The following is a 57,671-nucleotide window of genomic DNA, read 5'->3' as shown; positions in this document are numbered from 1 at the left end:
AGCCTCGACGAGGTCGACGCCACGGTCAGCCGCCAGGTCTGGACGAGCGCGACCATCGGCGGCTTCGTGCTCCTCGTCCTGGCCGTCGTGGCGTACCTTCTCGTCCGCTCCAGCCTCCGCCCCCTCGTCGAGGTCGAGGAGACCGCCGAGGCGATCGCGGCCGGCGACCTGAGCCGCCGCGTCCCCGAGGCCGACCCCCGCACCGAGGTGGGCGGCCTGTCCCAGGCCCTCAACACCATGCTCGGCCAGATCGAGACGGCCTTCGACGAGCGCCGAGCCTCGGAGGAGGCGGCCCGCGCCTCGGAGGAGCGCATGCGCCGCTTCGTCGCCGACGCCTCCCACGAGCTGCGCACCCCGCTCACCACGATCCGCGGCTTCGCCGAGCTCCACCGCCAGTCCGGCCGGGGCGACGAGAACATCGGCCGCATCGAGCACCACGCCACCCGCATGGGCCTCCTCGTGGATGACCTGCTGCTCCTGGCCCGCATGGACCAGCAACGCCCGCTGGAGAAGGTCCCCGTGGACCTCCTGTCGCTGGCCACCGACGCCTTGATCGACGCCCGCGTGACCGCAACCGACCACCGCCTCCGCCTGCGCACCCCGAGCAGCGAGGACGACGAGGCCGACGTGGAGCCCGCCGTCGTACTGGGCGACGAGGCCCGCCTGCGCCAGGTCCTCCAGAACCTGCTGTCCAACGCCCTGAGCCACACCCCACCCGGCACCGAGGTAACGGTCTTCGTGGGCACCGAGTCCGACAACGCCATCCTGGAGGTCTCCGACAACGGCCCCGGCATGACGGAAGAGGACGCGAAGCGAGTCTTCGAACGCTTCTACCGCACCGACCCCAGCCGCACCCGCGCCTTGGGCGGCTCGGGCCTGGGCCTGTCGATCGTCGCCGCGCTGGTAGCCGCCCACGGCGGCAGGGTGACCCTGCGCACGGCCCCCAACGAGGGCGCCACCTTCCGCGTGTCCATCCCCCTGCTCCGCCCCGAGCACTCCTAGCTCTCGCGCCGGTCGCTTTGGACGAAAGCCGACCGCCCGCCGTCCGTCCTGAGTGGACGGTCGGCGGGCGGTCGACCCTGTGGGGAGTCAGGCCCTGGAGATGGAGTCGCCGTTGACCTTGATGTTGACTGCGGACAAGGGCTTCTTGGCCGGGCCGTTGGCGACCGAGCCGTCGGCGACCTTGAACCGGCTGCCGTGGCAGGGGCAGTTGATGGTGCCGTCGGAGACCTCGCCGACGACGCAGCCGGCGTGGGTGCACACGGCGGTGAAGCAGCGGAACGTGCCGGCGGTGGGCTGGGTGACGACGATCTTCTGATCGGCGAAGATCTTGCCGCCGCCGACTGGGATGTCGCCGGTCTTGGCGAAGCCGCCGTCGGCGTTGGCGGGCTTGCCCGCGTTGCCGCTGGCCGCGCCGTCGCCGTCGGTGCCGCCGGCGCCGCCCTTGGCGTTGTCGCCGGCCGGAGGGGCAGCGGTGTCGACGCCGTACGCCGCGCAGCCGGTCAGGGCCGCGGTCAGACCCATCGCGCCGGCGCCGGCCAGCAGGGTCCGTCGAGACGGGGTGCACATGGTTCTTCTCGTTCCTCTCAGAGTTTGAAGCCGAAGGTGGTGAAGAACCACAGGGCGGAGGTGACGAACAGGCCGGACAGCGCGGTGAAGACGAGGCCGCCGAAGAGCGGGAGCGCCCAACCCGGGACGCCCTTCTTCGACAGGATCAGCATCTTTGCGGCGAAGGTGCCGTAGAAGAAGCAGCCGAGGAGGGAGTGGATGAGGACGCGGGTGCTGTAGTCGTCGAAGCCGAGCGCGTAGAGGCAGTGCAGCGCGACGGGGATGGAGGCCAGAAAAGCCAGGCGGCCGGACCAGCGGTGGGCGGGGCCGATCCATTTGGCGTTCTTGAAGAGTTGGATCTTGCCGTACATGACGAGGGCGGTGAACAGCTGGACGACGGCCAGGACGAAGGCGAGGGTGGCCAGCCAGACCTTGACCGTTGCGGGGCTGGAGAAGCCGGCGACGTTCACGGCCACGCCCGTCGGCTCGTGGAGCTTGCCGTAGACGCCCAGGCCGGCGGCGACCAGGCAGGCTACGAGGAACGGGACGATGAGGGTGGCCAAGGTCTTCGGGCTGGGTGGGGTCACCGTGGGCGTCGTGGGTGCTTCCGGGCCGGCCGCGACGACCGGTGAGGCCACGCCGACCGCGCCAGGGGCGGCCGTGCTGGGCGCGGCCGCGCCGTAAACGGCCGTGCCGGGCGCGGCGGCGCCGTAAACGGCCGTGCCGGGCGCGGCGGCGCCGTAAACGGCCGTGCCGGGCGCGGCGGCGCCGTAAACGGCCGTGCCGGGCGCGGCGGCGCCGTAAACGGCCGTGCCGGGCGCGGCGGCGCCGTAAACGGCCGTGCCGGGCGCGGCCGCGCCCAAGACGGGGGGTGGAGCGTTCGGGTCCGTCAGAGGGTCGACCGTGTAGGCGACCGGGGTGGGGAGCGCCGCCGACAACGACGCAGCGTCGAAGCGGTCCGTGAGAGACGGGAGCTGGTCGGTTTGCGGGGGGAGGGTGAACGACGGCGCGCCTGAAGGGGGAAGCGGGCCGGGCTCCGGGATCGGGGGGAACTGGACGCCGCCGGGCGAAGGCGTGCCTTCCTCCGAGGCCGCCGGGGACGGCGCCGGGATCTGGCTCGCCTTCGGGGCGGGCTGGTCGATCGGGGCGGTCATGTCGGGGCTCCTGATCTCAGTATCCGGTGGCGGGGGTGGTGGGCTCGATCGCGACCGTGGTGCCGTCGACCGTGGCCGTCTTCGCGTTCAGGTCGAAGGGCGGGGCCGCCTGCTGGGTGCCGTCCGTCAGGGTCTGCACGCCGATCTGCCGGCCGTCGGGCAGGACGATCCAGCTGGCGTCGAGCTTCTTGCGGAGGGCGGCCTGGGAGCGGTACAGGCCGGACGGCGGGGCGACCGCCTTGATGGTGAAGGTCCAGGACTTCTTGCCGGCCGTGACCGTGCCCTTGACCTGGCCATTGGAGTAGGTGCCGGTGAGGCTGCCCTTGGCGCTGTTGAGGTGGGCCTCGCCGTTGGCCATCGAGCCGTCCAGCCAGGCCTCGGCGGTGTTGCCGTCGCAGACGTACGCGATCGCCTTGCCGTTGTTGACGACGATGCCGAGGGACGCGGCGCCGCCGTCGACCGCGCCGGCGTAGGTGATGGTGCCCTGCTGAGCGGCGGGCGAGGATGCCACAGGAGCCGGGCTGCTGAAGGCTGGGCTACTCAGAGCCGGGCCAGGCGAAGAGGACGCAGCGGTCGGCGTGCGCGCCACGTCGTTGCTGAGGTTGACGTTCATCGCGTACAGCACGCCGGCGACGGCCAGGCCGGCGCCGAGCGTGATGATCGGTGCCTTGAACTTCATCGGTGACTCCCACAGGTTGGTCGCACCGCTCGGGTGCTTCGGGACTATGAGACCGAGGTTGGCGTAGCGTGTCTGCGCACAAAGACGCAGAAGACCGATGCGCAAAACCGACAGAACGGCAAGCGCAGCAGAGCCGTGTAACCCCGAAGAAGCCCCGAAAAGACAAGGGAAGCGGTCCAATGGCACGCGTCGTTGTATGGGCAGCGCATCTCGCGTTGCCGTTGCTCGGGCTGTGGCTGTTGCTCAGCCGGCCGGGGGCCGATGCCATCTGGCAGCACAACGAGGCGCACTTCTGGCTGGTGCTCGTGGTGGCGGCGGTCAACGTCGCCGTCGGGGGTGCGATGAGCGTCGCCGCGCGGCGGCGGGGGGACGGGCGGCTGTTCCTCGTGTCACTGGTGTTCCTCGCCGCGGCCGGGTTTCTGCTGGCGCACGCGCTCGCCACGCCGGGGGTGCTGATCGGGCACCCCAACGCCGGGTTCGACCAGGCGATGGCCGTGGGGCTGATCATCGGCGCGGTGCTCGCGGTGGCCTCGTCGCTGCCCCTGCCGGGGCGGATCACGCGGTGGCAGCTGGGTCTGCGCATCGGGCTCGGGCTCGTGCTGTTCGCGTGGATCGTGTTGTCGCTGCTGGACGTGCCGCCGCTTTCGAGCCAGACCCAGATCCGCGACGTCGAGGGGCCGATGGTCTGGGCCGCCTGGGTCGCGGTGGCGCTCTATGTCGCGGCCGCGATCCGATTCTTCATCCTGTACCGCCGGGCGCCGGGCGCCGTCCTGATCTCCGTCGTGACGGCGTTCGCGCTGCTGGCGGAGGCGATGGTCGCGGTGACGCTGGCCGACAAGTGGCGCCTGTCGTGGTGGGAGTGGCACCTGATTTTGACGGCGGCGTTTCTGTTCGTGGGGTACTCGGCCTACGTGCAGTACCGCCGCGAAGGCAGTGCCGCCGGGCTCTTCGACGGCATTGCGGCGAAGGAGACCACGCGGCGGATCCGGCGGCAGTACGAGGACGCGCTCGAGGAGCTGGTCACGGCGCTGCAGGCGTCGGAGGCCGGCGCGGCGCCCGAGCGGCTGGCCGCGCGCATGGCCGAGCGGTTCGGGCTGACCGAGAAGCAGGCCGAGGTGCTCGACCGCGCGGCCGCGGCGCTGGTGGCCGAGCGCGAGCTGTCGGAGCGGCTCGGCGCGCTCGTGGCCGTGGGCGAGCGGGCGAAGGTCGGGGCCGGCGAGGACGAGTTCCTGCGGGGCGCCCGGGCGGCCGTGGAAGGCTCATTCGGTACCGTCGAAATCGAGTTGATCCACGACGGACGGCTGGAGTCGAAGCCCGGTGCGCTCCCCCTGACCGTCAAGGGGCAGCTCGCCGGCGAGGTCACGATCCCGGAGGCCGCGCGGCCGGAGCTGCGCCAGACGCTGGCCAACCAGCTGTCGATCGGACTCGAGAACGCCCGGCTGTACGGCGAGCTGTCCACGCTGTTCCGGCAGTACATGTCGCCGGACGTCGCGGCGGCGCTGCTGGCCGATCCGGACCAGGCCGCGCTCGGCGGGCGGCTCGTCGACGTGACCGCGCTGTTCGCCGACCTGCGCGGGTTCACGACGTTCTCCGAGGCCGTCGAGCCGGGCGACATCGTCGAGATGCTCAACCGGTACCACGGCGTGGCCGTGCCCTGCATCCTCGACAACGGCGGCACGATCGTGCAGTTCGTCGGCGACGCGCTGCTGGCGCTGTTCAACGCGCCGGCGCGGCAGGAGGACCACGAGGCGCGGGCGGTGCGGGCCGCGCTGCAGATGCAGGAGGCGGTGCGCGGCATCGCCGAGGGGCATCCGGACTGGCCGCGGTTCCGCGTCGGGGCCAACACCGGGCCGGCGCTCGTGGGCAACATCGGCAGCGAGCTGCTGCGCGGGTTCAACGCGATGGGCGACGCGGTCAACGTGGCCGCCCGGCTGCAGACGATCGCCGAGCCGGGGCAGGTGGTGATCGGCGGGGCCACCTACGACGCCGTCGCCGACCGGGTGAGCGCGACCCCGCTCGGGGACCTGGAAGTGAAAGGTCGCCGACAGACAGTCCGCGCGTACGCGGTAGAGAATCTGGTGTGACCGAGTTCTTCGAGCTGTTGCACGCCGACGAGCAGGCGGCCCTCGAGGCCGCCGGGCATCGCCGGCAGTGGAAGCGTGGCGCGGTCATCTTCCGCGAGGCGAGCGTCTCCGAGACCGTGATCGTGCTGCGGTCCGGGCGGGTCAAGGTCTCCTCCGACACGGCGTCGGGCACCGAGGTGGTGCTCGCCGTGCGCGGGCCGGGCGCGCTGCTCGGCGAGCTGTCCGCGATCGACGGCGGGCCCCGGGCCGCGACCGTCACCGCGCTCGAGCCGGTGACCGCGCTGTCCGTGTCGTCGGCCGACTTCGAGCGGTACCTGCTGGGGCACGCCCGCGTGTCCTTCCTGCTCATGCGGGAGCTGACCCGCCGGCTGCGCGACGCCGACCGCAAGCGCATCGAGTTCGGTGCCTACGACACGACCGGCCGGGTCGCGGCGCGGCTGGTCGAGCTGGCCGAGCGGTTCGGCGAGCGGACCGAGGAGGGCCTGCGCATCAGCCTGCCGCTGTCGCAGGACGAGCTCGCCGGCTGGACCGGGTCGTCGCGCGAGGCGGTGACAAAGGCCCTGCGCACGCTGCGTGAGGAGGGCTGGATCCAGACCGGGCGGCTGCACGTCGTCATTCACGATCTTGATGCGCTCCGGGACCGCGCGCAATAACCCTTCCCTTGACCCTTGCACATATGCGCATACCCCGTAGTTGATCTTCACTGGGCATCGAAAGCCCCTAGTCTCTCGCGACAGGTGCACCGAGGCATCGACATAGGTGCCTCGGTGTTGACACGCCCCACCAGGGAGGAACCTGTGCGTAAGTTGACCGTGGGACTGCTGAGTCTCACGCTTGCGTCGGGGATGGGGGTGCTTGTCGGCGGGGGAGCGGCCCACGCCGTACCGGCCCAGCAATCACCATCCGTCGACGCCGCGTCCCCCTCGGACGAGTTGCCCAACCCGTTGGAGGACAAGCGGCGCGATTCTCGTGAGGTCGCGCTCTCCCAGGTCCTGACGGGCCAGGCCGCACCGGAGAAGCGCGGGGCGAGCACGGTCGTCAAGATCGGCAATGGCAACAAGACCAAGGGTCACGTCGACAAGTACGTCGAGCTCAGCCGCGAGAAGACCGACAAGATCTTCGTCGTGCTCGCCGAGTTCGGCGACCAGCGCCACCCGAGCTACCCGGACCAGGACACGGCCCCGGCCATCCCCGGCCCGGCCCGGTTCGACGGCCCGCTGCACAACCAGATCCCGGCGCCGGATCGCACCAAGGACAACTCGACGATCTGGAAGCAGGACTTCAGCAAGCAGTACTTCGAGAACATGTACTTCGCGACCGGCAACGGCGCGGAGTCGCTCAAGACGTACTACGAGAAGCAGTCGTCCGGCCGCTACAGCGTCGACGGCATGGTCACCGACTGGGTGAAGGTCCCGTACAACGAGGCCCGCTACGGACGCAGCAACGGCTACCCGTGCGCCAGCAACGTCTGCAGCAACACCTGGAACCTCATCCAGGACGCGATCAACGCGTGGGTCGAGGGGCAGCACGCCCAGGGCAAGACCGACGCCGAGATCAAGGCGACGCTCGCCTCGTACGACCAGTGGGACCGGTACGACTACGACGGCGACGGCAACTTCAACGAGCCGGACGGGTACATCGACCACTTCCAGATCGTCCACGCCGGCGGCGACCAGGCCGACGGTGACCTGATCCAGGGCGAGGACGCGATCTGGAGCCACCGCTGGGCGGCGTTCCAGAACTTCACCAGCGGGCCGGACTTCAACAAGCTCGGCGGTACCCAGATCGGGACCACGGGCCTGTGGGTGCGCGACTACACGATCCAGCCGGAGAACGGCGGCCTGAGCGTGTTCGCGCACGAGTACGGCCACGACCTCGGCCTGCCCGACCACTACGACACCTCGGGCGCCGGCGGCAACGCCGAGAACCCGGTGAACTGGTGGACGATCATGGCCCAGAGCCGGGTCAGCCTGCCGAGCGACAACGGCATCGCGGCCCGCGCCGCCGACCTCGGCGCGTGGGACAAGCTGCAGCTGGGCTGGCTGGACTACAAGACGGTCCAGTCCGGGCAGACCAAGATCGTCGACCTCGGCCCGCACGAGTACAACAGCAAGAAGGACCAGGCGGTCGTCGTCGTCCTGCCGAAGAAGAAGGTCGCCACGCCGCTGCCGGCCCCGCCGGAGGGCAGCAAGTCGTGGTGGAGCGGCTCCGGCAACAACCTCGACAACTCGCTGACCCGCACGGTCTCGATCCCGTCCGGCACGACGACCCTGTCGTTCAAGGCCAACTGGGACATCGAGGACTGCGGCCCCGACGCCTGTGACTACGCCTACGTCGAGGTCGACGACGGCTCGGGCGGCGGCTTCAAGGCGATCCCCGGCTCCATCACCAAGGCGGCCGAGGGCAACGGCATCGACGGCACGAGCGGCGGCTGGGTTCCGGCCACCTTCGACCTGTCGGCGTTCGCCGGCAAGACGGTGAGCCTGCGTTTCCGGTACTTCACCGACCCGGCCGCCGGCGGCCAGGGCTTCTTCGCCGACGACATCGCCATCACCAACGGCGGCACCACGGTGTTCGCCGACGGCGCGGAGTCGGGCGCCAACGGCTGGACCGCGGTCGGCTTCACCGTCGTCGGCAACCAGTTGGTGACCGAGTACGACAACTACTACATCGCCTCGCACCGCACGTACGAGTCGTACGACCGCTACATGCAGACGGGCCCCTATAACTTCGGGTTCGCCGACAAGCCGCAGTGGGTCGAGCACTTCCCGTACCAGACCGGCCTGCTGGTCACGTACTGGGACACCTCGTACCGCGACAACAACACCAGCCAGCACCACGGCGGCGGCCTGATCCTGCCGATCGACTCGCACCCCGACCTCGTCCTCAAGGGCGACGGAACGCCGTGGCGGCCGCGCATCCAGGGCTTCGACGCGCCGTTCTCGATGAAGCGGACGGACTCGTTCACCCTGCACTACGGCGCGACCAACACGGCGAGCCAGGTCGGCGGGCAGTGGGGCAACCCGATGTTCGACGACAGCCAGAGCTACTACCGTGAGCACCCGGCGACCAGCACGTACTACGGCGTCAAGGTCCCGAACAACGGCGTCAAGATCCTCGCCCTGTTCGAGAACGGCACGTCCATGACCGTGGTGGTCAAGGCGTAGCGGGAACCGATCGAGGCCGGAGGAGGTCCAAGTGGGTATGAAAGCGCCCCTGGGCCTCCTCCTGGCCGTTCTGCTGCTCGGCGGCTGCGCGGAGAAGAGCCGGACCGCCGTGCCGCCGGCACCAAGCACGGCGACCTCCGAACCAAGCACGGCGACCTCCGAACAAGGCATCAGCGTGCCCTCCAAGGTGCCGAAGACGACGAAGGCCGAGCCTCCGGTCGATGACTTCCAGCAGGTGACGGCACAGGGCCGGGTCAAGGTCACCGGCGCGTGCACCGAGCTCGTCACCGACCAGCTCACCTGGACCCTGATCGGCCCGCCGGCCGCGTCGCTGCGCGACGGCCAGCAGGCCAAGGTCGTCGGCGTGCCGGACCCCAACCGCGAGACCGGCTGCGCGGGCAGTCCGCTGCTGGTTTCCCAGGCACTGCCGGTCTAGCGGCCGGTCTAGATCAAGTGCGCCCCGCCCGGGTGAAGCGGCACCGGGTCGGCGGGGGAACCGTAGAAGAATGACCACGCCCTTCCAGGTCACGGTCCCCCGGCTCGCGGTGCCGGTGGGCCCCGAGGACCACACGATCGGCCCGGCGGATGCCCCCGTGTCCCTGGTCCAGTACGGAGACTTCCAGTGCCCGTACTGCGCCATGGCCCACACGATTCTCCAGGACCTCCTCCGGCTGCGCCGCGAGACCATCCGGTTCACCTACCGGCACTTCCCCCTGACCAACGTCCACCCGTATGCGGACCTCGCCGCCGAGGTCGTGGAGGCGGCCGCCCGGCGCGACGCGTTCTGGCCGATGCACGACTGGCTCTTCGAGAACCAGCGCAGCATCAATCCGCGCCAGCTGATGGTGGGCGTCGAGCGGCTCGGGCTGCCTTCGGCCGAGATCGGCGACGAGGTGGGGCCGCACCTGTACCTCGACCGCGTCCGCCGCGACCTGGTCGGCGGCGTGCGCAGCGGCGTCGGGGGCACCCCGACCTTCTTCGTCAACGGCATCCGGCACGACGGCGGCTACGCGCTCGACGAGCTCCTCGAGGCCGTCGACGAGGCGGCCGAGGCCGTCGGTGCCGATCAGCGCCACGACGGCTACTGACCGTGGTCGCCGGTGGCCACCGCGGCGGGCTCGCGGGACTACCGCACGTTATCTACCCATGATGCTTCCAGTTGTGCTCGGCGGGCGATGAGATCATCGTCCGCCGATTCCTTTTCTGCCGTACGCACGATCGCCCCGAAATTGGTCGGCGTCAAATGCCGTCCGGCGCGGAAAAGATCACCTCGGCGCTGTTACTGACCGTGTCCTGGCGCCGAAAAGTCAGACCTCACGCTCGGTGATGCGGTCAACGTCTATGCAATATCGGCAACACGAGATTAATGCAAATTTGCATTTCGGTGGTTGCGGATGGCCACAACTCAGTGCATGCTTTCGCGTTGGGCCGCATGGTCTTTCGGGTCCAAACTGTTGTGGAACGCCGGATTTGGGGGGAACCCGGGGGCGTCCGGTCCCTGAGGGGCCGGTCGATGACAGAAAGAGCGGTGACGTGCGCGGTCGATCGAGGGCCGGTCGATTAGGGGTGCGGGCCGATGCTGCTGGCCGATGACTTCTTTCTGATCGGGCACGACGACCGGGACGGGCGGTCCCGGCTGTCGCAACGCGCGATGGAGTTCGGGCTGGCCGGCGCGATGCTCGGCGAGCTGATCCTGGAGCAGCGGATCCTGGTGGAGGGGCCGCGCCTGCGGGTGATCAACCACGACCCGCCGTCCGATCCGCTCGCGCACACCAACCTGGCCACCATCGTCGCCGAGCTGCAGCACCGCGAGGTGCGCACGTGGCTGCTGTTCCTCGGCCGCACGGCGGTCGAGGCGGTCGGCCGGCGCCTGGCGCGCGTCGGGCTGGTCGAGGAGACGCAGGTCCGGCGGCTGCTGCGCAGTGAGACCCGCTGGCTGGCCACGGACGTGAACCTGCCGGCCGGGCGTGTCGTGCGGCTGCGGCGCCTGATCACCGGCTTCGAACCCATGCGGGTCGCCGACACCACGCTCGCCGGGCTGGCCGAGGCGACCGGGCTCACCGGGCACGTGCTGTGGGAGCGCGACCCGGCCGGCACCAGAAGACTTCAACAGGCGATCAGCACCCTGCCGCCGCCGCTGCGCGACCTGATTCTGCAGGTCGAGTCGGCGGTCGGTGACTCGGTGATGTCGCAACGCGGGTGACGTCGCGGCAACGGACCTTCCCTCTCCACCCTTCCCCCTCAATTCCCCTGGAGGACCGATGTCCGCAACGTCGCAGCCGCGACCGAGCGTGGTATCTCAGGCACTGGCCCGCGACCGGCTGGGTGTGCCTTCTGTCATCATGTTCGCCCTCACCGCCGCCGCCCCGCTCATGGTGGTCGGCGCCCTGGTCTCGACCGGCTGGGGCGTCGTCGGCACGACCGGCTTCCCGCTGGCCTTCCTGATCATCGCGGTCGTCCTGTCCGTGTTCAGCTTCGGCTACGTGGCGATGTCCCGGCACATCACCAACGCGGGCGCCTTCTACTCGTACATCGCGCAGGGCCTCGGCAGGCCGCTCGGCGTCGGCGGGGCGATGGTCGCCCTGGTGGCGTACAACCTGTTGCAGGTCGGCCTGTACGGCGCGTTCGGCGCCTTCCTGTCGCAGTTCCTGGCCGACAAGGCCGACCTCAAGGTCGACTGGTGGGTGCTCGCCCTGGTGCTGTGGCTGTTCGTCGCGATCCTCGGCCTGCTGCGCGTCGACGTCAACAGCAAGGTCCTCATGGTGCTGCTGGGCGCCGAGCTCATCGTGGTGACCGTCTTCGACGTGATCTTCTTCAGCCACCCGGCCGGCGGTTCGGTCAGCTTCGAGCCGTGGACCTGGAACGCGCTGAAGGACTCGGCCGGCCCGGCGTTCGCCGTCGCACTCACCGCGTTCGTCGGCTTCGAGGCCGCCCCGGTCTTCGCCGAGGAGGCGCGCAGCAAGAACCGCACGGTCGCCACCGCAACCTTCCTCGGCCTCGCGGTCATGCTGCTGTCCTACGCGCTGACCAGCTGGGCCGCCTCGGTCAGCATGGGCGTGGACAAGACGGTGGACCTGGCCCGGAGCAGCCTGGACACCGGCGGCCCGTTCTTCCCGACCGTGGTCGAGAAGGGCGGCGCGTGGGCCGGCGACGTCGGCAACGTCCTGATCATCACCAGCATCGCGGCCGCGGCCCTGAGCTACCACAACACGACCGCCCGCTACGCGTTCGCGCTCGGCCGGGAGCGGGTGCTGCCGTCGTTCTTCGGCCGCACGCGGGCCCGCACCGGCGCACCGGCGTCCGGCTCGCTGTTCCAGACGATCATCGCGCTCGTGGTCATCGTGCTGTTCGCGGTCGAGGGCTGGGACCCGCTGGTGAACCTGTTCTTCTGGCTGGGCACCTCGGGCGGCGTCGGCGTGCTGCTGCTCATCACGGCGACGTCCCTGTCGGTGATCTTCTACTTCGCCCGGGACGCCCGCGGCGAGGGCGCGTGGGCCCGGCTCATCGCGCCGATCCTGGCCACGATCGCCCTCGGCTACGTGATGTGGCAGGTCTTCAACAACTTCAGCCTGCTGCTGGGCATCCAGCCGGGCCAGACGAGCGCCGCCGTGTGGGCGTTCCCGGCCGCGTACGGCGTCGCCGCCGCCATCGGCATCGTCTGGGCCCTGATCCTGCGGGGCCTCAACCGCCAGGACTACGACGCGATCGGCCTCGGCGCACAGGCCAACACCGCCCGCATCGAGTCGGCCGAGTCGGTCGAAGTGGGCTGACCGCCGGCACAGCGAGGGAGGCAGGCGATCGGCCTGCCTCCCTCAACTGTTTTTACGCACGCTCTACCGGGAGGGTGTTACCCGTAGGTGAGCGCCGGCGTGGGCTCCACTCGGTCGGCGGCCCGGCGAAGCGTGCGCGCAGTGAAGCCGCGCACCTTGTTCATCGTGGCCGATTCCGCGCGGCGGTCGTCTACGACCGGAGCGTCGGGCATGGCCGAGAGCACCTCTGTGCGGACGGCCTCGAGCGAGACGAGCAGTGCGATCGGGATCATGACTTCTCCTTGGCTGGATTGGGGCCGGTGGTCGCCCTGACCACCAGCGAGACGGGCAGCGTCAGGCGACGCCGCGCCGGGTCCTCGGGCGGGTCGAGCAGAAGCTCGCCCGCGAGCCGCCCGCGCTCGACGCTGGGCTGGCGGATGGTCGTGAGCCCGGCCGGCTCGGCCTCCGGGATGTCGTCGAACCCGGTGACCGACACGTCCCGGCCCGGGCGCAGGCCCCGCACCCGCAGCGCGTCGAGCACGCCGAGCGCGAGGACGTCGGAGGTGGTGAGGATCGCGGTGGCCCGGCCGAGCCGGTCCAGCGCGTGCGCCGCGGCGGCCGCACCCTCCTCGCGGTCGTTGTGCGCCGCGTTGATGAGCAGCACCCGCTCCCACGGCAGGCCGGCTTCCGCGAAGGCGTCGCGGAATCCGCGCACCCGCTCGCCGGTCACGTAGTAGCGCAGCGCGTCCGGGTCGGCGTCGACCGGGCCGGTGACGCCGCCGTGGACGATCCAGTGCGCGACGATCGCGACGTCGCGGTGGCCGAGGTCGGCGATGTGCGCGCCGAGCCGGTGCGCCGCCGCGCGCTCGTCGATGCCGACGTAGCCGGCCTCCGGGCCGAACGCGTCCGGGTCCTCGCCGATCACGATCGGCACGCCGCGGCCGCGGATGAGCTCGAGCGCGCCGTGCCAGTCGGGCACGCAGTAGAGGCAGAACGCGTCGACCGCGGCGTTGCTGACCACCCGCCGGCCGGCCTCCTCGTCCTGCGGCAGGTTGAGCAGCAGCAGCGAGGTCTCCCGCGCCGATGCCGCCTCGGCCAGGCCGCGCAGGTAGGCCACCGCGTAGGGGTCGGTGAACGCCATCGACAGGTCGTCGGTCAGCAGCACGCCGATCGCGTTGACCTTGCCGCGGCGCAGCGACCGGGCCGTCGGGTTGGGACCCGCATAGCCCAGCCGCTCGGCCGCCGCGAGGATCCGGGCGCGCAGCTCGGGGGAGAGCTGATCCGGCCGGCTGTAGGCGTTGGAGACGGTGCTCCGGGACACGCCGAGCTCGTCGGCGATGGTCTGCAGCGTCGCCTTCATGTCGGATCCCCTCCCTTCTACTGTATCGATTCAGGACCTTCTGTATCGATACAGTACGTCGGGTGGGACTCACTTGCCAGTCGTTTGTCGGGTCCTGGCATGTGGGCCGCAACACGTGCGCTGAGCTGCTCTTTTAACCGTCACGCAATGGCGCGCCACCACGGTTCAAGTGCCGGCAACGCGTCGATGTTCACCCGGTCACCTGGGCGCGGCACGACGAGCTCGATGTCGAGCGCCCGCGCCTCCTCCACGAGCCGCTCGACCGGCTCGGACCACGCGTGCAGGGCCAGGTTGAACGTGCACCAGTGCAGCGGGATGAGCACCCGCGCCCGCACGTCGAGGTGCGCGCTCGCCCCGTCCTCGGGCTTCATGTGGATGTCGGGCCAGGCGTCGTTGTACGCCCCGACCTGGATCAGCGACGCGTCGAAGGGACCGAACCGCTCGCCGATCTGCTTGTACCCGTCGAAGTAGCCGGAGTCGCCGGTGTAGAACAGGCTGCGGCTCTCGCCCTTGACCACCCACGACGCCCACAGGGTGCCGTCGCGGCTGAACCTGCGGCCGGAGAAGTGCCGGGCGGCGGTGGCGGTCAGCGTGACGCCCTTGACCGTGATCTCCTCGTCCCAGTCCAGCTCGATCAGGCGGTCGGCCGGCACGCCCCAGCGCTCGAGGTGGGCGCCGACGCCCAGCGGTACCAGGAACGGGGCCTGCTGGGTCCGCTGCAGCGCCCGGATCGAGGCGAGGTCGAGGTGGTCGTAGTGGTCGTGGGAGATCACCACCGCGTCGATGCGCGGCAGCTCGCCGATCGGCAGCGGCATCGCGTGCATCCGCTTCGGCCCGAGGAACGAGGTCGGCGAGCAGCGGTCGCTCCACACCGGGTCGAACAGCACGCGCACCCCCTCGATCTCCACCAGCGCCGTGGAGTGCCCGAGCCATGTCACGTGCAGCTCGCCGGCGCCGAGCCGGCCGCCCAGGTCGGGTCGGGTCACCGGGATCGGGCCCAGCGGCTTGCGCCGCTGCTGGCCCGTCAGCAGCTCGACGAACGCGTCCCGCATCGCGTGCGGCGGCAGGATGTCGGCCGGCACCGTGTTGCGGAAGCGGCCCTGCGAGTACTGCGGCGATCGGCGCATCCGCTCGGCCCGCGCGCCCGCCGGCACGGCCCCGAGCTGCGCCGGAAGGTCACGCAACGCCCACGCGACGCCACCGGCGGCAGCCGCCACCGCGGCCCACGCGAGCACCCGAGTCGTCTTTCCCATAGCTCTGTCGCCTCCAGTTGTCGTGAGGTTCAGCACCCGTCCGTTTCGATTTTCTCTCGGTACTATGGCCAGCCGGCCACCGGCAAACCCGCTTCGAAGGCCTCCGATCTGCGCAAACGCCTTCGGCGGCCCCCGGTGCCACCCCGAACCGGCCGCCGGACGGGCCCGGCCGGGCTCTGTTGTCAGACAACCAGGTGTGGAAGGCTGCCCGCGAACTTCCTCTTCACGCGCTCGCTCATCGCGTTAGGTCACATTCCCCCGGAGGCCTGTCGTGGTCTGGTACACCGGCCAGTCACTCCTGTTGATCCTGCTCTCCTTCCTGCTCGGACTGTTGGTCGGGTACCTCTGGTGGGGCCTTCGACTGCGCCGCGTCCGCTCGTCCGAGTCCACCTCCCAGTCCACCATTGCCGAGTCCCCCGCGCCCGCCGACCCGCCCGTTGCCGCGCCCGTCGCGGAGCCTGAGCCGGTCGCGGCGCTTGAGGCCGAGCCTGTCGCGGAGCCGGAGCCGCTCGCGGAGCCTGAGGCCGAGCCCGAGCCGGTTGCGGACCCTGAGCCCGAGGCCGAGCCGGTTGCGGAGCTTGAGGCCGAGCCGGTCGTCGTCTCCGAGCCCGAGCCCGACGTGACCCCGGTTGCCGTCGTCGAGGCGGAGCCGGAGCCCGAGACTGCGCCCGAGTCCGAGGCCGAGCCGGTCGCCGTGGATGCCGCGCTTGTCGCGGAGGTCGAGTCGGCGTTCGAGGCGGCCGAGGAACCCGCGCCGGTCGACGACCTCGCGCGGATCGAAGGCATCGGGCCGAAGATCGCTGCGGCGTTGCAGGCGGCGGGCATCACCACGTACGCGCAGCTGGCCGACGCCGACCGCGGCACCATCGAGGCCGCCCTGGAGAACGCCAGCCTGCGGTTCGCGCCGAGCCTCGGGACCTGGTCGCGCCAGGCCCGGCTGCTCGCCGACGGTGACGAGGCCGGCTTCAAGGAGCTCACCGACCGCCTGATCGCCGGCCGCGAGGTCACCGCGAAGCCCGCCCCGGACCCCGCGCCCATCGAGGAGCCGGTCACGGAGCCGGAGCCGGTCGTGGAAGAGCCGGTAGCCGCGGAGCCCGAGCCCCAGCCGGAGCCTGAGCCGGTCGCGGAAGAGACGGCGGCCGTGGAGCCCGAGCCGGAGCCGGTTGCGGAAGAGCCCGAGCCGGTTGCGGAAGAGCCAGAGCCGGTCAAGGTGCCCGCGCAAGCGGTCGCCGACGACGGGCCGGTCGACGACCTCAAGCGCATCGAGGGCATCGGGCCGAAGATGTCGGGGGCGCTGGTGGCGGCGGGCATCCGCACGTACGCGCAGCTGGCCGACGCCGACGTCGACACGCTGCGGGCGGCCATCGAGGCGGCCGGGCTGCGGTTCGCGCCGAGCATCGTCACCTGGGCCCGGCAGGCGCGTCACCTGGCCGACGGGGACGAGGAGGGCTTCGCCGACCTGACCCGCCGGCTCGTGGCCGGCCGCGACATCGGGCGGGCCTGATGGCGGGCACCACCCGGACCACGACCAGCAGCACCGGCTGGGAGGTACGCAAGCGGCACCCCCTGATCCCGATCGGCGCGGCCGTCGTCGGGCTGGCCGCGCTGGTGATCGCCTTCGAGGTGCCGCACCGGCACTCCGTCGAGGACAGCCTCACCGACCGGACCAAGGTGGCCCTGGCGGGCGCCGGCATCGACGCCGACGTCCGATTCGTCGGGCGCGACGGTACCGTGCGGGTCGGCTCGGCCGAGGAGAAGGACAAGGCGCGCGAGGTCACCCTCGGCGTCGAGGGCGTGCGCGTCGTCGACGTCCAGGCGCCGCCGAAGGTCGAGAAGCCGCCGGCGCCGCCGGAGCCGCTGTCGGTGAAGCTGCTGATCGACGGCGGCAAGGCCACGCTGACCGGCACCGTGCCGGGCGACGGCGACCGCGGGAAGATCGCCGACGCGGCCAAGCAGACCCTCGGCGCGGAGAACGTCCAGGACGACCTGACCGTGGACGCCGCGCGGGCGGGCGACGACACCGACCTCGCCGGGCTCGCGGCGGTCCTCGGCGCGCTCGGCAAGGACACCAAGGCCGGCGTCGTGGACCTCACCAACCACGTGGTCACGCTGACCGGTACCGTGCCCTCGCAGGAGGTCAAGGACAAGGCCGAGCAGGCAGCGAAGGCGGCGGTCAAGAGCGGCACGGTCCGCAACGAGCTCGTCGTCGGCCAGGCCGCGCCGGCGCAGGTGCAGACGCAGCTGGTCGCGCTGCCGACGGTCGAGTTCGAGAACGACAGCGCCACGCTGACCGCGAAGGGCCGGGCCGTCGTGGAGAACGCCGCGTCGATCCTGCGGGCCAACCCGAACATCAAGGTCAGCATCGAGGGGCACACCGACCTCACCGGCACCGCCGCGCACAACCAGGGGCTCAGCGAGGCCCGGGCCAAGACGGTCCTCGACACGCTGGTCTCGCTGGGCATCGCGCCCGACCGGCTGAGCTCGCGGGGCTTCGGCGAGAGCCGGCCCAAGGTCCCGGGCACCGACGACGCGGCCAACGCCGTGAACCGCCGGGTCGAGTTCATCGTGCAGCAGTAAAAGATCGTGCAGCGGTAACAGCAGCGAACGCGAAGGGGCGCGGCCGTCGGCCGCGCCCCTTCCTGTTGCGTACGAACGTGCGGTTGGAACCTAGTGGCGCACCGGGTACAGCGGCTCGCGCGCGGTGCTGTCGGCCCACAGGGACTGCGTCGACTGCGCGGAGAACGCGGACGCCGCGGTCGGGTCGGGCCAGGGCAGCGTGTCGCAGGTCTTGTCGGGGCGGTCGCCCGACTTGCGCTGCGGCAGCTTGCCGGTTGCGAGGTAGTCCGCGATCGTGTCGTCGATGCACGCGTTGCCGTTGAGCGAGTTGGCGTGCGTGGTCTGGTCCTTCTCGGCGAGGAGGGCGCTGTTGGGGAACAGGCGCCGGGCCTGCAGGCTGCCCTCGAACGGCGTCGCCGCGTCAAGGGTGGTACCGACGAAGAGAACGCTCTTGACCTTCGAGCCGTCGACCTTGACCGGCTTCTGCGCCTTGCCCTGCCAGTAGAGGCACGGCGCGTTGAACCAGGCGTTGCTCCAGGTCATGTACGGCGCCCGCAGGAACGTCCGCCAGTTGTCGACCTTCCACTGTTGCCAGCTCTGCGGCCACTGCACGTCGGTGCACTGCACCGCGTTGTACACGGCGAAGCCGTTGTCGTCGCCGGGCGCGATGTAGTTCTCGTAGGCGGCCACGATCAGGTCGGTGTCGTGGTTGTTGGCCCAGCCCGCGAACGCGTCGGCCAGCTCCAGCCACGTCGACTGGTAGTAGCCGGCGTAGAGGAAGATGTCCGTCCACTCGCTCGCCCCGACGACACCGCCGGCCGGCGCGCTGCGCAGCTTGTTCTGCTCCGCGTAGTAGCGCAGCTCGACCTGCTTCGCGGTGGTGCCGAGGTGGTACACGCTGTCGTACTTGGCGAGCCAGCCGAACCAGATCTCTTCGTTGCGCTGGAAGGCCAGGTCCTGGTCCAGGTTGGCCTGGTACCAGACCTTGCGCACGTCGACGTTGCCGTCGAGCACCATGCGGCGGACCTTGTCCGGGTGCAGGGTGCCGTACACCTGGCCGAGGTACGTGCCGTAGGAGAAGCCGTAGTAGTTGATCTGCTGGGCGCCGAGCGCCTTGCGGATCGACTCCATGTCGTTGACCGAGTCGACCGTGGTCATGTGGTTGAGCAGGTCGCCGCCGGCCTTGCCACACGCCTTCGCGTAACCCTTGGACTTGGTCAGCCAGGTGTTCTCGATGGCGGAGTTGACCGGGATGTACTCGGGCCGCGGGCCGTCGAAGTAGCTGTCGTCGCAGTGCAGCGCCGGGACGCTGGAGCCGACGCCGCGCGGGTCGAAGCCGATCCAGTCGTACGCATCGCCGGCGCCGTTGGGCACGTACTCGCCCAGGACGGACAGCGTCAGCCCGGACCCGCCGGGGCCGCCCGGGTTGACCAGCATGACGCCCTGGTAGTCCTTGTCGGCCACCTTGTGCTTGATGCGCGACACGGCGATCTGGATCTTCTTGCCGTTGGGCTTGCTGTAGTCGAGCGGGACGTCCAGCAGGCCGCACTCGGCGCCGCGGCGCTGCATGCCCGCGCTCGCGCACTTCCCCCACGGGATCGACGCCGCGCCGGCGAGGTCGCCCGTCGGCGTGCCGGGCGCGGCCAGGGCGCTCGAGGCCGGCGCGACGGCCGCGAGCGTGGCCGCAGCGGTGAAGAGGACCAGCCCCTTCACGGTTCTTTTCTCCAAAACAACCCTCCCAAATTTGCCCAAATAGGAATCCATGGGCAAGTGATTCGGGTCAAACAATGTCACGCCGATGCTTTCGGTCTTGGGTGGCGCGCGGAAGCCGCAACACCCTTTCCCTCACCCGAGAAAACCCGTGTCGCGGGCGGATTGGCCTCCGGTACAACGGTGTGATGCTGCGCAAGTACCCCCGGACCCAGCACCTGCAGGGCTCCCGCCTCCAGCCGGGGGACCACGACCTGGCGCAGGTCCCGTTCGCCGAGCTGGCCGGCCGGCGGCTGGTGGTCGAGGAGAAGCTCGACGGCGCCAACGCCGCGATCAGCTTCGATGCCGATGGCGAGCTGCTGCTGCAGTCGCGCGGGCACTACCTGGCCGGCGGGCCGCGCGAGAAGCAGTTCGCCCCCTTCAAGGCGTGGGCCGCCGGGGTGCGCTATCAGCTGTGGCCCGTCCTTCGTGACCGATTCATCCTGTACGGCGAGTGGCTCTACGCCAAGCACACCGTCTTCTATGACGCGTTGCCGCACCACTTCTGCGAGTTCGACGTGTACGACCGCCAATCCGATGCGTTCCTGTCGACCCCGCGGCGCCGCGAGCTGCTCGACGGCCTCGGCGTCGCGAGCGTGCCGGTGCTGCGGGAGGGGGCGTTCGCCGACCTGGCCGGGCTCACGAAGCTTGTCGGGCCGTCGACCTGCCGTACCGATAAATGGAGGGAAGCGCTGCGGGAGGCGGCGCTCGCCGGCGGCGCCGACCCGGACCAGGTCGTGCGGGAGACCGACATGTCCGAGGACATGGAGGGGCTGTACCTCAAGCTGGAGGACGCGGACACCGTGCTCGGGCGTTACAAGTGGGTCCGGCCGAGCTTCCACACCGCGATCCTCGACTCGGGCAGCCATTGGCAGGACCGCCCCATCGTGGCCAATCGCGTCAATTCGGATTTATGACCTGCCGGGCGAAAAATCCGAAAAGTCGTGGCGCGCCAGCGCCCGACTTTTCGCCCGGCGGCGGAGAAGCCCGGCGGCGGAGAAGCCCGGCGGCGGAGAAGCCCGGCGGCGGAGAAGCCCGGCGGCGGAGAAGCCCGGCGGCGGAGAAGCCCGGCGGCGGAGAAGCCCGGCGGCGGAGAAGCCCGGCGGCGGAGAAGCCCGGCGGCGGAGAAGCCCGGCGGCGGAGAAGCCCGGCGGCGGAGAAGCGCGGCGGCGGAGAAGCCCGGCGGGTGAAGGGGTGTTGAAGGCGGCGGTGGAGGAGGAGGCGGCGTGAACCTGTTCGAGCGGCTGTGCCCGGCGCCGCCGTCCTGGGGCGTGCGCTGGGATGTCATTGCCGGGAGCCTGCCGTGGCTCGGGGAGCTCGGCGACGGCGGGGCGCGCACCCGCGGGGTCGTCGAGGCGCTCGCCGGGATGGACGAGTGGCGGGCGCGGCCCGAGAGCGAGCGGGTGGCCGTGTTCGCCGCGGCCGTGCTGCACGACGCGGGGCGGGCCGACGGCGAAGGCGGGCACGCGCGGCGCGGGGAGCTGTTCGCGCGGCGGCTGCTGTGGCAGATGGGGGCGCCGATCGCCTGGCGGGAGCACGTCGCCGCGCTCGTGCGGCATCAGCGGCTGCCGTTCGGGGCGCTCGAGCGGGCCGACCTCGACCGGGCCGCGTTCCGGGTGAGCCTGCTGGCCCGCAACGACGATCTGGCGCTGCTCGCGGGCGCGGACGCGCGGCGGCTCGGGGGCGGCGCGCTGATGGAGGAGGTGGCGCTCTTCGTGGAGTACACCCGGGAAATCGGCTGTCTCGACGAGCCCCGCGCCTTTGCGTCGGACCATGCGCGGTTCGAGTATTTCCGGCATCCCGGGCGGGATCCCGGCTATGCCGCGTTCGACGACACCCGGACCGCGGTGACCGTGATGTCGGGGCTGCCGGGGGCCGGCAAGGACCACTGGATCGCGCTGCACCGGCCCGGCGTGGCGGTGGTCAGCCTCGACGACCTGCGCGCCGAGCTCGGGGTGCGGCCGACCGGGGATCAGGGCGAGGTCGTCGCCGCGGCGTACGCGCGGGCCCGGGAGCACCTGCGGGCCGGCACGCCCTACGTCTGGAACGCGACGAACGTGACCCGCGCCCTGCGTTCGCGGGCCATCGGGCTGGCCGCGGGCTATCGGGCGCGGGTCGAAGTGGTGAGCGTCGAGGCGCCGCCGGACGTCGTCCACCGGCGCAACCGGGCGCGGGTGGCCCCGGTGCCGGCGGCGGTGATCGACCGGATGGCCGCGCGCTGGGAGACGCCCGACCCGACCGAGGCGCACGAGGTGCGCTGGGTCCTGAACAACTAGCGGGTCATGGTGGTGCGCTGGCGCTGCATCGCCAGGGCCTGCAGGGCCGACGAGCGGACCAGCAGCAGGGGGTTGAGCGGCTCGTTGGCGGCGATGGTCCGCGCGTACGGGCGGTTGGTGGTGTTCCAGCCGTCGTGGATGTCGTACTCGATGGCCAGCGTCCGGTTGCGGCCCATCTGGTAGTCCAGGAGCACGCCGGGGCCGAGCGAGCGGGTGGCGATCTCGCCCGCCATGTGCGGGATCGGCGAGAAGAAGAACGCGACCTTCGGGATCGGCTGGAAGAGGTCCACGTCGATCAGGTCGAAGACGCCGATCGGCTGGTACATCCCGTGCGCGTCGTGCACGCAGAGCCCGGCGCTCAGCTCGGTCCGGCCGGTGTTGTCGATCTCCATGTGGCCGGCCGGGCCGCCCGGGGTCACGATGCCGGCGCCGTCGTTGCCGGCGACCGTCAGCACGCTGCCGAGCGGGGCGGGGTAGTTGTGGGTGGCGACGATCTTGGTGCTCGGCGCGTGGGCCGCGCGCCGGGTGGTGTACATCGAGTACGTCTCGTTCCACGCCACCTCGAGGTGGCGCTCGAGGTAGTGCGCGGACAGCCAGATCGTCGGCGCGCCGCTCGCCGAGGTGGCGATCGCGTGAAGGCCGAAGAGCGCGAAGTGACGGTCGCGCAGCTGTTCGAGAGTCGCCTCGTCCATGTCGATGGTGAGTTTGTGCTGCTCCACGCTGGCCTCCTGGGTTGGTGCGGCTCTTCGACCCAGTGTGGAGCGGACGAGTTGCGCGATAGGGGCAATCAGTGAAAATCCCTCACGACCGCCTCGGCGGCCTGGCGCACCTCGTCGTCGTGCGGGTGCCACGCCGCGGCGATGTCCGGGTGCAGGCTCGCCCGGGCGGTCGCCAGCAGCCGGCGGCTCACCTCTTCGAGGCTCTCGCCGCGGTACTCCCGGCCGACCTCCTCGGCGGCGCGCCGCAGCGCCGAGGTCAGCTGGGCCTCGAGCGGCTCCTGCAGCCGCTCGACGGCCGGGTCGCCGTCCGGGTCGATGGAGACATGCAACTCCTGCATGCTCCTGCTATGCCCGCCGGCGACCGGTTTCATGCCGCGATGACGGCTCCCGGGCGCCGCATGGCGCGGATCGCGCGGGCGGTTTTGGAGCCGACGGCCGGGTAGGTCGCGCGGACCTGGGCCAGCGCCCACGCCATGCGGGTGACGGCGGTCTCCGGGTGGTCGCCGAACTCGCTCGCGACCCGGGCGGCGCAGCCCTTGACGCCGAGGCTGCGCAGCGTCGCCGCGACCGCGTCGCGGATGTCGCGGCCGGCCGGGGACTGGGACGACTGCAGGTCGGAGGCAAAAAGCGCCTCGGCCCGAACGGCCTCGAATGTGGTAGCCATCTCGCACCTCCTGTGCGCTTCAGCGGAACCCGTCGAAATGTGTTCCTGATGACATTCACGCTAAGAGCGCCCGTCCAGTTCGGGCTCACGGTTTCATGCCAGCGTCGTGTGTTGGTCACTCGCCGTTGATCGCCAGGCGGGGTGCGGTCCTTGGCCCGCTGTGACAGGGTGGGGCAGTGTCCTTGAGCCCCAACGCGCCGAGCAGTGCGCCGTTGCCGCTGCACCGTGCCGCGCGCATAGAGGACGCGTTCCACAGCCTCCTGGAGCGGCGGCTGCGCCGGCGCGGCTGGAAGGTCGCGGTCACCGCCTACACCGGCTACGGCGCGAGCGCGACCGACGAGCGCCCCGGCTGGGTCCGGGTGATGGGGCGCGCCCTGCTCGCCCGCATCGACCCGAAGCCCGGCAAGCGGCTCAAGAAGCTTCGCGGCTGGCGCTCGTTCACCGCGGTGTCGGTCATGAACGCCATGGTCCGCATCGAGGCCGGCGGCCGGACCTGCGAGGTGCTGTGTGACCGGGGCGGGTTCGTCGACGTGGTCGTCGAGGCCGACCTGGCGCCGGGCTGGGCCACTGTCACCCTGCAGTGCGAGAACAGCGCCCCGGTCGAGGCGCCGATCCGGATCATCGACCCGGCCACCACCCGCCTCGGCATCATCTCCGACGTCGACGACACAGTCATGGTGACCACGCTGCCGCGCCCGCTGCTCGCCGCCTGGAACACGTTCGTGCTCGACGAGCACGCGCGGGCCTCGGTGCCGGGGATGGCGGTGCTGTACGAGCGGCTGGTCAACGCCAACCCGGGCGCCCCGGTCTTCTACCTGTCGACCGGCGCCTGGAACGTGGCCGCGACGCTGACGCGGTTCCTGTCCCGGCACCTGTACCCGGCGGGTCCCCTCCTGCTGACCGACTGGGGCCCGCAGCCGGACCGGTTCTTCCGCAGCGGACAGGCCCACAAGCGCGCCTCGCTGGCCCGCCTGGCCGACGAGTTCCCGGACATCCGCTGGCTGCTGGTCGGCGACGACGGCCAGCACGACCCGGAGATCTACGCCGAGTTCGCCGCCGAGCACCCGGACGCCGTCGCCGCCGTCGCCATCCGGCACCTCTCCCCGACCCAGGCGGTGCTGGCCGGCGCCTTCCCGGGCGTCGCCGGGAGCTCGAAGCGCTTCCCGGCCAACGACCGCCGCTGGCTGGGCGCCCCGGACGGCGCCGGCCTGTGGCGCCTCCTGCGGGACACGGAGATCCTGTAACCCCCGGCCGGATCGGTGAGATCAGCGCCGACCTGGCCGAGCTGACCGTGTGCCTCATGGCGGCGCGTCCTGGCCGAGGTCACCTCCCGTGCCCAAGCGGAACTGCGGCACCAACCTTCTCGATGAGCTCGCCGAGCACCCGCTCGGCCTCGTCGTGGGGCACCTGGCAGGTGCCGGCGGCGAGGTGGCCGCCGCCGCCGTATTGCAGCATCACCGACCCGATGTCGGTCGGCGACGTGCGGTCCAGGATCGATTTGCCGACCGCAAACACGGTGTTGAGCTTCTGCTTGCCCCAGATGACGTGGATCGAGACGCGGGCCTCGGGGAACAGCGCGTAGACCATGAACCGGTTGCCCGCGAAGATGATGTCCTCGTCGCGCAGGTCGACCACGACCACGTCGCCGTGCACGTGCGAGACCCGCCGCAGCTGGTCGACGAACAGCTCCTGCTGGTCGCGGAAGAGCTCGGCGCGCTCGGCGACGTCGGGCAGGGCCAGGATCTCCTCGACGTCCTGGTGGTCGATGCAGGCGTCGATGAGCTGCATCATCAGCTGGTAGTTGGAGATGCGGAACTGCCGGAACCGGCCCAGCCCGGTGCGGCTGTCCATGAGGAAGTTCAGCAGCGTCCAGCCGACCGGCTGGAGGATCTCGCTGATGTCGTACTGCGCCGAGTCCGCCCGGTCGACCGCCTCCATCAGCTCGTCGGAGACGTGCGGGAAGCGCTCCGGCCCGCCGAAGTGGTCGTAGATCACGCGGGCCGCCGACGGGGCCTCGGCGTCGATGACGTGGTTGGTCGCCTGGCCGGTGCCGTTGAGTTGGCCGACGCGCAGGGTCTCGGAGTGGTGGTGGTCGAAGACCAGGTGGGCCCCGGGGGCGTACGGCAGGTTGGTGAGGATGTCCGTCGGCCCGACGTCGACGTTGCCGTCCTGCACGTCCTTGGGGTGCACGAACGTGATGTCGCCGATGAGGTCGAGGTGGCGCAGGAGGACCGCGCAGACCAGTCCGTCGAAGTCGCTGCGGGTCACGAGACGGTACTTCACTTGCGGATCCCCTCGCAGAGAAACGGCCGGTCGACAGGAGCCCTATCGACCGGCCGTCCGCGAAGGTGAGGGTTAGAGAACCGAGAGATGCACGTGGTTGGTGTGATCGCTGGACGGGTCGCCGGCCACGCCGCTGTAATGGTGCCAGCCGGCCGCCGGTGTCCAGATCTGTTTGAACCAGATCACGTACATCACGCCCAGGTTGTAGGCGTTCTTCACGAAGTACGCCGCCAGTGTGGAGCCGTAGACGAAGTCGTCGCCGGTGGCCACGCCGCCGAAGCCGTTGCTCTTCTGCACCGAGAAGTCGCAGGCGCGGCCCTTGGGGTGCTCATACGGCCCGCTCGGGCGGTAGCAGGACACGAACCGCTTGAAGCCGTCCTTCTGCGCCGTCTGCATGTCGTGCAGCGTGCGCGGCGTGAGGCAGCCGGTCGTGGTCGGGTCCTTCACGCTGCACGACTCCTTGGGCAGCGAGCCGTCGGAGTTGCGCTTCACCGGGTCGGCGACCGGCAGGTTTGCGGTGACGAAGCCCTTGCTCGGCCCGCCGGCCAGCGCGAGCGCCTTCTCCGCGTCCTTCTTCTGCTGGTCCATCGTGGCGACCTGCTGCTGCTGCGTGGTGACCTCGTCGTCGAGGGCCTTCTTCTGCGCGGTCTGCGCATCCTGCAGCAGCTTGTACTGGTGCAGGAGGTTGTCGTTGTGGTGGGCGATCTCGTTGATGGAGCCGGCCCGCTCGGCGAAGCCGTCGGGGCTGCCGGCGTCCATCAGGGCCGCGAAGGTGGTGAGGGGGCCCGTGCGGTACGCCGCGATGGCGATCGCCGCCACCTGGTCCTTGATCGTGGCGAGCTGGGCCTCGGTGTTCTTCAGCTGCTCGGTCAGCTCGCCCTGGCGCTTGACGGAGGCGTCGAAGCGGGCCTTGGCGTCGGTGTACGCCTGGGTGGTCTGCTCCAGGACCTGGGCGAGGGTCGGGTTGGCGGAGGCGCCCTCGTCGCCCGGGTCGCCGCCGGGCGTGGGCTCGGCCGCGGCGGGCGTGCCGGCGAGCCCCCCGAGCACCAGAGCCGACAGCAGCGCGACCATCACGCGCCGGTAGGGATGTCGCGATGACATCTGGTTCGTTGTTCCTTCCGTCGGCCGCCGACCGAGTTAGCTGACGGGTTCGGGACGGAACGACCCCTACCACCCTCGCGAAGAGGGTAGATTCACCCCAACGTAACGGTGGGTCCCCGGCTCGCCACGGTGCGGCGATTGGGCGGCAGCCACGCCCGGCACCGGGGGCGGCGCCTGCTGGACGTGACCGTGGGTCACTGTACCCAGGGTCCAGAAATCGCGCACCGCACCGTTTGTGCGGAGATCCTTAAAAGCTTCTTTGCTCTGGCCATTTGTGGCCCAGATCACACCCTGACGCGGCCTCCGGGGCGCGTGGGTGACACTCACCGAGCCGATGAACCCCTTGCGCGCGCCAGGATCGGGCGGTGAACCTCAGGCTTCTCGCGCTCGCCGGCTTCGCCCTTGCCGCCGCCCTGGTCGTCGACGGCCATCTCGACCCGAACGGCAACCTCAACCCCTGGTCGCTCACCGTGAGCGACTTTGCCGTGTCCGATCGTGGGGGCGTGGTCGACTGGGCGATGGTCGTCATGGCGGCCGCCTCGGGCGCGCTGCTGCTCGCCCTGCACCGGACCGGCGTGCGGATCGAGGCGTGGGTGGCCGGGCTGTTCGCGGTCTGGGCCGCCGGGCTGACGGTCGCGGCGATCGTGCCCACCGACGCGCCGGGGCTCGCGCTCTCGGCCGCCGGGTCGGTGCACCGCTACGCCTCGGTCGCCGCGTTCGTGGCCCTGCCGGTCGCCGGCTGGCGGCTCGCGCAGCGGGTGCCGCACGGGCGGGCGGTGCGCGCGCTGGCCGCGGTGAGCGTGGGGTGCGCGCTGGCGATGGTCTACTCCGCCTTCCCCGGTGACCGGGTGCTCATCGGGCTGGCCGAGCGGCTGCTGCTGGTCGCCGAGGCCGGGCTGCTCGTCGCCCTCGCACTGCCTCAACGGTACCGTAAATATTCTTCATAAAGCGATGATGTTCGCTGTTTCGGCTGCTCTCGGCTGGTCGGATAGGCCGGTCACAGTCAGACCGAAGGAGTGATTCAGGGTGTCCAGAGTGCGCGCGCTGGCGATGCTCGCCGCGATGGCGATCGTCAGCGGGGTGGTCGCGGTCTTCAACATGATGCCCGCCTCCGCCGCCTCGTGTGCCGCGCCGTGGCAGGCGACGGCGGTCTACACCGGGGGCGCCACGGTGTCCCGCAACGGCCACAACTACCTCGCGAAGTGGTGGACGCAGAACGAGGCCCCGCCCGGCACCAGCGGCGTGTGGCAGGACCAGGGATCGTGCGGCGGCAGCGGCCCGGCCAACCCGCCGCCGCAGACCGGTTCCGCCGGCGGGTGCAGCTTCCCGGCGTGGGTCCAGGGCCGCAACTACGTGACCGGCGACATCGTGAAGTTCACCGATGGCAAGTTCTACATCGCCGAGCACGACAACCCGGGGTACAGCCCGGTGATCAGCACCTGGTACTGGGACCCGTACGCCTGCAGCAGCGGCGGCGGCTCCACGACGACCGCGCCCCCGCCCCCGCCGGACAACGGCGCCTTCGTGGTCAGCGAGGCCCAGTTCAACCAGATGTTCCCGGGCCGGAACGCCTTCTACACGTACTCGGGCCTGGTCGCCGCCCTGTCGGCCTACCCGGCGTTCGCGAAGACCGGCAGCGACGCGGTGCGCAAGCAGGAGGCGGCGGCGTTCCTGGCCAACGTCAACCACGAGACCGGCGGCCTCGTGTACATCGTCGAGCAGAACACCGCGAACTACCCCGCCTACTGCGACGCCGGCCAGTCCTACGGCTGCCCGGCCGGCCAGGCGGCGTACTACGGCCGCGGCCCGATCCAGCTGAGCTGGAACTTCAACTACAAGGCGGCCGGCGACGCGCTCGGCATCGACCTGCTGCACAACCCCAACCTCGTGCAGACCGACGCGGCCGTGGCCTGGAAGACGGCGCTGTGGTACTGGAACACGCAGAGCGGCCCGGGCACCATGACCCCGCACAACGCCATGGTGAACGGGGCCGGCTTCGGCGAGACGATCCGCAGCATCAACGGCAGCCTGGAGTGCAACGGGCGCAACCCGGCCCAGGTGCAGAGCCGGGTCGCGGCGTACCAGCGCTTCGTCGGCATCCTCGGCGTGGGCGTCGGTAGCGGCTCCGTCTCCTGCTAGGGCTTGCGGGCCACTCCGCCGTACAACGCGGCCTGGGCGTCGGTGAGCGACTCATCGGCGCCCGGCCGCCACCGCAGGATCGGCACCACCCCCGGCTCCACGAGTTCGAGGCCGTCGAAGAACCCGGCGACCTCCTCGCGGTTGCGCAGGCGGGTGGTGATGCCCTGCCTGCGCATGATCGCGGTGAAGCGGGCCCACTCCTCGGGCTCGAAGTCCGCCGTGATGTGGGACAGGACCAGGTAGCTGCCGCTGGGCAGGCGGGCCATGAGCCGCTCGACGATGCCGTAGGGGTCGTCGTCCTCGTCCAGGAAATGCAGGATGGCGAAGAGCAGCAGCGCCACGGGCCGGTCGAGGTCGAGGTTGTCGAGGACCTCGCGGGCCTGCAGGATGCGCTCGCCGTCCTGGAGGTTGGCGTCGACGTAGGCGGTCCGGCCCTCGGGCGCGCTGGTGAGCAGCGCACGGGCGTGCGCCAGCACGATGGGGTCGTTGTCGACGTACACGATGCGGGACGACGGATCGATCGCCTGCGCGACCTCGTGGACGTTGGGCGAGGTCGGCAGCCCCGTGCCGATGTCGAGGAACTGCCGGATGCCGGCCTCGGCGAGGTAGCGCACCGTGCGCCGTAGGAACGCCCGGTTCTGCAGCGGGGCGGTGGCCGCGTTGGGATTGACCTTCAGCCCCGCCTCGGCCGCCGCCCGGTCGGGGGCGAAGTTGTCCTTGCCGCCGAGCAGATAGTCGTAGACCCGCGCGGGATGCGGCCGGTCGGTGTCGAAGGGTGCGGCCATGCGATTCCTCCCGGTTGACTAGCCGCAGGCGGAGTTCAGTGCGGTGGTCAGCGCCGTGCCCGCCTTGAGCACATCGCCGACCGTCACGCCCTGGGTCTCCGAGTATCGCCTGAGCGCTGCGAGCACGGTATCCACCGCCGAGCGCACATCGACGTCGGCCACGTTCGTCGCCAGCGGCGTGAGCCTGTCGCCCCACTCCTTGGCCGCGGCGCTCTCCTCGGCCGACAGCGTCTCGGCGGCCGCCTGGTCGTTGCGGTTGATCGCCGCCAGCGTCTTGGTGGCGGCGTCGTTGAACCTGGTGAAGTACTGCACCTGCACGGCCTTGACGTCGAGGCAGGCCTGCCTGGCGGGGTCGGCCGGCGAGGCGACCGGCGCCGCGGACGTGGCGCCCGCCCCGGCCTGGGCGGTGCCCGCGGTGGCGTCGCACCCGGCCCCGAGCGCCAGCACCGCCGACGCGGCGACGGCGGCCGCGAGGAGTCGCATTTCGAGGGGTCTCCTTCGGATCGATTCGACGCCGCCCGATCTTACGGAATCCGCCTCGCGCGCGGGTGCCCGATGAGGCCCGTCACGCCCTGGTACGCGGCGTAGGGCAGCCAGCCGGCCAGCGCCAGCAGCCCGAAGCCGATGGCGAAGAACCCGGGCAGCCCGGCGGGGTCCGGCAGCGGCATCGCGGCGGGCGGCAGGACCGTGCAGGCGACGATGACGGCCAGCTCGGCCAGCGCCGCTAGGCTCAGCGGGACGAGCAGCGCCCCCAGGACGGGATTCGGCCGGCCGGGGCGGCGGATGAGCCGGCGCCGCGACCACACCGCGTTGCCCAGGAACAGGGCCAGCCCGACCAGGCCGGCGATCGCCCGGGTGCCCCACGGCGCCGGCGGGTCGATGCTGAGCAGCCACGCCGGCAGGGCCACGACCGAGCCGTTGCGCACGATCCGCAGCGCCCAGCGCGCGGGCTCGGCCGACTCGCGGTGCTCCTCCAGCAGGTCGGTGCTCGCCGGCTCCCGGGCGGCCACCTGACCGTCCCGCACCATGACGGCCGCCGCCGCCACGACCAGGGAGCCGATGTGCACGACGAACGCGATCTGGACGGCCGGCGTCGGGTCCGTGCCCGCGTCCTGCACCACCCCGACGACGGTCAGCGCGATGCCCGTGGCGGCGCAGAGCACCAGCGCGCCCAGCCGCGCGCGGGCGCGCCGGTCGGTGCGGGGCAGGCCGCGGGCGTACCGCCGGACGCTCGGCGGCAGCGAACGCCACACCCACGCGAACCGGGCCAGCCAGAGCACCACCGGCAGCGGCGTGACGGCCCACATCCACGGCTCCCGGCCGAACGTGCCGAGCAGGCCGCTGAACCACACGGCCATGATCCCGACGCCGCCCAGGCCGATGAGGAGTGCGCGGTCGAGCACCGTGCGGGCGGCGCGGTCGTTCGGCTCCGCCGCCAGCACCGCGGCGGCGTGCCCGGCCGCCGCCGACACCCGGCCGCCCGCCACCGCGACGCGGCCTAGGCCGGTCAGCGCGTCGGTGTTCTCCGGTTCGATCGCGAGCACGCGCTCGAACGACCGGCGCGCGGCACGGTTCCGCCCGATCGTCTGGAACATCACCGCCCGGATGTAGTGCGGGCCGGCCGTGTCCGGGGCGAGCAGCACCGCGCGCCGGATCGTCCGGAACGCGCGGATCCGGTGCCCGCCGTCGAACTCCGCCATCGCCAGCGCCGCGTAGGACCGCCAGTCCTCCGGCGCGAGCCGGACGGCCTCCAGCGCGTTCGCCCGCGCCGCCGCCGGCTCGCCCAGCCCGACGAGCGCGAACGCGAGCAGCCGGTGCCCCTCGGACTCCTCGGGCTCGACGGCCACGGCCTGCGCGGCGGCCGCGCGCATCTCGCCGAAGTCGTCCTCGGCCTGCCAGGTGCGGGCCAGCAGGCACAGCCCCGCGGCGTCCTGCGGATGCTCGGCCAGGTAGGCCAGGACCTGGTATCGCGCCGCCGTGCTGCGACCGATCTCGAGCAGCGCCGCCGCGCGCGCCAGCCCCGTCATGGAGCCATCGTAAGTGCCCCGGCACATCGACGGGGTGCAGTAGGCTGCGGGCACATGAGCGACTCGCCGCTGATCGCGTCCCTCCTCGCCGCGCTCGAGGGCCGGCCCGAGGACGCGGTGCTGCGCCTGCACCTCGCCGAGCTGCTCCTGGAGGCCGGGCGCGGCCAGGAGGCGATCGTCCACATCGGATTCATCCTGAGCCGCGACCCCGCCGACGCCAAGGCGCTCGCCCTCATGCAGCGCTCGCTCGGCGGCCCGCCGCAAGGTGACCCGCTCGCCGCGTACGAGCGGGAGCTGTCCGACATCGTGCCGCCGCGGTTCGCCGCCGGCGAGCGGGCCGAGCCGGTCGAGGGCGACGCGGACCGCATCTACGACGTCGAGGTGCCCGGCGTCCGCCTCGCCGACGTCGGCGGCATGGTCGAGGTCAAGAAGCGGCTGGAGCTGGCGTTCCTCGGCCCGCTGCGCAATCCGGAGCTGCGGAAGCTGTACGGCAAGAGCCTCCGCGGCGGCCTGCTGCTCTACGGCCCACCGGGCTGCGGCAAGACCTTCCTCGCCCGCGCGGTGGCGGGCGAGCTCAAGGCCAAGTTCCTGTCGCTGTCCATTGTGGACGTGCTCGACATGTGGATCGGCAACTCCGAGCGCAACCTGCACGAGATGTTCGAGGCGGCCCGCCGCAACGCGCCCTGCGTGCTGTTCCTCGACGAGATCGACGCGCTCGGCCACAAGCGGGCCCAGCTGGCCTCCTCGTCGATGCGGACCCTGAGCAACCAGCTCCTCGCCGAGCTCGACGGCATCGACGGCAACAACGAGGGCGTCTTCGTGCTGGCCGCGACCAACACGCCGTGGGACGTCGACGGGGCGCTGCGCCGGCCGGGGCGCCTCGACCGCATCGCGCTGGTGCTGCCGCCGGACGCGCCGGCGCGGGCGGCGATCCTGGAGTACCACCTGCGCGAACGCCCGATCGCGGGCATCGATCTGGCCCGGCTCACCGCCGAGACCGCCGAGTTCTCCGGGGCGGACCTGGCGCACCTGTGCGAGAGCGCGGCGGAGTTTGCGATGGCCGACTCCATCGAGCGGGGCGAGGTGCGCATGATCGAGCAGCGCGACTTCGAGCGGGCGCTCAAGGACGTGCGGCCCTCGACCGGCCCGTGGTTCGCGACCGCGCGCAACGTGGCGCTGTTCGCCAACGAGGGCGGCGCCTACGACGAGCTCGTGACGTACCTCAAGCGGCGCCGGCTCCTCTAGCGCCCGACCACGAGCGTCGCGTCGTCGTGCTGCTTGACCCGGCGGCCGGCGCGCCGCAGCCGCTCCGGGTGCGCGGTCTCGTGGTCGCGCACGGCCCGGATCACGGCCCGCGGGCCGGCGCGCTCGGCGAGGCCGAAGACGTCCGGCCAGCCCAGGCCGAAGCAGTCCACCAGGCGGGAGACGCCGTCGGTGCAGATCATCAGGCGGTACACCGAATCGGCCGGCACCGAACCGGTCAGCGCCTCGGCCGCGGCCTCCGGCCTGGTCGACGCCACCCAGTAGCCCCCGGGCCGGTTGCGGACGCGGGCCACGCTGACGCGGTCGTAGGCCGCAAGCCGCTCGGTGCGGTCGTCGGTGATCGCGGTGACGCCGTGCGCGTCCGCGTAGGCGAAGGTCGAGTCGCAGAGTACGAGATAATCCAGGAACCCGGGACGCTCCCGCACGATGGCCACGGTCGTCGCGGGGCTGTCCGGGTTGGCCAGGTCGCAGGTGTCCGCATGGCGGCGCGCGACCGTCTCGATCGCGCCGGCCAGCGCCGCGTCGAGCGCGACCGCGCCGTCGGCCGACAGCGCCGCGGTCAGCTCGGCGCCGAGCGCCCGAACCAGCCAGCCCGGCGAGTGCAGGCAGCCGGTGTCGAGCCCCGGCAGCTGCGTCACGCCGTCGAGCACGATCGCGAACCCGGGCGCGAGCACCAGGTGGTCTTCGTTCACCCGGCCCGGCGCGGCCTCGGTGGCGAAGGCGAGATCCATGGGGATCAGTACGAGCAGTTGATGAGATCGCACTCGGGGTTGAGCCGGATCTGGTACTTCGCCGCCACCCCGTCGCGGATGTGCGCGGCGAACTTCATGACGTCCGCCGTCGTGGCCCCGCCGCGGTTGGTCACCGCGAGCGTGTGCCGGCTGGACAGCGCGACCGTCCCGTTGCCCCAGTCGAGCCCGTAGCCCGGGTTGAAGCCGGCGTGCTGGATGAGCCAGGCCGCGTGCAGCTTCGTCTTGCCCGGGACGTCCGGCTTGGACGGGCACTCGGCGGCCGCCGCCGGGATCTCGCCGTCGGGCATCACCGGGTTGATGAAGAACGACCCGACGCTCCAGGTGTCGTGGTCGTCGGCGTCCAGGACCATCTTCTTGCTGCGCCGCTGCGCGACGACCGCTGCCCGCACGTCGGCCAGGGCGGCCGTGCCGCCCTTCTCGATGCCGAGCCGCTCGGCGATCACCGGATCCTTGATCGGCCCCGACTGCTCGCCGCGGCGCAGCCGGTAGGTGACGTCGAGCACCGCCCAGCGGTCGCTGCGCTTGAAGACCGACATGCGGTGGCTGCCGAACCCGCACCGGTCGCGCCCCCAGCGCTCGACCGCGCCGGTCTCCCGGTCGTACACCGTGACGGCCTCGAGCACGTCGGAGGTCTCGGTGCCGTAGGCGCCGACGTTCTGCACGGGCGTGCCGCCGACCGAGCCCGGGATGCCCGAGAGCAGCTCGATGCCGGCCAGCCCCTGCTCGACCGCGAGGGCGACCAGCCGGTCCCACTCGACGCCGGCGGCGGCGGTGATCGTCGTGCCGTCGACCTCGACGGTGTCCGACGCCATGCGCACGACGGTGCCGTCCCAGCCGACGTCCCCGACCACGAGATTGGACCCGCCGCCCATGACCAGCAGCGGCTCGCCCGCGCCGTCGGCGTCGCGGAACAGCTCGACCGCGTGCTCGGCGGCCGTGGCGACGTGCAGCCGCCCGATCGGTCCGCCCACGCGCATCGTGGTCAGGTCGGCAAAGGTGATGCTCACGGCTGCGAAGCTTACCTACCCTCGGCCAGCGCCTCGGCCGCCGCCAGCAGCAGCCGGCGCCCCGACCGGATCCCCGACAGCGCCTCCTGGAGCAGATATTCGGCGTTTATCGGGCGATCCCCCCATTCGGGCCCGAACCCGACGGTGTCCACCTCGGCGCCGTACGGCAGATAGATCCTCCGCAGCGCGTCGAACTGCTGGAACGGCACGAACACCCGCGTCGTGACCAGCAGGATCCGGTGCTGCACGGCGGGCCGGGCGCACCTTGCCCACAGCCCCAGCGTGTCGGCGGTGTCGGGCCGGTAGGGCGGCCGGCTCGTGCAGGCGGACAGGACCGAGCCCTCCGTGCGGCCGTCGGGGCCGGCCAGCGGCGCCCGCCGCTCGTGGGTGAACTCGGGTGGGGTCTCGTCGCTGTCGTACGGCCATACCGGGCATATGCCATCGGCCGCCGCGCACCCGCACAGGAAGTCGATCTCGCTGGCCCGCAGCCCGAGCTCGGCCCGCGCGGCCCCGATCATCAGCCCGAACTCGTCGGTCGCGCCCGGCGCGTACTGCTCGGTGACCGGCTTCTCGGGCCGCTCGTCGTCCTCGATCAGGAACCGTGGGCTGCCGAGGAAGCTGAGCTCGCCGAGCTCTGTGCCCTGCTGTCGCAGCTGCCCGGCGTACTTCGTGCGCAGCAACGGCGAGCGGTACCCACCCCCGAGGATGAGCGTCTTGTCGTACGCGGTGTACTTCGGCTCTCCGGCGTCGACCAGCCCGAGCCGGTTGGCCAGCCCGGCGATCCGCGCCCGTGTCCCGTCGTCGAAGTCGGCGCTGACGGCCTGCGAGCGTTCGCGATAGCTGGATCCGTCGGGTGTACGGAAGTTGAAGCTCCGCGCCGCGGCCCGTTCAACCTTGAGTGTGTGCCTGATCAGCTCGGCCTGCTCCGCGGTGAGCCCGTCGAGCGTGGCATCCTCGGTCAGCCACTCCGGCAGGTCCTCGTTGAGGTGCAGCCAGCCGGTCAGGTCATCGTCGTCGACCTTGTCGTCGAACATCCCGAGCAGCTCGACCATCGCCTCGCTGCGCACCCACCGCTCGACCTGAGCAAACGCGTACTCCGCCCGCACGCCGCCAACACTATCCGTTTGTCGATCGCCCCCGGCAGCGGCATGATGCAGCGCCATGCGCAACCGCCGGGTGAGTTTGCTGGACATAGGATTGGACCAGTCCTTCGACGCATCGATGGCGTTCGTACAGTCGACACTGCAGAGCATCAACGCCGGCTGGTCCGACCCGATCGTGGACATCGACTTCGTCCGCTCGCGCGACCCCGACACCGTCCTGGCCGCGTTCACGGCCCCCTGCGATGTCCTGCACGTCATGGCCCACGGCGACCACGCCGAAACCCCGACGTTCACGAGCTCCGACTCCCGCACCGTGATCGCCCTGGACCAGCTGGGCGACTACACGGCGGACCGCGGCCATGGCATCAACGCGAGCACGGTCCTGGCCGACGGCTGCAAGACCGGAATAGGCTCCTGGCAGAAGGCCCTGCGCGACTGCCTGCACGGCGCGATCGTGTACATCGGGACGTCGGCCCTGATCGGCTGGCACGAGAGCACGGTGTTCTGCTCCGCTTTCTACGGCGCCCTCTTCCGCAACAAGGGCAAGGGCCAGACCAAGACGGATCAGGCCCTCGACGCCGCAACACGGGCAATCGAGGCATACTCGGCGATAACCGACCGCCCGTGCCCGTACAAGGTCGTGGTCCTGGACCCGAGCCGCCGCGCCCGGGAGTCCTTCCGCTAGCGCGTCGGCTGGTTCACGGCGGGCCGAGGTTCCGCAGGCGCACCCGCAGGTCCGCCGTGAGGGCGTCGCCGTCGACCTCGCGGTTGATCTGCAGGGCGCGCTCGTACAGCTCCCGCGCGCCCGGGCGATCGCCCAGGGCGGCGACGACGTCGCCGAGGCCGCACAGCGGGTACACCTGGCCGTACCGGTCGCCGACCCGCTCGAACAGCTCCAGCGACCGGCGGTAGTGCCCGGCCGCCTCGTGCGGCCGCCCCAGCCGCGCGCAGGCCAGGCCGAGGCTGTCGAGGGTGAAGGCGGCGCCGTGCTCGTCGCCGCTGCCGACCTGCAGCTGTAGGGCCCGGGTGATCGGATCGAGGGCCTCGGCGGCCCGGCCGAGCTGCACCAGCGTGTACCCGAGCGTGTTGAGGCCCTGCGCGCGGTCGGACGGCTCGCCGTGGCGCTCGTACAGATCGACCAGCCGCCGGGCGTGCTCGAGCGCCTCGGGCAGCCGGTTCGCCCGCGAGTACGCGACGGCCACGCTGCGCCGGGCGTCGGCCTCGGCGACCGGCAGGCCGGCGTCGCGGTAGAGCTCGGCGGCGCTCAGCCCCGCGGTGGCCGCGGCGTCGGCGTCGCCGAGGAACGCGTGCGCGCGGGCGATGCCGTGCTGGGCCGCGGCCTCGCCGAGCCGGTCGCCGTGGCGGTGCGCCGCCCGCGCGGCGGTCTCGTGCGCGGCGAGCAGGTCGTTCCAGCGGCCGGTGCGCTGCTGGTACTCGACGAGGTTGCGAGCTATCCGGGCCGGGTGCAGGGCGAGGCCCGGGTCGTCGGAGCCGGCGGTGGCGCGCACGGTGGCCATGAGCGCGGAGTACTCCGCGGCGAACCACCCCAGCGCGTCCTCGGCGCTTCCGCCCTCGAGCGTCTCGGCCCGCACGCCGTGAGCGACCGGCGGCAGCGGCACCGCGACGCGGAACGGGTCGAGCCGCCCCGCGACGTGGGCCGACGTGTGCAGGTAGTGGTCGGCGAGCCGGCGCGCCGTCGCGGGCGCCTCCGGGTCGGTGGCCACCAGCTCGCGTGCGAAGGCGCGCAGCAGGTCGTGCTGGCCGTACCGGCCGGGCCGGGCCTCCGTGGCCAGGTGGGCATCGGCGAGCTCGGCGAGCATCCGGGCGGCGAGCTCGGGGGTGACGCCGGCCAGGCTCGCCGCGACCGGCGCGCCGATGTCGTCGCCGGGCTGCAGGCCGAGCAGCCGGAACATCCGTGCCAGCGGCGGGCGCAGCATGCGGTACGACCACGAGAACACCGCCCGCGCGTCGGTCACCACGTCGGCGCCGGCGAACGGGTCGAGCTGATGCTCAGCGCCGGCCAGCTCGCGAGCGACGTCGGCGAGTGCCCGGCGCGGGTCGACGGCCGCGCGGGCGGCAGCGATCGCCAGTGCCAGCGGCAGGCGCGCGCACCGGTCGATGATCTCCTCGACCGCGGCGGGCTCGCGGGCCACCCGCTGCTCGCCGAGCCGCCCGGCGAGCAGGTCCCGGGCCTCCCGCCGGTCGGGCAGGTCCACCGGGAGCGGCACGGCGCCCTCGCCGGCGATCAGCCCACCGAGGCTGTCGCGGCTGGTGACGACGACCAGGCAGCCGCGCGCTCCCGGCAGCATGGGCCGCACCTGCGCCGCGTCGCGGGCGTTGTCGAGCACGACGAGCATGCGGCGCCCGGCGATGGCGCTGCGGTACAGCGCGGCCTGCGCATCCAGCCCGGACGGCACCCGATCGGCGGGCACCCCGAGCCCGTCGAGCAGCACCCGCAACGCGTCACCCTCGCCGAATCCCGAGCCGGGCGGCCCGAAGCCGCGCAGGTTGACGTACAGCTGCCCGTCGGGAAACCGGTGCGCGGCCCGGTGGGCCCAATGCACGGCCAGGGCGGTCTTGCCGACCCCGGCGGTCCCCGACAGCGCCGCGATGACGACGGCGGGGCTCCCCCGCTCCGTGCTGGCGGCGAGGGCGTCCAGTTCGGCGATCGCCGAGCCGCGGCCGGCGAACCCCCGCACGTCCAGCGGCATCTGCGCGGGCACGGCGGGCGCCGGCGCGGTCCGCGGCCGCACCACCGCGGGCCCGGACTCCTCGCCGAGCAGCAGCGAGCGGTGCAGCGCCCGCAGCGACGGTCCGGGGTCGGCGCCGAGCGCGTCGACGAGGCGCTCGCGCAGACCGGCGTACACGTCGAGCGCCTCGGCGTAGCGCCGCTCGTCCCGCAGCGCCCGCATGAGACGCTCAACGGCCGGCTCGGCGCGCGGATGCTCGGCGACGACGTCACTGAGCGGCCCGATCACCACGGCGGCCCGCCCGGCCAGCAGCTCGGCATCGGCCCAGGCGACGGTGGCGTCCCGGCGCTCCTCCGCCCAGCGGGCGCGCTGTGCCGCGGCCCAGGCCCCCTCGACGTCGGCGAGCGCCCTGCCCTGCCACAGGTCCAGCGCCGCCCGCGGGTCAGTGCCGACCAGCCGGCGGAAGCGGTGCAGGTCCACGGCGTCGGGGTCGACGTCGAGCAGGTACGCCCGGGACCGCCTGACGATCGGCACGACGCGACGCAGCCGGGCGACGTAGACGTACACCGACTGGCGCACCCGGTCGGGCGGCTCCTCCCACACCCGGTCGACCAGGTCATCAACGGTGACCGGCGAGCCGGCGTCGACGGCGAGCACGGCCAGGACGGCGCGCTGCCTGGGGTGGCCGATATCGGCCGGTTGCCCGCCGACGCGGGCCTCCACGGCACCTAACAGCCGGATCGAGATCGGTGCATACATCGCCGTTAAGCATTCAGCAAGGTTTTCGGGCGGGGCAACAGTGATCCTTGTCGCGGCGAGGCGCTCCGGCTCGCAACGGGGGGAGCCGGAGCGCCCCGCCACCCGGCCCGGCTGGCCGGCTCGACAGACGGTCGAACGGGTCGGGCGGGGTGAGCCAGCCCATCTGAGCTGCGCAAACGAAGATGAACGGAAAGGCTTTGCGGGCATCCGCCATCGGCCCGGTACCCTGTAAGCCGCGGGCTGCTAGCTCAATGGCAGAGCTGCGGACTTTTAATCCCCACGTATCGCGACTGCCAGTCATCTGGTGCCGTATTTACCTGCGCAAACGTGCGATCCAACCGTCCATTGTGGAATTGGATTGCTCCTAGGTTGCTCGTCTGTTCGAGCGGTCGTTTGCCCGACCCATCCGGGTGTAGGTCGGTGTTTCCGGAAGTGGCCCGAGACGTCAATACGCTCGGAGGGCTTGCAGCCCTCAATTTGTGCGCGCAACGGCCGTATCGCCCAAACGACCCAGTTCAGCGTCATGGTCTACGCTCCACGGCATGTCAGTCCTCGACGTCGAGCGCGTTACCAACGAACCGACGCCGGAAGAGCCCCTCTCCGAGCAACCGACCCAACCGTCCAGATTCGCCCGCTTCGTCGGCTATCGCGCCGATCTGCTAGTGTTCGCGGGTTTCTTGATGTTTTCCGGGTATCTTTTCAGCCATCTGTGGATGTCGCCGGCCGGCCGTCGCCTGGCGGGCAGCTATGCGGACCAGAATCAGAGCGAGTGGTTCCTCGCCGTCGACACGCACAACATCCTCGGCCTGCACAATCCGTTCTTCACCGACCTGCAGAACGCCTCGGTCGGCGTCAACATGATGGCCAACACCAGCATTCTCGGGCTGGCGCTGCCGCTGCTGCCGATCACCCTGCTGCTCGGCGCGCCCGTGAGCTACGTGCTGGGCATGACCCTGGCACTCACGGGCACCGCCTTCGGCTGGTACTACCTGATGCGCCGCGACCTGCACCTGAGCCGGTTCGCGGCCGTGCTGGGCGGCGCCTTCGCCGCGTTCGCGCCGCCGATGATCTCGCACGCCAACGGGCACCTGAACCTGATCTCGCAGTTCCTGATCCCGTTCATCGTCCGGCTGTCGCTGCGGCTGTTCCGCTCGCAGCGCCCGGTTCGCGACGGATTGTGGCTCGGCGCGCTGATTGTTTACCAGGTCTTCATCACCGAGGAAAACCTGCTCATGACGGCGCTGGCCCTGGCCATCTTCGTCGTCTGCTACGGGTTCTCGGTGCGCTCGGAGATCCGCACGATGCTGCGGCCGTTCCTGAAGGGCATCGGCACCGCGCTGGCGGTCTCGCTGCCGCTGCTGGCATACCCGCTCTACGAGCAGTTCTTCGGCCGGCAGCACTATGACAGCTTCGGCGAGATGGCCTATGTCGTCAACGGCATCGAAGCCTTCACGGCATACTCCACCAGCTCCATCGGCAACCAGGGCGGCCCGCTGCTGTCGTTCAACTGGACCGAGGCCAACGCCTACTTCGGCTGGTCCCTGCTCATCCTCGCCACCGCGATCACGGTCTGGCTGTGGAAGGACCGGCTGGTCCGCAGCGTCGCGCTGGTCGGCGCCATTTGCGCGATTCTCTCGCTCGGCCCTGAGCCCGCGGTCAGCGCCTTCAAGCACCCGCACCCGACGCTCGGCGTGCCGGGCCCGTGGGCGCTCTTCTCGCACCTGCCGCTGTTCGAGGCGATGAACGCCGGCCGGCTCACGTTCGTCACCGTGGTGTGCCTCGCGGTGCTGCTGGCCGTCGCCACCGACCGAGTCATCAAGCAGACGGCCGAGGCGCCGGCGAGGAAGGTCCGCCTCCTGTTCGCCGCGGCCATGGCCTCCGCGTTGGTACCCCTCTTCCCGCTCCCCCTGCCGGCCCACGGCCGCCAGCCGGTGCCCGCGTTCTTCACCAGCGGCACCTACAAGTCCTACGTGGCGAAGAACCACACCGTGGTACCGGTGCCGCCGCTCGTGACGACCGGCGACGTGCACGCCCTGGACTGGCAGGTCGCCTCGGACCTCGCGTTCCGGCTGCCGGGCGGCTACTTCATGGGCCCGGTCGCGCCGAACAACGCGGCGGGCAACACGCCCGATCCCGGCCCCTCGACCAAGCTGTTCACCCAGATCATCAAGGAGGGCAAGCCGGTCAAGGTGACCGAGGAGCAGAAGGCGGCCATCATCGCCGAGCTGCGCCGCTGGCAGGCCGACGCCGTGGTGGCGTATCGGGTCAAGGAGGTCCTGCCGCAGCTGCAGGAGTCACTGGACCCGGTGTTCGGCTCCGGCCAGCAGGTCGACGACGTCTGGATCTGGGACGTCCGCTCGCTCACGCAGTCTTGATCGGGACCGGGTCGTCGGCCGCCGGCCGCAGCTCTGTCGATCCCGCCCGGACGGCGACCGGCCCGGTGCTCCCCGCGGGGACACCGGGCCGGTCGGTCGTGCGGATCAGACGATCTTCTTGAAGCTGTTCCACAGGCCGCCGCCGGGCCACATCAGCGTGCCGCTGGCGATGTCGCGGTTGCCGTCGTTGTTGAAGTCGGCCAGCGTGCGGGCCGTCTCACACTGCGAGTCGGCGTCGACCAGATGCCCTGTACCGGGAAACGAACCGGTGGCGAGCTTCAGATCGCTACGGCGGCGGGCTACACCAAGGAGTCGCCGACTTCCAGCCAGCCTCGTTGAGGCGGGACTACGGGGCGCGACTCCTCGTGCTCGGGCGGCTGGACGTGGGCGTCCTGGGCCTCGTGGATACGGGTTGCTGGATCGGACGCTTCCGGTTTGACCTCCGGCCCGGGGCCGCCGGCACGACGTTGCCGGGCGGGCAGGTCGAATCCGGCGAGTGCCGCCTTCAGCCGCGGAGCGAGCGGCCGTTCGATCAGGCGATGCACCAGCCAGGCGACGCCGATCAGCGCCGCGATCAGCAGGGCGAGGAACAGGCGTGGTGAGATCGTCAGCCGCTGGTACAGGTAGTAGATGACCGTGAGCCCGATGACGTAATGCAGCAGGTACAGCGGATAGCTGGTCGCGCCGAGCACGGTCAGGCCGCGCCACTTCAGGTTCTGGAACCAGCCGAGCGAGATGAGGGCGAACACCACGTAGACCATCGTGATCAGGACGCTGGCCGGCCAGTACGGCTGGTGCTTGATGCCCTGCCAGGCGTTGCCGGCATAGAAGTACATCGAGAGGATCCAGGAGAACCCGATGATGAACCACAGGACCGGCCGGCTGCCGAACTTGTACACCAGGAACAGCGCGATGCCGCCGATGAAGTACTGGGACCCGCCGGGCATCAGGATCGACCCGAGCCACGGCTGGTGCCACTCGAGGGACCAGACCGAGAGCGCGGACCACCCGAGGCAGAACCAGACGACACGCCGGTACGTGAGCCCGAACAGCATCAGGACGGTGAACAGGGCGTAAAACCTCATCTCCGCCCACAGCGTGACATACACCTCGTCGACGCGGGGCGCGCCCAGCGGATCTTGCAGCATGGTGAGATTGGCCAGCAACGCGCGCGGCGGCACCGGCTTGTACACGGCCGGCAGCGCCATGGACACGCACGTGGTGATCGCGATGCAGGCCCAGTAGGCCGGATACAACCGGCTGACGCGCGCGGCCAGGAACTGCCGCGGCGTGCGCCCCCAACTGCTCATGCAGATGACGAAGCCGCTGATGATGAAGAACAGCGGGACGCCGACCCAGCCGTATGAGGCGAACTTGAACAGGTTCGGGAAGACCGCCTTCGCCGGCTGGCCCCAGACATCGACCTTCGTGCCCGCGCCTCGACCAGCGACCGCCATGAGGTGGAACACGGCGACCGACAAGGCCGCCAGGAACCGCAGGCCGTCGATGATGAGCAGGCGGGAGGGGGCCTGAGAGCCTCCGGATCGAGACCGACGCATCACACCACTCCCCTGTGCCAGCGGTACGATGCCGCGGACGCATTCTCGCCATGCCGCCAGGCTGCGAGTCCGACGTGGTCGGCCAACCGGGCGAGTCAGTATTGCAGACCCTGGGCGAAGTGCAACGCCCTCGCGGGTACCCTCGGCGCTCGGCATCCCTCGAACACCGGACACCGCGATGGTGTTCTGCCGATTTGGCCCAACACTCCGCGGGCCGGCAGCGCCGGATGCGAAGGCCTCGGACTCTCCTTTCGACGATCGGCCCGGGTGCTGGTACAGACGTCGACGACCCGGCGGCGCCCGTCAGCAACGCGTCCGGTGCCGGCCCGGTCGGGCTCGTCACTGGTCCCGCTCGCGGCCAGCCTCCGGACAAGTGTCAGAAAACAGCGCGACGATCGGGTAATCCGGTCGGCGGCCGGTGGCGTTTATAGCGGTCGACCGTCCGTCACGGACTCCCCTGGAAGGTTGCCGCCGTGAACCGTGCCACCGTCCTCCTGCCGTTGCTCGCCTCCGTCGCGGTGCTCGGCGCGTGCCAGACATCGTCTGGGCCTGCGGCGGACTCCAGCAGCGCGTCGTCGGCCGCGGGCTTAGCGCCCGCCCGGGTGCCATCGGACGCGCAGAGCGCGCCGGCCGGCTTGCCGGGAACCCTGTCGGTGCTCACGTTCGAACCGGGCAAGGCGATCACGCTTCTGCGGCACACTCAGACGACCTCGTTCGGCACCGCCGGCCACGGTGACGTGCTGGCCGTGTCCTCGCGCGACGGGCGGCATGTCGCCCTAATCAGCAGTTCCGACCCGGAGCTCGGTGCGCCCGGCGACCTAGTCGTCGTCGACGCTGGCGGGCAGCGCCACGTGCTCGCCCACAAGGTCACCTGGGGCGGCGGCGTGGCGCCGGTCTGGACGCCCGACGGCAGGGCAGTCGTGCTCCGCGGCGTCCGCTACGAGGCGAGCGGCGGCGGCCACGCCAGCGCCGGTCTCACCGGGAATGCCGCCTACCTGGCCTACTCCGTGGACGGTGCCATGCTCGCGTATGCGGCAACCGACACCTCGGTCGTCGTCGGGCCCGTCGGCGGTGGATCGCGGCGGGTCGTCGACATCTCGAACTTCCCCGAGTGCAGCGACTATGCCTGCCCGTTCGCCGTCCAGGCGGTCTCCAACGACGGCAACTACGTGGCGCTCGGCGACGGCAACACCGACCTGGGCACGGTCACCGATGCGCACATTGTCCTGGACACCCGCTCGAGGAAGGCCGTCGACCTCACGGCGTTCGGTGACGTCCAGCACATCTGGTTCACCGCCAGCGGCGGCGCGATCATCCATACCACCCACGACCTTCGCGTTGTGGACACCGCCTGGCACGTGACCGGCACCTTCCCGGCGCCGGGCAACGGAACACTCCTCTACACCGCATAATCGCGGGCGATGGAGCAGGATGACCAGGGCTTCGAGGCCTTCTACCGCACCCGGACCCCGGCGTTGCTGCGCACTGCGTATCTGCTCACCGGTGACCGGCACCTGGCGGAGGACCTGGTCCAGGACGCGCTCGCCCGCACGCACCGGGCCTGGCGGAAACTCCGCGACGGGGGCAACCCCGAGGCGTACGCCCGCCAGGTCATGTACCACCTGCAGGTCAGCCGGTGGCGCCGCAAACGAGTCCGGGAGTCGCTGCCCGGCGAACTGCCCGAGCGTCGCGACGGCCGCGACCAGGCCGGCGACGCGGCCAACCGGCTGGCCCTGCGACAGGCCCTGCTGACCCTGCCCGTGCGGCAACGAGCAGCACTGGTGCTGCGCTACTTCGAGGACCGCAGCGAGACGGAGGCCGCCGAGCTGCTTGGCTGCCGGGTCGGAACGCTGAAGAGCCATGTGTCCCGGGGCCTCGCGGCGCTGCGCAAGGCGCTGCCGGACCTGGCGACGAAGGGGATGATCCGGTGAGCCGCGACCTGCACGACCAGTTCGCAGACCTGGCCGCGGATGTCGACGGCACCGACCTGTACGTCCTGCGGCAGCGGGTGGACCGCCGCTCCCGCCAGCTGCGTAACCGCCGAGCAACGAGCACCTCCGCCGTGGTGGCGGTCGTCGCCGTCCTCGCGGGCGGTCTTACCGTGCTGCAGCTGCGGGACCAGAGGGCGCCGGCGCAGATCCCGGGCACGTCGGCATCGCCGTCGCCCTTGCCGTCGACCGCACCGACGACGTCGGCCGCGTCCGCGTCACGGACCGGACTGCCGCCCGACGCGTTACCCGGCGTGCTGTCCTACCTGACCCTGCAGCCGGGCAAACCGATCGTGCTGCACCGGTACGTCGACGGCGCCCCGCACACCACCAGCTTCGGCCTCGCGAGCAACCAGGACGTCTACGCCAGCCCATCACCGGACGGCACCCGCATGATCGTCAACACCTCCCCGGACCAGGGTGCCATCACCCCCGGCGACCTGATTGTGGTCGCACCGGGCGGCGCGCGGCGCGTCCTCGCTCACCAGGTGCAGTTCGCCGGTGGGAGCACGGCCACCTGGACTCCCGACGGCAAGGCCGTGATCGCCGACGGCAAGCGCTACGACACCGCCACCGGGGCGGCCACCCCCGTGGGGGACCTGTCGTACCTCGTGTTCTCCCCGAGCGGCACGCTGCGTGCGTACGTCTCGCCGAGCGCCCAGGACAGCATCGAGATCACGCAGGCCGACGGCGGGTCGCCGCGGACGGTGTCGGTCGCGGGCCTGAGCGAGTGCACCGCCCACGCGGGCTGCCCGACATCGGTGCAGTCCATCTCCGACGACGGCCGCTACTTCGCCCTGGGTGACGTCAACAGTGACCCGCAGCACGTGTACACCACCACCGTCATTTACGACACGGTGACGAAGAAGCGCGTCTCCGTCGGCCAACTGAGCCATGCCTGGTTCCGCCCCGACGGCGCCGTGGTCATCTCCGGAAAAAACGCCAAGTTGTACGACAAGGACTGGCACCTGCTACGCACGTACCCCCTCCCGGCCGCCGAGGCCAACGAGTCGCAGCTGCGCTACCACCCCTGACCCGGCAGGGGCGCCGGAGTTTCATCAGCTGCCGGTTCTGGTCCACCTCGGCCCGTGTCTGCATCGCTGTCGCCGGCCTCGGGCGGTTGCTGGCGAGGTGGTGGGCGACGCGTTCGGCGAGTTGGTCCACACCCCGTGGACCCTCCCGATGCCGCCGCCGGCCCGCCGCTTCCCCGGCCTGCTCGCGCTCGGCCCGGGAACGGGGTTGATGGACATGATTGACCCGCGCAACAATGTGCCCGCCCAGTGATCAATCGTCTGGGCCCACCTCCCCCTGAAGGAACCAGCGTGGGCAAACATCCCGGGACCGGCCTCGCGATCGTGGCCGTGGCCGCCGGAACAGTCCTGGTCGCAGGGGCCGGCCCGGCCTTTGCGGACGCGTCGAGTCCCCTCTACGTCAACAACACCGCCGGGGCCAACTGCACCGACAGCGGCGCAGGTACCCAGACCCAGCCGTTCTGCACGATCTCCGCTGCGACCGCCGCGGTGGCGTCCGGCCAGACGATCAACGTGGCCGGCGGCACCTACAGCGAGCACGTGACCATCGCCAAGTCGGGCACGGCCGGCCAGCCCATCACGTTGCAACACCTGGACTCGCGCACAGTCCAGTTGACCGGCGCGAACGCCGGGTTCACCGTCGACGGCCAGCATGACGTCTCGATCAACGGGTTCTCAGTGACCGGCGTGGCGAGCGGCCCCGGGATCGCACTGAGCAACTCGACCCGGCTTGCCCTCCAGAACATCACGGTGCAGGCCGCGCCGACCGCGACCGTGGTGGGCGTCCGGCTGGCCGCCGTCACCGACTCGTCGCTGGTCGGCGTCCGCTCGCTCGGGACGCTGATGCCCACCGGCGTGGCCCTGGACGCCGCGACGACCAGGGTCCTGCTCAAGTCGGTGGTCGCCTCGATGAACTACGCGGCGGGCAGCACGGGCATCGACATCGCCGGCTCGGCCAACACGGTCGTCAACAGCAACGCCAACCGCGCCGGCGTCGCCGGCATCCTCCTCGAGCCGGGCGCGGCCGACAACGTCGTCGCCAACACCAGTGTCTCCTCCGGCAACGGCGTCGGCATCGCCAACGCCGGCGCCACCGGCACCGCGATCACCAGCAACACGGTGACGAACAACTGCGCGGCTGGGATCCGCGTGTCCGGGGCGTCCTCCGGGGTGTCGGTGCAGAACAACGTCACCGCGGGCAACGTCGCCTCCCGTGCGGGCTGCGACCCGTCGATCGCGGACGCGGTCGAGATCGGCGTTTACGACGGCGCGATGGGCAGGACCGTGGTCGACTACAACTGCGTCCTGCACCAGTCCGCTCCGGGAGACCCGGCGGCCTACGCATGGAGCACCCCGATGAGCCTGGTCGCCTTCCGCGCGGCGTCCGGGCAGGCCGCGCACGACAAGGAGTGTCCGCTCAGCGCTGACCGTTACGACTCGGCCAACTCCGCCGCGCCCGGCTTCCAGAGCACCGACACCCTGGGCCGTCCGCGCGAGGACGACCCGAGCGTGCCCAACACCGGTGCCGGCCCGGTCACCTACGCCGACCGCGGCTCCACCGAGAACATCCAGGGCCCGGGGGCGCAGATCGTCGTCACGGTGGACCAGCACGCGCTGTCGATCACGGCGGACGCGTCGACCACGACACCCGGCTGGGTGCCGATCGTCTCCTATGCCTTCGACTTCGGCGACGGCTCCACCGTCACCCAGGCGACGCCGGTCGCCGCGCACCACTACGCGAAGGTGGGCTACTACGTCGTCACCGTCACCGTCACCGATGCCAACGCGATCTCCGGCGCCAGCTCCTCGGGCGTGCAACTGTGGACGGCGGCGAGGATGAAGGTGGACTTCAACGGCGACGGCAAGGTCGACGTCGCGGGCATCGACGCCAACGGCGACCTGCGCCTGTACACGGGCGACGGCGCCGGCAAGGTAAACGGCGGCAACCCCATGTCGGCCACCGGCGGCCTGTGGGCGCGCGACAAGCACCTCGCGGCCGCCGACTTCAACAACGACGGCAAGACCGACGTCGCCTACATCGACGCGGCCAACGACCTACACCTCAACACCGGCGACGGCACCGGCAAACTGATTGCCGCCCCGCCAATGTGGCCCACCGGCGCCCTCTGGGCCGGTTTCAAGCACATCGTGGCCGGCGACTTCAACGCCGACGGCAATATCGACGTCGCCGGCATCGACGCCAACAACGACCTGCGCCTGTACACCGGCGACGGCACCGGCCAGCTCACCGGCACCGGCCCGGCAATGTGGCCGACGGGCGGCCTGTGGGCAGGGTTCAAGCACATCGTGGCCGGCGACTTCAACAACGACGGCAACGTCGACATCGCCGGCATCGACGCCAACAACGACCTGCGCCTGTACACCGGCAACGGCGCCGGCAAACTCACCGGCACCGGCACCGCGATGTGGCCCACCGGCGGCCTCTGGGCCGGTTTCAAGCACATCGTGGCCGGCGACTTCAACGCCGACGGCAATGTCGACGTCGCCGGCATCGACGCCAACAACGACCTGCGCCTGTACACCGGCAACGGCGCCGGCAAACTCACCGGCACCGGCACCGCGATGTGGCCCACCGGCGGCCTCTGGGCCGGCTTCAAACAGCTCACCTGAAGACGATCGACGCGGGCCCGTGCCACCCCCGGCACGGGCCCGTTTTCGCGCATCAGGATTCGCGGGTCCGCTGCGTCGACCGTCCCTAGGTCAGGCAGGCTAGACCGGAGTCGAATCCCCGGCGTCCGGCCCTGCCGCCCACGGTCGGCGTTCGCCGGGTTCCAGTTCCCGCCCCATCCGGGACCTGATCACCGTGTGGCGGCTCGAATCCCTGCGACGAGCGCCGCGACCAGTAACCCGAGCACGAGCACGAGCAGCACAACAGGACCCAGCAACAGCACCAGTACCAAGATCAACACCACGGCAAGCTTCATTTCGGGGCTTGTCCGCGACCAAGCACCCTTTATCGCGGCCCAGACAGGGTTCTTTCCCCGCAACTTGGCTTTCAGCCCCTCGAAGACCGCCTGCGTGGTGGGCCCCCGGCTTGCCACAAAATCGTTGAGATCGTCGGCCCAGTCATCCGCCTTCCGGGACGCCTTCGCAGTGGCGTACCCGAGGGCCGCTTCTCGTAGGTCACTCAGCGCAGGTGCGAGGCCCGTCGACGCGGGGGCGCACTTGGTGGCTCCACCGGCGGTGTTCGATGCTGTCATGTCGTGCTCTCCTCACCAAGAGTACCTCCCTTTTAGACCGCGGGTTCGGGTTCGAGTCTCTGGCGGCCTACTGTCTGGCCTGCACTTCTTGGGCGGTCCGTCTGTCCGGTGTGGACGGTGGTTGCTCGCTGCTTGCTTCTTGGCGCTCTTGATCTGCCGGGGCCGTGCCGGTCCAGGGCGATGACCCGGCGGCTGGCTGCTCTTCGGCGGCCGATGAGGACCCTGCGCCTGGCACAGGTGATCTGTTGCGTGATCGTGGCGGTGCCGCGCTGGAGGTCGATGTCGAACCAGCGCAACCCGATCGCCTCGCCGGGACGCAGGCTGCGCAAGAGCAATGAGCCACCACAGGGCCAAAGCCGGTTACCGGCGACCCGGTCGCGGAAGGCGGCGAGGCGCTCGGCCGTCCAGACCGCCACCTTGTCGGGGACGGCATGCTGCTGGCCGCCGTCGCCGATCCGGTTCAGCAGCTCGTTGAGGCTCTCCTGGTCGGCCGGGAACGGTGTCGGCCCGGGGGTGTCGGGCGTGACTCGGGTGTTCGCGCCGCAGCCGGACGTGCGCACCACCGGCGAGGCCACGGATCCGCCGTCCGGCCCGCGGGCCACCGCCCAGGTCGCGGTGACCGCCGCGCCGATGGCGACTGCGGCGCCCAGCCCCGCGGCGGGCCCGGATCCGGCGGACGCGGCGCAACCCGGCCGGATACGCCTCCACGGTGCCGGTCGCCGTCCCGGCCGGGTCGCGCAGGTCCGCGCGGATGTCTTCGACGTCGCTCACCGGTTCGCCTACTGCCCGCCCACGCCGCGCACCCTCCCGGTAGTCCGCCCGCTGCTGCACATACGCAGCGGCGGCGTTGCCCTGCTTGCGCTCGGCGCGAGCGGATCGCGGCCAGGTGCGAACCCGAGGCTGTTTCGGCTAGCGTGACCGCGGACCCGGGATAGGGGATGACGGTGACACGACGCAGAATGGCGGCCGGGCTGCTGGTTCCGGCGGTATTTGTGCTGGTCGGTGCAACGGCCTGCGGGCCCAAGGCGCAGCCGGCGACGGCTCAGCCCGCCGCGGTCGTGCCGTCGACCGGGTCCGTGGAGATGCCGTCACCGCCCACACCGCCGACGCTCGCGGCTCTGCCGGTCGTAGCCCCAGGGCCGGGCCGCACTGCAGATGGCCGGAGCCGCCACGAATCCAGCCTGAGGTGACTGTTTTGACAGGTTAACGGCCCGCCGCGTCGGCTTCCTCCACATATGCCTGCGCGGGCTGTTCGCATCGACGGAATTCTGGCACACTACGCACGCCCGATCGTCGATCATGGGGGTTTTCATGCTGCTCCGCCGGACGGTGGCTGTGGCGTGCGTGCTGGCGGTGGTGAGCCCGTTAGGGCCTTCTGCCTTTGCCGCGCCGGCACCCGATCACAAGTTTGAAGTCAAGAGTCTGTCCAAACCGCAACGCCCGCGCGACCTCAAGGAGCGTGCGTTCGACCCGCACGCCGTGCTGGTGCAGTTCAAGAAGGAGGCCTCGGCTTCGGCCGCGGACCGCGCGGTGCAAAGTCGCAGTGCTCGCGTGGTCGGTACCGTGCCGGGCACCAGCTACGTCAAGGTGACCGCGGCGGGTGCGGCGACCGACCTTCTCCGCGAAATGCGCAAGGACTCCGCCGTCGCCAGCGTTTCGCTGGACTACCGGCGAACGATGAGTGCCGCGCCCAATGACCCGGCCTACGTCTACAACTATCAGGGCTACCTGAACACGGTCCGGCTGCCGCAGGCATGGGACCGGACGAAGGGCTCGACCGACCAGATCATTGCGGTGGTCGACTCAGGTGTCGACGCGAAGCACGAGGATCTCGCCGGCCGGACCGTGGCCGGCTACAACGCCATCACCAACGTGCCGACCGCAGCCAACGCGAACACCGACGACAACGGCCACGGCACGATGGTCGCCGGCATCGCTGCGGCCAACACCAACAACGGCATCGGCGTCGCGGGGGTGGCCTGGAACGGCCGGGTCATGCCGGTCAAGGTCCTCGACTCGCAGGGCAACGGCTACGACTCCGACATCGCCAAGGGCATCGTCTGGGCGGCCGATCATGGTGCGAAGATCATCAACCTCTCGCTCGGTGGCCCCGGGGACAGCAGCGTCCTGCACGACGCGGTCACCTACGCAACGGGCAAGGGCTCGCTCGTCGTGGTGGCGGCCGGCAACACGGGCGACAACACCCCGCAGTACCCGGCGGCCTACCCGGAGGTGCTGGCGGTCGCCGCGACCGATGGCGCCGGAAAGCTGACCGACTTCAGCTCGTGGGGCGACTGGGTCGACGTGGCCGCACCGGGCTTCGACATCGTCTCCAGCTACCCGGGCCAGCAGTACTACATCGGCGCCGGCACGTCGTTCTCGGCGCCGATCGTGTCGGGCGTCGCCGCGCTCATTCGCGGCGCCAACCCGGCGATGACCCCGGCCCAGCTCATCACGACGATCAAGTCGACCGCCCGGGATGCCGGCCCGCGGGGCTTCGACCCCTACTACGGCGCCGGTGTGCTCGACGCCCTCAACGCCGTGGGCGGCCCGTGGGCCCCGGAGTTCGCCCAGCCCGCGCTGGGTCCGGACGAACCCAACGACGTTCCGGCCCGGGCCACCGCCTTCACCACCTCGATCACCGGCACGATCGGGATCGAAGGTGACGTCGACTGGTACCGTTTCGACTCCGCCTCGCAGAGGGCGGTGACCGTCCGGGTGACGCCTCCGACGTACGACGGCAACGTCGGCCAGAACTTCGACCCGGTACTCGCGGTGTACGACAAGGATCTGCGCCTGATCGGCACCGCCGACAGCCAGGACCCCACCGCGACGGAGAAGTTGAGTTTCACGCTCGGTGTCGGCACGTACTACGTCGCAGTGCACAACTACAACGGCGCTGCGGACACCCGGCCGTACACGGTGGCCATCGACTCCGCGCCCAGCACTCAGTTCGAGCCTGCGCAGTCGACCAAGACGGGTTCGTGGGCGCAGTCCGTGGCCATCGGCGACGTCACCGGCGACGGCCGTAACGACGTCATCCTTGCCACGACCTACTACTTCGACGCGGTGAACGACTACAAGCTGTTCGTCTTCGCGCAGACGGCGGACGGCTCGCTCGCCCCTCCCGTCAAGTATTCGACGCAGCTGCAGTACTCCGACAGCGCCGGCCTTGCGGTACTCGACGCAAACGGCGACGGACGCCTTGACGTGGCCCTGGCCACTGGGGCAGGCGTCCAGATCTTCCTCCAGACCCAGGCGGGAGTGCTGTCGGACAACGGCATCCTGCCCGGCACCACCGCCGCCTCGCACCTCGTCGCGGCCGACATGGACGCCGACGGTGACGCCGATCTGGTCGTGGTCGGTTCTTCCGGCATCGTGCTGCTCACCCAGGGGCCGGCGGGTACCTTCGCGGCGTCGACCGTCTCGACGAGCTCCAGCGGGGAGGTCGAGGTTGGCGATGTCGACGGCGACGGCCGAGCCGACGTCGTCGGCTTCCAGGCCGGGACCGTGAACGTCTACCACCACACCGTCGACGGTTGGAACCGCACCGACCACAACGCCATCGTCGGCTACTGGCCCTCCATCGAGGGCATCGAGGTCGCGGACGTGACCGGCGACGGCAAGGCCGACGTCATCGCCACAATCGGCGGCAACCAGCCGGGTGCGCGGATCAACGTGTTCGCGCAGAACGCCACCGGCGGGCTCGACACGCCCAAGGTCTACTCCACGGCCGACATCCCGGAGCCGGTCGAGGTGGCCGACATCACCGGTGACTCGCGGCCCGACGTCGTGACCGCGCACGGGGGATGGAACACGCTGAGCGTGCTTGCGCAGAAGAGCGACGGCACGCTCGACACCCCGACGACCTCGTCCATTCCGTACGCGTCGCACTACGACGTGCAGGGTCTGGCGCTGGGCGACATCAACGGCGACAAGCGCATCGACGCGGTCATCGCCGACTACAACAGCGGGCTCGTCGTGATGCGCAACGGATCCGGTGCGACGCCGGGCCGGGAGCAGGCGTGGGTCCGGACGATCGGTACGGCCGACTTCGCGACCGGGGTCGCGCTGAACGCCGCGCCGACCGTGACGTTCGCGCGGACGGTGGATCCGGCCTCGGTGAACGCCACCACGGTGCGGCTGGTGCACGGGGTCACCCAGCAGAATGTGCCGGCCACGGTGACCTACGACGCCGCGACCGCCACCGCGAAGGTGACCCCGGCCGCGTCGCTGCAGGACAACACGCCGTACCGGCTCGTGGTCGCCGGGGTCAAGGACCAGGCCGGCGCGATCCAGAACGAGCCGTTCACGTCGACGTTCCGCACGCTCGACACGGCGCCGGCGGCGGTGACCAACCTCCAGGCGGACGGCGGCACCGGCGTCGTCTCCTGGACGGCGGCCGCGATCACCGACCTGGACCAGGTGATCGTCCGGGCGGCGGCCGGCACGACGGCGCCCGACTCGGTCACCGCGGGCATCGGCATCTACGCCGGGGCCGGCACCAGCGTCACAACGGCCAACCTGACCAAGGGCACCGCGTACACGTTCCGGGCTTTCACCAAGGACCGCTCGGGCAAGATCACGAGTGGCCCGACGGTCCAGATGACCGTGACGGCGTACCGGTTGCGTGTCGACTTCAACGGCGACGGCAACACCGACGTTGCCGGTATCGACGCGAACAGCGACATCAGGTTGTACACCGGTGACGGCACCGGCAAGCTCGTCGGTAGCGGGCCGGCGATGTGGCCCACGGGCGGTCTCTGGGCCGGCTTCAAGCACATCGTCGCCGCCGACTTCAACGGCGACGGCAAGGTCGACATTGCCGGAATCGACGCCAATAACGACATCCGGCTGTACACCGGTGACGGCACCGGCAAGCTCGTCGGGAGCGGTCCGGCGATGTGGCCGACCGGCGGGCTGTGGGCCGGCTTCAAGAAGATCGTCGCCGGCGACTTCAACGGCGACGGCAAGGTGGACATTGCCGGTATCGACGCGAACAGCGACATCCGGCTGTACACCGGTGACGGCACCGGCAAGCTCGTCGGTAGCGGTCCCGCGATGTGGCCCACGGGCGGTCTCTGGGCCGGCTTCAAGCACATCGAGGCCGCCGACTTCAATGGCGACGGCAAGGTCGACATTGCCGGTATCGACGCGAACAGCGACATCCGCCTGTACACCGGTGACGGCAACGGCAAGCTCGTCGGTAGCGGTCCCGCGATGTGGCCGACCGGCGGGCTGTGGGCCGGCTTCAAGTACATCGTCGCCGGCGACTTCAACAACGACGGCAAGGCCGACATTGCCGGAATCGACGCCAATAACGACATCCGGCTGTACACCGGCGACGGCACCGGCAAGCTGACCGGCGGCGGCGACGCGATGTGGCCGACCGGCGGCCTGTGGGGCGGCTTCAGGCAGCTGACCTGACGCTGCGCCCCGTGAACGAACGCGGGCCCGTGCCACCCGGCACGGGCCCGCTTCGCTGCAGCGCGTCGGAGGCCGCCGGGTGGTGCTGTTGCGTTTCGGGATCGATGGACATGTTGAGCCCGTTCTCGTTCCGAGGTCAGACCGCGCTGGCGAGTTCGGCGAACGCAGTAGCGACCCGCGTTGCTGGCGGGGCGTCGACGGCGAGTTCGTAGTGCCCGCGCCGCAGGTTCTGCATGAACGCGTGCCTTGCGATGATCACCTGCGCTGTCGTGTCTGTTCGCAACCCCCGCATCGGTCTCAACCGGTGTTTGAGCTGGCTGTGATCGGCCTCGATCGGATTGTTGACGTACCGCTCGACATGGTGCCACGCGGACGGGATCAGCTCGTCGAGCACGCTTGGGTACACCGCGGCGGCGTCAGTGACCACCTCGCTGGGCTTGACCTTCAGCGTGGACAGCGCCCGGCGGAAGAACCTCCGAGCGGCGCCGGCATCGCGGCGGGCTGAGAGGAGCACGTCGATGACCTGTCCGTACTGATCGACCGCCCGGTACACGTACCGCCAGACTCCGTTGACTCTGACGTAGTGTCCCGCACCGGGTTTGATGGAGACATCGAAACCTGGGAGAAGATCGAGTTATGCCGGCACCGAAGAAGTACCCCGACGAACTGCGTGAGCGTGCGACCCGACTGGCCCTTGAAGCCCGCCGGGATCCGGCGTCCGCGGTCGGGGCGATCCGGCGGATCGCAGGGCAGCTCGGGGTCCATCCGGAGGCGTTGCGGGTCTGGGTGAAGCAGGCCGAGACCGACGCCGGTGCGCGGCCGGGCACCACCAGCAGCGACGCCGAGCGGATCGCCGCGCTCGAGCGGGAGGTGCGTGAGCTGCGGCGGGCGAACCAGATCCTGAAGTCCGCGGCGTCTTTCTTCGCGGCCGAGTTGGACCGGCCGTCGCGATGAAGGTCGCGTTCGTCGACTCCCAGAAGGATCAGCACGGTGTCCAGCCGGTCCTGCAGGCGCTGGAAGGCACGCCGGCACAGATCGCACCGTCGACCTACTACGCCACCAAGACCCGCCCGGTCAGCGCCCGTTGCCGCCGCGACGAGGAACTGAACGCGCTGATCACGCGGATCCACGCCGAGAACTACGGCGTCTACGGGGCCCGCAAAATCTGGCACGAGCTGCGCCGCCAGAGCGTCGAGGTGGCCCGGTGCACCGTCGAACGGCTGATGCGCGCCGCGGGGCTGCGCGGACTGCTGCGGGACAAGACACCCCGCACGACGCGGCCCGCGCCGGAGACCGACCGGCCTCGTGACCTGGTCGAACGGAACTTCACCGCCACCAGGCCGAACCAGCTGTGGGTCGCCGACCTGACCTACGTACGCACCGCCGCCGGCTGGGCGTACGCCGCGTTCGTCCTCGACGTGTACTCCCGCATGATCGTCGGCTGGCAGGTGTCCACCTCGCTCTACACCGACCTCGCGTTGGACGCGCTGAAGATGGCCGTCTGGCGTCGCCAGCATCACGGCGCTGACCTGCAAGGACTCGTGCATCACTCGGACCGCGGCGTGCAATATCGAGCGGTTCGCTACAGCCAGCGGCTCGCCGAGGCCGGCGCCGTCGCCTCGGTCGGTTCGAAGGGCGACTCGTACGACAACGCCATGGCCGAGGCGTTCAACTCTCTCTACAAGGCCGAACTCGTGCGCAACAAGGGTCCATGGCGCGGGCTCGACGACCTGGAGATGGCCACCGTCGAGTACATCGACTGGTACAACAACCGCAGGCTTCATGGCGAGCTCGGACACGTCCCGCCCGCCGAGTACGAGGCCCTACACGCGATGGCCCGGACGGTCACCGCACCCCTGGAAACCAGATAAACCACTCTCCATCAAACCCGGGGCTTGACAGTACGCCACGGCACCACCAGCCTGTTCGCCGCATTGGACATCGCCACCGGCAAGGTCATCGGCCAGCATCAGCGCCGGCACCGCCATCAGGAGTTCCTGCGGTTCCTACGCACCATCGACGCCAACACCCCACCCGAACTGGACCTGCACCTGGTCTGCGACAACTACGCCACCCACAAGACCCCGGCGATCCGCACCTGGCTGGCCGCGCACCCACGCTTCCACCTGCACTTCACGCCGACCTCCGGCAGCTGGCTCAACCTGGTCGAACGCTGGTTCGCCGAACTCACCAACCGCAAGCTGCGCCGATCCACCCACCGCAGCGTCAAGGCCCTCGAAGACGACGTCAACGCATGGATCACGGCATGGAACGACAACCCGAAACCCTTTGTCTGGACCAAAACCGCCGACCAGATCCTCGACAGCCTCGCGAACTACTGCACCACGATCAATAAAACTTCTAACGACTCAGGACACTAGTATCGATCATTGACTGCCCGTCGAGCTCCACCGTCATCGCCCTCTGGCTCGGCCACGAAAGCGTTGCCACCACCCAGATCTATGTCCACGCCGACCTCGCGCTCAAGGAACGCGCGCTGGCCCGAACCACGCCGCTCGGCACTACTCCGGGGCGCTACCAGCCCACTGACACGATCGTCGCCTTCCTGGAGAATCTGTGATTATGCCGACGACATCCGCCGGCTCGCCGACGAGCCGGCGGGCCGCCAGCACACAGAAATCCTCGACTACAAGAGGTGGACGCTCGCCGACCCGACGTCCGGAGCGGAAACTCGATCATGCCGGGGAAGCGCTTGTCCCTCACGTGGCGTCATGCCACATAGTCGGAGGCGTGGAGGAGCAACTGACCGTAGGGCGTGTGGCCGAGTTGGCCGGTGTGACCATCCGCACGCTGCATCACTACGACGAGATCGGCCTGCTGCAGCCATCGGCGCGGACCCTCGCGGGATACCGGGCCTATTCCGCAGACGACGTGGAACGGCTGCGGGAAGTGCTCGCCTACCGGCGGCTCGGCTTCGGTTTGCGGGAGATCGCGGATCTGGTTGACGACCCGTCCACCGACGCGGTCGCGCATCTGCGCCGGCTACGAGGCCTGCTGCTGGAACAGCGTGACCGCGCTGCTGCCATGGTGACGGCCATCGACAGCGAACTACAGGCACGAGCAATGGGAATCAGGACAACCCCGGAGGAGCAACTGAAAATGTTCGGCGCGCAGCTGTACGACGCCATCGGATCCGCCTACCCGGCCACACGGCGCACCGAGCCCCGGATCGCCGCGCGCAT

At 70.7% G+C, this 57,671-nt stretch carries 47 protein-coding genes, 3 pseudogenes and 1 riboswitch (2 of these 51 cut by a window edge); of the genes and pseudogenes, 27 read left to right on the top strand and 23 right to left on the bottom strand.

The genetic code is table 11. The features are described 5' to 3' along the window. Nucleotides 1-1,002: the 3' portion of a sensor histidine kinase gene (locus ACQEVU_RS49665; protein ID WP_433337284.1), read on the top strand. Its footprint begins 507 nt before the window's first position; only the last 1,002 of its 1,509 coding nucleotides appear in the window; the start codon falls outside the window, past its left edge; its stop codon occupies nt 1,000-1,002. Between the two features lie 87 nt (nt 1,003-1,089). On the opposite strand, the gene ACQEVU_RS49660 is transcribed toward ACQEVU_RS49665, so the two are convergent. The 3 genes from ACQEVU_RS49660 to ACQEVU_RS49650 form a co-directional block, all read right to left on the bottom strand. Further along, complete coding sequence (locus tag ACQEVU_RS49660; RefSeq protein ID WP_433337282.1) at nt 1,090-1,569, bottom strand: Rieske (2Fe-2S) protein; 480 nt, start codon at nt 1,567-1,569, stop codon at nt 1,090-1,092. A 17-nt stretch (nt 1,570-1,586) separates the two neighbouring features. Beyond that, a complete protein-coding gene (locus tag ACQEVU_RS49655; RefSeq protein ID WP_433339714.1) occupies nt 1,587-2,135 on the bottom strand; it encodes a DUF6529 family protein in 549 nt (182 codons plus the stop codon). A gap of 583 nt (nt 2,136-2,718) precedes the next feature. Then, entirely contained in the window at nt 2,719-3,381 is a 663-nt protein-coding gene (locus ACQEVU_RS49650; protein ID WP_433337280.1) for a hypothetical protein, read from the bottom strand. A gap of 179 nt (nt 3,382-3,560) precedes the next feature. Here ACQEVU_RS49650 and ACQEVU_RS49645 point away from each other — a divergent pair, with 179 nt between their 5' ends. The 7 genes from ACQEVU_RS49645 to ACQEVU_RS49615 all read left to right on the top strand — a co-directional run bounded on the left by ACQEVU_RS49645 (nt 3,561) and on the right by ACQEVU_RS49615 (nt 12,402). Next, entirely contained in the window at nt 3,561-5,465 is a 1,905-nt protein-coding gene (locus ACQEVU_RS49645) for an adenylate/guanylate cyclase domain-containing protein (RefSeq protein ID WP_433337278.1), read from the top strand. Further along, the gene (locus tag ACQEVU_RS49640; RefSeq protein ID WP_433337276.1) at nt 5,462-6,118 is read left to right on the top strand and encodes a Crp/Fnr family transcriptional regulator; all 657 of its coding nucleotides are present in this window, start codon (nt 5,462-5,464) and stop codon (nt 6,116-6,118) included. The genes ACQEVU_RS49645 and ACQEVU_RS49640 overlap by 4 nt, the downstream gene beginning before the upstream one ends. 144 nt (nt 6,119-6,262) lie before the next feature. Beyond that, complete coding sequence (locus tag ACQEVU_RS49635) at nt 6,263-8,632, top strand: immune inhibitor A domain-containing protein (RefSeq protein WP_433337274.1); 2,370 nt, start codon at nt 6,263-6,265, stop codon at nt 8,630-8,632. 31 nt (nt 8,633-8,663) lie between these two features. Continuing rightward, nucleotides 8,664-9,068 (top strand): hypothetical protein, encoded by a 405-nt coding sequence (locus tag ACQEVU_RS49630; protein WP_433337272.1) that lies wholly within the window; start codon nt 8,664-8,666, stop codon nt 9,066-9,068. Nucleotides 9,069-9,138: 70 nt separating this feature from the next. After that, nucleotides 9,139-9,720, top strand: a complete 582-nt coding sequence (locus ACQEVU_RS49625; RefSeq protein WP_433337270.1) for a DsbA family protein — start codon at nt 9,139-9,141, stop codon at nt 9,718-9,720. A 488-nt stretch (nt 9,721-10,208) separates the two neighbouring features. Continuing rightward, nucleotides 10,209-10,835: a GOLPH3/VPS74 family protein gene (locus ACQEVU_RS49620; protein WP_433337268.1), complete on the top strand. Its 627-nt coding sequence runs from the start codon at nt 10,209-10,211 to the stop codon at nt 10,833-10,835. Between the two features lie 58 nt (nt 10,836-10,893). Continuing rightward, nucleotides 10,894-12,402 (top strand): APC family permease, encoded by a 1,509-nt coding sequence (locus ACQEVU_RS49615; RefSeq protein ID WP_433337266.1) that lies wholly within the window; start codon nt 10,894-10,896, stop codon nt 12,400-12,402. Nucleotides 12,403-12,479: 77 nt separating this feature from the next. On the opposite strand, the gene ACQEVU_RS49610 is transcribed toward ACQEVU_RS49615, so the two are convergent. The 3 genes from ACQEVU_RS49610 to ACQEVU_RS49600 all read right to left on the bottom strand — a co-directional run bounded on the left by ACQEVU_RS49610 (nt 12,480) and on the right by ACQEVU_RS49600 (nt 15,027). Further along, a complete protein-coding gene (locus ACQEVU_RS49610) occupies nt 12,480-12,674 on the bottom strand; it encodes a hypothetical protein (protein WP_433337263.1) in 195 nt (64 codons plus the stop codon). Further along, entirely contained in the window at nt 12,671-13,741 is a 1,071-nt protein-coding gene (locus tag ACQEVU_RS49605) for a LacI family DNA-binding transcriptional regulator (protein WP_433337261.1), read from the bottom strand. Before ACQEVU_RS49605 ends, ACQEVU_RS49610 begins: the two co-directional genes overlap by 4 nt. 140 nt (nt 13,742-13,881) lie before the next feature. Next, on the bottom strand, nt 13,882-15,027 hold the full coding sequence (locus ACQEVU_RS49600) for an MBL fold metallo-hydrolase (protein ID WP_433339713.1): 1,146 nt from the start codon (nt 15,025-15,027) through the stop codon (nt 13,882-13,884). 238 nt (nt 15,028-15,265) lie between these two features. Here ACQEVU_RS49600 and ACQEVU_RS49595 point away from each other — a divergent pair, with 238 nt between their 5' ends. Together ACQEVU_RS49595 and ACQEVU_RS49590 are read left to right on the top strand one after the other, a co-directional pair. Next, nucleotides 15,266-16,498 carry a helix-hairpin-helix domain-containing protein gene (locus ACQEVU_RS49595; RefSeq protein WP_433337259.1) on the top strand — a complete coding sequence of 411 codons (1,233 nt, stop codon included), beginning with the start codon at nt 15,266-15,268 and terminating at the stop codon, nt 16,496-16,498. Further along, complete coding sequence (locus ACQEVU_RS49590; protein WP_433337257.1) at nt 16,498-17,571, top strand: OmpA family protein; 1,074 nt, start codon at nt 16,498-16,500, stop codon at nt 17,569-17,571. The genes ACQEVU_RS49595 and ACQEVU_RS49590 overlap by 1 nt, the downstream gene beginning before the upstream one ends. Before the next feature lie 90 nt (nt 17,572-17,661). Here ACQEVU_RS49590 and ACQEVU_RS49585 read toward each other — a convergent pair whose 3' ends face one another. Next, a complete protein-coding gene (locus ACQEVU_RS49585; protein ID WP_433337255.1) occupies nt 17,662-19,263 on the bottom strand; it encodes an alpha/beta hydrolase in 1,602 nt (533 codons plus the stop codon). Between the two features lie 185 nt (nt 19,264-19,448). Between ACQEVU_RS49585 and ACQEVU_RS49580 the strand changes: the two genes are divergently transcribed. Together ACQEVU_RS49580 and ACQEVU_RS49575 are read left to right on the top strand one after the other, a co-directional pair. After that, the gene (locus tag ACQEVU_RS49580; RefSeq protein WP_433337253.1) at nt 19,449-20,216 is read left to right on the top strand and encodes an RNA ligase family protein; all 768 of its coding nucleotides are present in this window, start codon (nt 19,449-19,451) and stop codon (nt 20,214-20,216) included. 309 nt (nt 20,217-20,525) lie between these two features. Further along, nucleotides 20,526-21,575: an AAA family ATPase gene (locus tag ACQEVU_RS49575; RefSeq protein WP_433337251.1), complete on the top strand. Its 1,050-nt coding sequence runs from the start codon at nt 20,526-20,528 to the stop codon at nt 21,573-21,575. Here the strand turns inward: ACQEVU_RS49575 and ACQEVU_RS49570 are convergent. The 3 genes from ACQEVU_RS49570 to ACQEVU_RS49560 form a co-directional block, all read right to left on the bottom strand. Continuing rightward, a complete protein-coding gene (locus ACQEVU_RS49570) occupies nt 21,572-22,294 on the bottom strand; it encodes a hypothetical protein (RefSeq protein ID WP_433337249.1) in 723 nt (240 codons plus the stop codon). The two genes, ACQEVU_RS49575 and ACQEVU_RS49570, sit on opposite strands and share 4 nt — an antisense overlap. 68 nt (nt 22,295-22,362) lie before the next feature. Next, entirely contained in the window at nt 22,363-22,632 is a 270-nt protein-coding gene (locus ACQEVU_RS49565) for a hypothetical protein (RefSeq protein ID WP_433337247.1), read from the bottom strand. A gap of 29 nt (nt 22,633-22,661) precedes the next feature. After that, complete coding sequence (locus ACQEVU_RS49560; RefSeq protein WP_433337245.1) at nt 22,662-22,958, bottom strand: hypothetical protein; 297 nt, start codon at nt 22,956-22,958, stop codon at nt 22,662-22,664. Nucleotides 22,959-23,134: 176 nt separating this feature from the next. Between ACQEVU_RS49560 and ACQEVU_RS49555 the strand changes: the two genes are divergently transcribed. Further along, entirely contained in the window at nt 23,135-24,202 is a 1,068-nt protein-coding gene (locus ACQEVU_RS49555; RefSeq protein ID WP_433337243.1) for an App1 family protein, read from the top strand. A gap of 79 nt (nt 24,203-24,281) precedes the next feature. Here ACQEVU_RS49555 and ACQEVU_RS49550 read toward each other — a convergent pair whose 3' ends face one another. Next, entirely contained in the window at nt 24,282-25,241 is a 960-nt protein-coding gene (locus ACQEVU_RS49550) for an exopolyphosphatase (RefSeq protein ID WP_433337241.1), read from the bottom strand. 72 nt (nt 25,242-25,313) lie between these two features. Next, complete coding sequence (locus tag ACQEVU_RS49545; RefSeq protein WP_433337239.1) at nt 25,314-26,342, bottom strand: coiled-coil domain-containing protein; 1,029 nt, start codon at nt 26,340-26,342, stop codon at nt 25,314-25,316. A 9-nt stretch (nt 26,343-26,351) separates the two neighbouring features. After that, nucleotides 26,352-26,497: riboswitch (cyclic di-AMP (ydaO/yuaA leader) on the bottom strand. Between the two features lie 210 nt (nt 26,498-26,707). On the opposite strand from ACQEVU_RS49545, the gene ACQEVU_RS49540 reads away from it, so the two are divergent. Both ACQEVU_RS49540 and ACQEVU_RS49535 read left to right on the top strand, forming a co-directional pair. Next, nucleotides 26,708-27,289: a DUF998 domain-containing protein gene (locus ACQEVU_RS49540; RefSeq protein WP_433337237.1), complete on the top strand. Its 582-nt coding sequence runs from the start codon at nt 26,708-26,710 to the stop codon at nt 27,287-27,289. Between the two features lie 79 nt (nt 27,290-27,368). Beyond that, complete coding sequence (locus ACQEVU_RS49535; protein WP_433337235.1) at nt 27,369-28,481, top strand: glycoside hydrolase family 19 protein; 1,113 nt, start codon at nt 27,369-27,371, stop codon at nt 28,479-28,481. Here ACQEVU_RS49535 and ACQEVU_RS49530 read toward each other — a convergent pair. The 3 genes from ACQEVU_RS49530 to ACQEVU_RS49520 are packed head-to-tail and all read right to left on the bottom strand — an operon-like array spanning nt 28,478 to nt 31,293. Continuing rightward, nucleotides 28,478-29,266 (bottom strand): SAM-dependent methyltransferase, encoded by a 789-nt coding sequence (locus tag ACQEVU_RS49530; protein ID WP_433337233.1) that lies wholly within the window; start codon nt 29,264-29,266, stop codon nt 28,478-28,480. The genes ACQEVU_RS49535 and ACQEVU_RS49530 overlap by 4 nt on opposite strands. 18 nt (nt 29,267-29,284) lie before the next feature. Continuing rightward, nucleotides 29,285-29,749 carry a hypothetical protein gene (locus tag ACQEVU_RS49525; protein ID WP_433337231.1) on the bottom strand — a complete coding sequence of 155 codons (465 nt, stop codon included), beginning with the start codon at nt 29,747-29,749 and terminating at the stop codon, nt 29,285-29,287. 41 nt (nt 29,750-29,790) lie between these two features. Then, nucleotides 29,791-31,293: a tetratricopeptide repeat protein gene (locus ACQEVU_RS49520; RefSeq protein WP_433337229.1), complete on the bottom strand. Its 1,503-nt coding sequence runs from the start codon at nt 31,291-31,293 to the stop codon at nt 29,791-29,793. A gap of 54 nt (nt 31,294-31,347) precedes the next feature. On the opposite strand from ACQEVU_RS49520, the gene ACQEVU_RS49515 reads away from it, so the two are divergent. Beyond that, nucleotides 31,348-32,538, top strand: a complete 1,191-nt coding sequence (locus ACQEVU_RS49515) for an ATP-binding protein (RefSeq protein WP_433337227.1) — start codon at nt 31,348-31,350, stop codon at nt 32,536-32,538. Here ACQEVU_RS49515 and ACQEVU_RS49510 read toward each other — a convergent pair. From ACQEVU_RS49510 to ACQEVU_RS49500, 3 genes are read right to left on the bottom strand one after another with little or no spacing between them, the layout of a single operon-like run. Then, nucleotides 32,535-33,287 carry a protein phosphatase 2C domain-containing protein gene (locus ACQEVU_RS49510; protein ID WP_433337225.1) on the bottom strand — a complete coding sequence of 251 codons (753 nt, stop codon included), beginning with the start codon at nt 33,285-33,287 and terminating at the stop codon, nt 32,535-32,537. The two genes, ACQEVU_RS49515 and ACQEVU_RS49510, sit on opposite strands and share 4 nt — an antisense overlap. Nucleotides 33,288-33,292: 5 nt before the next feature. Then, the gene (locus ACQEVU_RS49505; protein ID WP_433337223.1) at nt 33,293-34,315 is read right to left on the bottom strand and encodes a UDP-N-acetylmuramate dehydrogenase; all 1,023 of its coding nucleotides are present in this window, start codon (nt 34,313-34,315) and stop codon (nt 33,293-33,295) included. An 11-nt stretch (nt 34,316-34,326) separates the two neighbouring features. Next, the gene (locus ACQEVU_RS49500) at nt 34,327-35,421 is read right to left on the bottom strand and encodes a hypothetical protein (RefSeq protein ID WP_433337221.1); all 1,095 of its coding nucleotides are present in this window, start codon (nt 35,419-35,421) and stop codon (nt 34,327-34,329) included. A 115-nt stretch (nt 35,422-35,536) separates the two neighbouring features. Between ACQEVU_RS49500 and ACQEVU_RS49495 the strand changes: the two genes are divergently transcribed. Next, complete coding sequence (locus ACQEVU_RS49495) at nt 35,537-36,103, top strand: hypothetical protein (protein ID WP_433337219.1); 567 nt, start codon at nt 35,537-35,539, stop codon at nt 36,101-36,103. Nucleotides 36,104-36,116: 13 nt separating this feature from the next. Here the strand turns inward: ACQEVU_RS49495 and ACQEVU_RS49490 are convergent, their stop codons facing one another. After that, complete coding sequence (locus ACQEVU_RS49490) at nt 36,117-38,867, bottom strand: BTAD domain-containing putative transcriptional regulator (protein ID WP_433337217.1); 2,751 nt, start codon at nt 38,865-38,867, stop codon at nt 36,117-36,119. 713 nt (nt 38,868-39,580) lie between these two features. Here ACQEVU_RS49490 and ACQEVU_RS49485 point away from each other — a divergent pair. Beyond that, entirely contained in the window at nt 39,581-41,242 is a 1,662-nt protein-coding gene (locus ACQEVU_RS49485) for a hypothetical protein (protein ID WP_433337215.1), read from the top strand. Nucleotides 41,243-41,541: 299 nt separating this feature from the next. Here ACQEVU_RS49485 and ACQEVU_RS49480 read toward each other — a convergent pair whose 3' ends face one another. Next, on the bottom strand, nt 41,542-42,801 hold the full coding sequence (locus tag ACQEVU_RS49480) for an acyltransferase family protein (RefSeq protein ID WP_433337213.1): 1,260 nt from the start codon (nt 42,799-42,801) through the stop codon (nt 41,542-41,544). Between the two features lie 473 nt (nt 42,802-43,274). Here ACQEVU_RS49480 and ACQEVU_RS49475 point away from each other — a divergent pair, with 473 nt between their 5' ends. The 5 genes from ACQEVU_RS49475 (at nt 43,275) to ACQEVU_RS49455 (ending at nt 48,451) form a co-directional block, all read left to right on the top strand. Beyond that, entirely contained in the window at nt 43,275-44,213 is a 939-nt protein-coding gene (locus ACQEVU_RS49475; protein ID WP_433337211.1) for a hypothetical protein, read from the top strand. Nucleotides 44,214-44,222: 9 nt separating this feature from the next. Next, entirely contained in the window at nt 44,223-44,732 is a 510-nt protein-coding gene (locus tag ACQEVU_RS49470; protein WP_433337209.1) for a SigE family RNA polymerase sigma factor, read from the top strand. Next, a complete protein-coding gene (locus ACQEVU_RS49465) occupies nt 44,729-45,823 on the top strand; it encodes a hypothetical protein (protein ID WP_433337207.1) in 1,095 nt (364 codons plus the stop codon). Before ACQEVU_RS49470 ends, ACQEVU_RS49465 begins: the two co-directional genes overlap by 4 nt. A 100-nt stretch (nt 45,824-45,923) precedes the next feature. Next, a complete protein-coding gene (locus tag ACQEVU_RS49460; protein ID WP_433337205.1) occupies nt 45,924-46,073 on the top strand; it encodes a hypothetical protein in 150 nt (49 codons plus the stop codon). A 38-nt stretch (nt 46,074-46,111) separates the two neighbouring features. Next, nucleotides 46,112-48,451: an FG-GAP-like repeat-containing protein gene (locus tag ACQEVU_RS49455; protein WP_433337203.1), complete on the top strand. Its 2,340-nt coding sequence runs from the start codon at nt 46,112-46,114 to the stop codon at nt 48,449-48,451. A 188-nt stretch (nt 48,452-48,639) separates the two neighbouring features. On the opposite strand, the gene ACQEVU_RS49450 is transcribed toward ACQEVU_RS49455, so the two are convergent. Continuing rightward, nucleotides 48,640-49,041 carry a hypothetical protein gene (locus ACQEVU_RS49450; RefSeq protein WP_433337201.1) on the bottom strand — a complete coding sequence of 134 codons (402 nt, stop codon included), beginning with the start codon at nt 49,039-49,041 and terminating at the stop codon, nt 48,640-48,642. A gap of 32 nt (nt 49,042-49,073) precedes the next feature. Beyond that, nucleotides 49,074-49,616 (bottom strand): hypothetical protein, encoded by a 543-nt coding sequence (locus ACQEVU_RS49445; protein WP_433337199.1) that lies wholly within the window; start codon nt 49,614-49,616, stop codon nt 49,074-49,076. 976 nt (nt 49,617-50,592) lie between these two features. Between ACQEVU_RS49445 and ACQEVU_RS49440 the strand changes: the two genes are divergently transcribed. Next, nucleotides 50,593-54,468 (top strand): FG-GAP-like repeat-containing protein, encoded by a 3,876-nt coding sequence (locus tag ACQEVU_RS49440; protein WP_433337197.1) that lies wholly within the window; start codon nt 50,593-50,595, stop codon nt 54,466-54,468. 136 nt (nt 54,469-54,604) lie between these two features. On the opposite strand, the pseudogene ACQEVU_RS49435 reads toward ACQEVU_RS49440, so the two are convergent. Next, nucleotides 54,605-55,051, bottom strand: a pseudogene (locus tag ACQEVU_RS49435) (DDE-type integrase/transposase/recombinase); the annotation flags it as partial. Between the two features lie 53 nt (nt 55,052-55,104). Between ACQEVU_RS49435 and ACQEVU_RS49430 the strand changes: the two are divergent. From ACQEVU_RS49430 to ACQEVU_RS49420, 3 genes and pseudogenes are all read left to right on the top strand, one after another. Continuing rightward, a pseudogene (locus ACQEVU_RS49430) lies at nt 55,105-56,339 on the top strand (IS3 family transposase). Between the two features lie 30 nt (nt 56,340-56,369). After that, nucleotides 56,370-56,849: pseudogene (locus tag ACQEVU_RS49425) on the top strand (IS630 family transposase); the annotation flags it as partial. A 370-nt stretch (nt 56,850-57,219) separates the two neighbouring features. Next, nucleotides 57,220-57,671 carry the 5' end (the start) of a MerR family transcriptional regulator gene (locus tag ACQEVU_RS49420; protein WP_433337195.1) on the top strand. It continues 664 nt past the right edge of the window, so only the first 452 of its 1,116 coding nucleotides appear in the window; the start codon lies at nt 57,220-57,222; its stop codon lies off the right edge, out of view.

The organism is Dactylosporangium sp. CA-139066 (genome assembly GCF_050936175.1).
Classification (GTDB): domain Bacteria; phylum Actinomycetota; class Actinomycetes; order Mycobacteriales; family Micromonosporaceae; genus Dactylosporangium.
This window is presented reverse-complemented; position numbering and strand designations above follow the sequence as displayed.

Coding starts and splice junctions, on each gene's coding strand:
- ACQEVU_RS49660 (WP_433337282.1), bottom strand. CDS start 1,569: ATGTGCACCCCGTCTCGACGGACCCTGCTGGCCGGCGCCGGCGCGATG.
- ACQEVU_RS49650 (WP_433337280.1), bottom strand. CDS start 3,381: ATGAAGTTCAAGGCACCGATCATCACGCTCGGCGCCGGCCTGGCCGTC.
- ACQEVU_RS49645 (WP_433337278.1), top strand. CDS start 3,561: ATGGCACGCGTCGTTGTATGGGCAGCGCATCTCGCGTTGCCGTTGCTC.
- ACQEVU_RS49625 (WP_433337270.1), top strand. CDS start 9,139: ATGACCACGCCCTTCCAGGTCACGGTCCCCCGGCTCGCGGTGCCGGTG.
- ACQEVU_RS49620 (WP_433337268.1), top strand. CDS start 10,209: ATGCTGCTGGCCGATGACTTCTTTCTGATCGGGCACGACGACCGGGAC.
- ACQEVU_RS49615 (WP_433337266.1), top strand. CDS start 10,894: ATGTCCGCAACGTCGCAGCCGCGACCGAGCGTGGTATCTCAGGCACTG.
- ACQEVU_RS49610 (WP_433337263.1), bottom strand. CDS start 12,674: ATGATCCCGATCGCACTGCTCGTCTCGCTCGAGGCCGTCCGCACAGAG.
- ACQEVU_RS49605 (WP_433337261.1), bottom strand. CDS start 13,741: ATGAAGGCGACGCTGCAGACCATCGCCGACGAGCTCGGCGTGTCCCGG.
- ACQEVU_RS49590 (WP_433337257.1), top strand. CDS start 16,498: ATGGCGGGCACCACCCGGACCACGACCAGCAGCACCGGCTGGGAGGTA.
- ACQEVU_RS49580 (WP_433337253.1), top strand. CDS start 19,449: ATGCTGCGCAAGTACCCCCGGACCCAGCACCTGCAGGGCTCCCGCCTC.
- ACQEVU_RS49565 (WP_433337247.1), bottom strand. CDS start 22,632: ATGCAGGAGTTGCATGTCTCCATCGACCCGGACGGCGACCCGGCCGTC.
- ACQEVU_RS49560 (WP_433337245.1), bottom strand. CDS start 22,958: ATGGCTACCACATTCGAGGCCGTTCGGGCCGAGGCGCTTTTTGCCTCC.
- ACQEVU_RS49545 (WP_433337239.1), bottom strand. CDS start 26,342: ATGTCATCGCGACATCCCTACCGGCGCGTGATGGTCGCGCTGCTGTCG.
- ACQEVU_RS49530 (WP_433337233.1), bottom strand. CDS start 29,266: ATGGCCGCACCCTTCGACACCGACCGGCCGCATCCCGCGCGGGTCTAC.
- ACQEVU_RS49525 (WP_433337231.1), bottom strand. CDS start 29,749: ATGCGACTCCTCGCGGCCGCCGTCGCCGCGTCGGCGGTGCTGGCGCTC.
- ACQEVU_RS49520 (WP_433337229.1), bottom strand. CDS start 31,293: ATGACGGGGCTGGCGCGCGCGGCGGCGCTGCTCGAGATCGGTCGCAGC.
- ACQEVU_RS49515 (WP_433337227.1), top strand. CDS start 31,348: ATGAGCGACTCGCCGCTGATCGCGTCCCTCCTCGCCGCGCTCGAGGGC.
- ACQEVU_RS49510 (WP_433337225.1), bottom strand. CDS start 33,287: ATGGATCTCGCCTTCGCCACCGAGGCCGCGCCGGGCCGGGTGAACGAA.
- ACQEVU_RS49495 (WP_433337219.1), top strand. CDS start 35,537: ATGGCGTTCGTACAGTCGACACTGCAGAGCATCAACGCCGGCTGGTCC.
- ACQEVU_RS49490 (WP_433337217.1), bottom strand. CDS start 38,867: ATGTATGCACCGATCTCGATCCGGCTGTTAGGTGCCGTGGAGGCCCGC.
- ACQEVU_RS49485 (WP_433337215.1), top strand. CDS start 39,581: ATGTCGCCGGCCGGCCGTCGCCTGGCGGGCAGCTATGCGGACCAGAAT.
- ACQEVU_RS49480 (WP_433337213.1), bottom strand. CDS start 42,801: ATGCGTCGGTCTCGATCCGGAGGCTCTCAGGCCCCCTCCCGCCTGCTC.
- ACQEVU_RS49470 (WP_433337209.1), top strand. CDS start 44,223: ATGGAGCAGGATGACCAGGGCTTCGAGGCCTTCTACCGCACCCGGACC.
- ACQEVU_RS49450 (WP_433337201.1), bottom strand. CDS start 49,041: ATGACAGCATCGAACACCGCCGGTGGAGCCACCAAGTGCGCCCCCGCG.